The sequence below is a fragment of the Duganella sp. P38 genome (assembly GCF_050859475.1).
GTDB lineage: Bacteria > Pseudomonadota > Gammaproteobacteria > Burkholderiales > Burkholderiaceae_D > Rugamonas.
The window spans coordinates 1,139,187-1,196,677 of the sequence record NZ_CP193936.1; the positions used below are offsets into that span (position 1 = coordinate 1,139,187).

Below are 57,491 nucleotides of genomic sequence, written 5' to 3' on the forward strand. Positions count from 1 at the left end.
GCGCGAGATGGTGATGCGGCCCGATTCCATCGGCTCGCGCAGCACGTCCAGCACACGACGGTCGAATTCGGGCAGTTCGTCGAGGAATAACACGCCGCGATGCGCCAGCGAGATTTCACCGGGGCGCGGCACGCTGCCGCTGTCAATTCCATTTAAACCGACGACTGAATTTTCCTTGACTCCCTCTGTAGCCTTAGGGCAAGATTCAGTTATAAACGCGACTGAATTCAGGAATAAAGGCGACTGGTTATGGAAATTAACGAAACTGAGCGACTGGATTTTTTGGCTCCAGTGAGGAAGGAGAGAACAAGCCGCCGTGCGATCACTGGGCGCCTGAGTATGGCCAACTCTGATCGCGTTGGGTTTGAGTCCTCCCTTGAGCGGGATTGGCTCATCTGCCTGGATTTTGATCCAGACGTCGTCGTCATTCGGGAGCAGCCATTTTCGCTCTACTACGAAGTAGACGGTCGCCAATTGCGTTACACGCCGGACGTGTTGGTTCAGTTTCGTTTGCCTGATGGCCGGCTTCGTACTGAGGTGCACGAGGTCAAGCCGCTTGAGGATCTGAGAGAGGATTTCCAAATATTTCGTCCTCGCTTCAAGAAGGCGATCAGGTTCTGTCGCGAGCAAGGATGGCACTTCAAGATTTGCACTGAAAAACATATTCGGACTCCCTATCTAACGAACGCGAAGTTCCTGCGTAAGTACAGGCGTATGTCGACGCAGGAGCTCTATCGGGACCAGTTGATTTACAGCATGCGCGCACTTGGCCCCACCACGCCGCAAGCGCTTTTGGCGTTGGCGTATACCTATCATGAAAAGCGCATGGCAGCTTTGACGGAACTCTGGCGGATGGTTGCGAATCGAGAAATCTGCGTCGATCTAACGTCGCCGTTGAATATGCATTCGCGTATCTGGTTGGGAGCAGTTAATGAATAAGATACCCAAGGGTTTTCTCACTGCCAAACCAGGCCAGCGCGTTAGCAGTGGTGGAAAGAACTACCAAATTTCGCATCTTGTCACTGTCAGTACTGTCTTTGCAGTTAATGAGGAGACCAAGGAAAGTACACGCTTAGACATTGAATCATTGAGGCCTCCTATTGATGTGGCAGCGGACGCGGACGCTGATAGTGAGGATAAGGATATCCTGCTGTACAGCAAAGAGGACTGGGCTATCGCTCAGCAGCGACTGCACGCAATTAAGCCACTTCTCCAAATGCCCGTACGCACGCGCGCTAATGTTGAGCAACTTGCCCAGGAGCGCGGTCTGCATGTAGCCACGCTGTACAAGTGGCTTAAGCTGTATCAGAGTGCCGGTCATGTATCGGCCTTGGTCCCCACTAAACGTGGTCGCCGAATTGGTACGTTCATGTTGAATGCGGAGCAGGAAAAGCTGATCGAGGAAGTTATTAACGATGATTATCTGACGAAGCAACGTAAGAAGCCGCAGGACATTATCGATGAGGTCCAACGCCGGGCGCGCTTGGCGAAAATCGATTCGCCGAGCGGTAACACCATCCGTAAGCGCATCCAACTGCTTCCCCAGGCAGAGACGTTACGCCGGCGTGGCCAGAAGGAGAAGGCACGCAATATGTACGACCCGATCCTTGGCGAATTTCCAGAGGGAGATTTTCCACTCCAAGTGGTGCAAATTGATCATACTCCCGCCGACATTATTCTTGTCGACGAGATTCACCGTCAGCCGATTGGACGTCCTTGGCTAACAGTGGCAATTGATGTTTATAGCCGAATGATCGTAGGCTTATATGTGACTTTCGAAGCTCCAAGTTCTACATCTGTAGGCCTGTGCGTCGCTCACGCGATATGTCCCAAGCGCGAGTACCTGGCTAATCTGGGCGTTAGCGGGGAGTGGCTTGTTTGGGGGATAATGACATCCATCTATGTAGATAACGCAAAAGAATTTCGTGGTGCAGTCTTGGATCGTGGATGCGATGAACACGAGATTGATTTGCAATGGCGCCCAGTGCAACAGCCCCACTACGGCGGCATTATTGAACGCTACATGGGAGTCTTAGCCAATCAAATTCGCAAGTGGCCTGGAGCGACCTTCTCTAATCCTGCGCAACGCAAAGGTTACGACTCGGAAGCTGAGTCTGCGCTGACCTTAAAGGAATTTGAGGCTGTGCTTGTCGACTTCATCGTAAATGTTTATCACCAGCGAATGCATTCTGAGTTAGGAATGCCGCCCCGCAAGAAATGGGAGCTCGGAATACTTGGAGATGCGACGACGCCTGGAGTCGGTGTTCCGCCACTGACCGTAGATCCTTTGAGGTTGCAGCTAGACTTTATGCCGTTCTTCGAGCGTTCAGTGCAGCAATACGGGATTCAGATTGAGCTGATCAATTATTACGACCCGGTGTTGATTCCTTACATTAATTCGACGGACCCAGACAATCCAAACCTGCGCCGCTCGTTCATTATTCGCCGTGATCCGCGCGACATCAGTAAGGTATATTTCTTTGACCCCGTTGAGAAGTCTTACTTCCCGATTCCCTATGCAAATGTGGGGCGTCCTGCCATGAGCGCGTGGGAACTCAAGGAAGTAAAGCGTCTGTTGACTGAGCAAGGCCGTAAAGATGTTGACGAAGATACGATCTTTGAGGCGCTTGGACGGATGCGCGAAGCAATCGAAAGCGCGCTTGAGAAAACGAAGGCCGCACGACGTCAGGCAACGCGAACACCGAAGGCCGCACCACCTCAGAAAAAACAAGATGGGGGCGATGTTGCTGCCCCTAGCGAGAGTAGTAAACCGACGCGCGCAATGGATGATGAAGATGATCCTTTCGCACAACCTATTCAACCATTTGAAAATGTGTCGTTAATCCGATGATCACCGTAGAGCACTTAGATTCCGAAGTGGTTCCTGTTCTCGAATTGCCAAAAGACGAGAGGATTGCTTATTGCAAAACCGATCGATGGATTGGCTATTCGCGCGCCCAGGAGATCATGGATAAACTCGACCAATTGCTGGTTTATCCGAAGTCGTTGCGCATGCCCAGTATTCTTCTCGTTGGACGACAAAACAATGGCAAGAGTTCGATCGTCGCGCGCTTTTCTTCTCGCAACCCTGTTCAGGTGAGCGCCACCGGTTCACCAATCGCTCCAGTGCTGAAGATATCCATGCCAGAGACGCCGAGCGAATCGGATTTCTGGTCAGAGATTCTTTGGTCGATGATGATCTCTCACGGGGATCGCGACACTGTCGCCAGTAAAAAGAAAGAGGCAAAGTCGATACTCATCTACGCCGGCATTCGTGTCCTGGTGATCGATGAATTCAACAATCTCACGACCGCTGGTAAAGCAGCCGGCGATTTGCTGACTGCGATCAAGATGCTTAGCAATGATCTGAAGATATCGATTGTCGCGGCCGGAACGCAAGCGGCGATCAATGCCTTGAATCTTGAGCCTCAAATGAAGTCTCGCTTTGAGCCGGCGGCTCTGGATCGCTGGAAGTTAAACGTCGAGTACCTGCGCTTTCTTACGAGCTACGAGAAACTACTTCCGCTAGCCGAGCCATCGAATTTGGCCTCCCGCGAGATCGCGCCTTTGATTTACGCTATGACCGGAGAAACCATTGGATCTACCGTCAAGCTCTTGAAGGAAGCGTCTAGCTTTGCGATATCTTCCGGCAAAGAGCGCATTGACGAGAAAGTGCTGAAGGCGATGACGTGGACACGAGAGGACGAGTGGGACGAGATATCCCGCCGGGTGTAGACCAAAATCAGTGGCAGTTTCGGATAGTTCCGGCAAACGATGAGCTGCTAAGCACGTACTTAGTGCGCCGCGCTCATTGTCAGGGCTTGAGTCCACACAGATTCATGGAGCGAGGGTTACCCGGCGTCCAAATCTGGAATCGTGATATCGATTCTTCTCTCAGCGCTCCCGTATCAGCACTGATTGCGCAGTACTGCAATCTTGCAGAGCAAGACGTTAAGGCAATGACCTTATACGATTTGGTCGGCTTCGATTCCCCTGCCTCTCCAGATTGGCTGCTCTACCAGAGTTGGATAAACGCAGTTGGCATTTATCATCGGCTACGTCGTCGATTTGGACTGCAGTATTGTCCGCTTTGTTTGCAAACTCAGCCTGTTTTTCAGAGAGTCTGGCGCATGGCATTCGTGTTTTGTTGTCCCGAGCATGGAGTCTTTCTTCGCAATTGCTGTCCATCGTGCGGCACGGCAGTTATGCCTCATCGAGCGCGAATTGACATGACCCGTTGCTGGAAATGTGGCGCATTGTTTAGCGGCGGCACAGTAGTTGAAAGTACCGCTGTGCCGGTTGCGTTGGAGACGCAAAGCCTTATGATGCGCTGTATCGGGGACGACGAGATTAGCCTCGGATCGACAAACGTGGCGCGCAGCGAATATCTATGTGCAGCAGTGACAGTATTGCGGGTCGTGAAGGAACATATGCACAGCCATCCCAGTTTATGGAGTTTTGATGTGCCCATTGATGCAGTCCATGCTCAAGTAAAGTTTTTGGGTATGTCGGAAAGACTGTCATTGTTCACGATGCTGCTTGAAGTCATGGATGATTGGCCAGCAAACTTCCTGCATTTTTCGTCAGTAGCAGGTATCACTCAAATCGCTTTTGGTCGCCGGCGCAATGTGCCGCAGTGGTTGAACGAAGTCGTGGCGCAGCTCCCTGCGCGTCTGCGATCTCGCACAGGCGCAATGGAAGCGAACTTTGTGAGATATGTGCGTCGACTCGAAAATGAAGGTGGAACAAAATTCCGCGCCCTTCGTGCGCAAGCTTTGATGTTGGCTGCAAAAGGAAAGTATGGGAATTGATAAAAAAGGTGTGAGGTTCTGTGATGAATGTGGCCGCGGAATCGTGAAGGCGCACAAGATCCACAAATCCCATGAATACTGTGATACCTGCTATCCAAGGGTTTTTCCCTCTGTTCCTTGCACTAAATGCGGCGCGAGTGCGCGCCCGCATCGCAATGACCCGCAGCCACCGGTATGTACAGCTTGTGAGATCGCTGAACGCAAATGTATTCGTTGCGAGAAGAGTGTGCCGCGCGCGGCTCTGGTTCTGGATGGTAAGGCTGTTTGCCCTTCATGCGTGTCGTACTTCCGTGAGCCTGCTGCATGCGCACATTGCAAGCGTGAGACGACACGCTTGTCGTCTGTCCCATCCCACGGCATTACTGAAAAAGTATGTGAGTCCTGCCGAAACAAGTTGACGCATGCGACGTGCGTCGGATGTGGAAAGTACAGGAAAGTCGCGCAGCAGTCCGAACAAGGCGCGTGCTGTGTGCGCTGTGCAGATAATCCATATAGCGAGCATGCATGTCCAGACTGCGGTTGCGCCGTGTCAGGTTATGGAAGGTCACGCTGCCGCAGCTGTGCAAACCTGGTAGCGATGACGCGAGAATTGAATTTGACCGCAGCTATTTTCCGGCATGAATGGGTGGCGCCCCTATGGACTCGCTTTGGTACATGGCTGCATGACCAGAATCCTGCGAAGCCTAATCTCATCACTGTGCTACGCAGCCATCAGATCTTTTTTGAACGCATTGATGCAGCGTTCGTCTCAGTGCTAGACATGACGCAGGCCTCGTTATTGGAGCAGTTCGGTACCGCCACGCTGAGAACACATCTTTTGCCAACCCGATTCCTGGCCGAACAGTTGAATATTCAGATATCTGAAGAAGCGAAACTTCAATCTGCCGAACAGAGCCGGATTGATGAAACCCTGATCGCCGCCAATCGAAAGCCTTGGGGTGATTTGCTTCGGTCTTATCGTAAAGATCTCGATGCAGCTGAACTCTCACTTCGCAGCATCAGGATGTATCTGGCGACCGCAAATCAGTTCGCATCCTATATCGACCTGGGGGCGGCGCCATGGTCTGCTGGCCAGATTGAACGATTCCTTGTTGAACATTCTGGTGCGAGAAATAACCTATCGCGATTTGTGTCTTTTTGCCGGCGTACGCAAGATTGGGACGTCTCTATGCCGCCCAAGGGGGTGTTTCACTTGCTCCGATTAAGGACCCGCTGGCGACGTCTAACAGGTTAGCAGGGCTGATGAAGAGTGTGGAAGAGGCAGGGATTGAAAATGCCAACAGAATGACAATCCAAAAATCCTTGCCACAGCCCTCGGTATTTCGTTGAACGCGATTAAAGCGCTGTCAGCCAATGAGTTCACTTCATCCAAGGCTGGCCTGTCGGTATCTATTCAGCACGAAGAAATCCACTTGCCTGAAGAACTGATTCCATATGGTCAGCGATTACTGAGGTTTCTTCAATGATTGCCCAAGGCGTTCAGGATTTATGCCAGGCACACAATGTTTGACGAAAACTATCTTGGCCGTAGTGCCTCAAGGGGTTTTGGAGTTTTCGGCAGCATCTTGAAGGTAGACCTTGCCAGTGGCACCGTCGTAAATCAAACGGATCTTTTCGAAAAAATCACGTCCGGCCACTCCATCAGCCTGGAAGGCTGCCGGCAATCCAACCAAGATCGGCGTGATAGAGTCAACTTCTGCCGCCGCCATCTCAATGTATTGGCACGATGCCTGGCCGTTGATTTGCATTGGGCACGTTCCCTTTTCTTCCTCAGCATGGACAACATCGGCTTTCACCACAGACATGTTGCCACCGGTGTCGAGTGCCATGCGATATTGCTTGCGCCCGCCTTTGAACAGCGCTATCAAACCCTGTTTGGTACGCTCAGTCGGGAGCGCACGCCAGCCCGCGCTCCCGCGCGGCAGAATCTCCCCCACGCTATCTGCAAGTACGAACTGACGGCCGGAAAAATCGATTAGCACGGCTTTGTTTTCAAACAGGGTCAAACCTAGAACGGGTATGCGGTCGTTAAACTTCTCTGGCCCTGAAACGCTGATTCCCGAGGGCGACAGATAGTTGCCACTGACCGAGCCGAAATTGATACCACTTAAACGGAAATCTGCGATTGTAAATCCTGGTGACTCCTGCACCACACCACGCAGATCAAAAGTGCGTTGGTCGGGACCGGGCTTTAGCCGATCGACTTTGTCTGCGAGCGTCTTAGGTAAGGAGAGCTGCAAGGATGCGCCGGTATCAAGGATGAATTGTGTCGGCTTTCCATTTAGGGTCAATGAAACCGCAGGCGTACCTTCGACAAACTCCAGTGAAGCGCGCACTACTGCCGCATGCGTGGGGATGCTGCTAGTGGATATCAAAACGAGAGATAACAAGAATTTTTTCATTAGAAGTAAGGCGATGAGCCTTTATCGAGTATGCCCTTTGACTATCCTACGCTAGGACTGATCAAGTTGAGTAATTCATGGCCGGCCATATGACTCACCAGCCAGTTGCCGAAGTCATCGATCCATCTGATGCTGATTACTTCGCGTGCCTACCCGGCAATCGTTGAGATTGATAAAAATGCGCTGCTTTACCCCGACTTTGGTATGGTCCGGAACTGGAACGATCGCCATTCTTGGGGCAAAGCTGCGCATGTACCTTACATATGCGTACTGCTCGGCCCGTGAACGCGTCTCGAATTTCAAAGTCCGACAATCAAGGCTGGCATCGTTAAAGCGTGTGGAGTCATTGCCAAGCTCTACGACGGTAGCCAAACGCCATCCTTCGTCATAGTCGTATTTTCCGTCGTAGACGGTGGCGCATCCCACCAGCATTGCTGAGATGCTGAGCACAGAAAGCCAGGAATTCATCACTCACCTCCATACCCTTGGGCCGAACGGCAACTTCGAGAAAAGATTGATGGAAAGCTTGGCGTGCTTGTCGGAGTTATTCTCGCTAGCTTCTTGTTCATCCTCTATCAATAATAAGCGCATATTTGCTCCTTGGGGAATTGAGCTTGCCGTCAGCCGGCTACAGGTAAAAGTGTTCGGCAAGTATGGTCAGCCAGGTTGCTGCGGCAAGTACACAAGTGAGGAGTACCGCGGCGCTGCCGATGTCTTTTGCATTTTTCGACAGCGGGTGATATTCGAGTGAAACCCGATCAACCACTGCTTCAATCGCAGAATTCATGAGCTCTACAATCAACACCAGGAGCAAGGCGCCGATCAGCATGAGCTTTTCGATCAGGAACACGGGCATTAGCAATGCAGCGGTGGTGCCGCACACAAACATGGCGACCTCTTGGCGAAATGCATGCTCTTGCGACCACGCTGTCTTTAGTCCGGCAACCGAGTAGAAGAATGCCGAGAAGATTCGTTTCAGTCCGGATTTGCTTTTGAATTTGCTGACGGGTTGCATAAAAAAGTCTTTAAAGTAGCTGCCATCATCACGATGGCCTTGGTGAAAAATGATGGAGTTCCGCCGTACTTGGCCGGCTATCACCCCATCGCTGAATTCGTAATCGATCCATTAGCTGGTCATGTAGTGACGCCCTCCGTGTCGCCAGCTTTACTTGTTGCCGCGGCGCGCTTAACGAACCACTGATAGATCGTGTCGACGATGAGGACGCTGATCCACATCGACCATAAGGTGTGGGTCAGGAAATGCGCACCGCGCAGTTGCTGAACCCAACCGATGGCAAAGCCAAGTATCAGCAGCGTGCATGCAACGACTGCGGCTTTGCGCGGCCTATGCGGGAGCCAGAACACTGCCAGCGCTACGAGCCACAGTGCGCTCGATGCGTGGCCGGCCGGCAGACAGTTGCCAGCAGAGACGCTGCTTGGCACCCATTCCAGAAGTCTGATGAACGGAGAGTCCCCGCCATAGCGCTGTAGATCCCAGGGGCAGTGAGAGCTGCTAAATTGTTTCAGGGTGCTGATCACCAACGGCACGTTGATCGCCGACATCGCCAGCACGCGCATACCAATGCGTGTGTTGGATCGCCATGCGTTGAAAGGCCGTATCCAATCCCATGCCGCCACAGCGATCACGCCGATTGCGGCAGCGATCAGTACGCCCTTGAGCAGAACGTGGTTAAAACGCTCAGCAAACCATGTATGGCGCCACGGGAAGGTTCCACTGGTTTGATCAAACATGGCATCGGCCAGATTGAGATCGATGTCCGTGTAGTTGCCAATCCATAGAATGAGCAACGCCGACGCCAGGAGCAATTTGTGGACAGGCCGGATTGATTGGAAGCGCTTAAGGCTACTTTGGAGCGGTGCAGGCATTGAACAAATCCAGTTCAGGTTTATAGACTTTGGTTTTGATGTTCATCATCCCGAGTACAGAGTGGAAGACGTTGTCATGTGAGTAGTTCAGGGTCCGCCGGGATGCCAGGCACTCACGCTTGATAGCAAAGCGATCGCTATAGCGGTCATCGAGCCAGAGCATCATCGGAACATGCCGCTGCTCTTCCGGCGACATGATGTAAGGTGCACCATGCAGGTACATATTTTTTTCGCCTAAGGACTCTCCGTGATCGGAGAAGTACAGCATGGCGGTGTCGACGTTATCTTCGGTACCCGCTTTGCGCAGAAGGTCGATGGTCTTACTCAGGAAGTAGTCGGTGTATGCGATGGTGTTGTCATACGCTGCGACGATCGATTCGCGTGAACATTTGCCCACTTCATTGGTGGTGCATACCGGGCCAAATCGTTGGAATTCGGCCGGATAACGGTTCCTATAGGCGGGACCGTGGCTACCTTTCTGGTGGAGAACGATGACCAGGTCGCGCTTGGCGTTACGGATCACGCCAGGAAGTCCTTGGAGAAGGCGTTCGTCAAAGCACTCTTCGGTATTACAGAACGGATCGCCTGGTTTGGGGCGCGACAGATCTTCGTAGTAGACCCTGTCGCATACACCTTTACAGCCCGAGTTATTGTTCCGCCATAGGACGTCGATCCCAGCGTAGCTGATGACATCGAGCAGACCTTCCTGGGATCTGGCCTTTCCTTCAGAATAGTCTTCACGGGTAAAGCCGGAGAAAACGCAAGGCAATGAGATTGCCGTAGCTGTCCCACATGATTGGACTTGTGTGAAATTGATTAGCCCCTCTTGCTTGGACAACATTGGATTCGTATCGCGCTCGTAGCCATTGAGCGAGAAGTTCATCGCGCGCGCGGTCTCGCCGACCACGATGATGGTGACGGTGCGACGTTTTTTGTCATTCCATAAATTCCCTTTGGACGCGTCGGTCCCCAGTGGGGTGACGGTCAGTGGTTTTTCGAACTTGCGACGGACGAACGTTTTGCTTGCCTGGATCACGTTCGTCGGCGTGAGCAGGAAGCGCATCTGACGGTTCTCTCGAACGGTCGGCGCCAGTGTCTTGAAGAACGACATGAGCAAGGCTGTAGCGACGAACGCAGACATCAGTAAGAAGCCCGTATTGGTCAGTACAGCGCGCACTATGGATGGGTATTCGACTTTGATGCGATAGACCAGAACCGACGGGAAAACACCGAGTAGGCCGATCGTCAGAAACAGATTCAAACTCAGCAGATCTTTGGCCTCACTGACATCGGTTTCGAATACGTTCTGAACCATCGATGCGTCGATGGCGATGCCGTAGCGATCAATAAAGTAGCTCGCCGAAGCGGCCAGCATGAACAGCACAATCAATACCGGTTTGAGTACAAAGCGAAAGCTGACTATGCACAAGAACGCATTGAAGATGAAGACGAGTGCTAGAAACGAGCCCAAATACAGAGGCACGTGGGCCAGTTGCACGCCGCCTGTCGCTGCAATGAATAACCTCCAAAAACTTTGGTTATAAAGCAGCACCAGCAAGGTCGCGCTGATCAGCGCCAGTTGCCAAGGACGTATGCTGGGCAGCCGAAGTTGAGCGCCCGTGGCTTTGGGAAAGAAGTTCTGGATGATGGGAATCATCACGCCGCCTCCCCAACCAAAATTGAAGGACGCGATGTAATGAAAATTTTCCTTAAAGAGCCGCTATGTGGAGACGGCCCAGATGAAACACTGGGATGAGTGTGAAACAGACGCATGGAATTCTCCGTTAAATTAAAGGAAGAATTCGGCGGGATGCATTAACTACGCAAAGCTGCCTGAGCTGGATATAAACGTGTGATGATCGACGCCGAACTTAAGCGGCGTGTATCCATTTGGGGCGCTCTGGTAACTTCAGATAGGGGGAGGAAGGAGCAAGCTCCGCGCCCTCTATATGCGAGAGCAGCGATTCATTGAGTGGTGGCGGAAATTGTGCATCGCCCGTACCTAGCGAACCGTGGTGGCTACAGGTAGCGCAATCGGCGTGCGGTGCCGACTTCTTGGTGGAAGATGATTTTTCCGAGATGGATTTTGCATCCTCAGTCTTGTGCTCATGCTCATGATGACCGAAATGTTTGGCGCCTACTCCCTGCTCATGCAGGCAATAGGCGGTCACCGTCGCCCAGCTCAACTGGCCGGCGATCGCGATGATCAACATGACGACAAAACGCTTGAACATATGACAGTGCAAACCTAACCTGGGATACGAGTACCCGATTAGCTCGTATTACCGTTGTAGCGGAATAGACGAGCCAGTGTTCCTGAGCATGGGCCCAGGAGTCGTTTGACGAATTGAGGCGCGCGCGTTGCACCGGCATGCAGGCAGGTAATGCCTTGGCCAGTGGTACTGCGTGCTCGAATCAAATTGGAGAACGAAAGCCGGTGACGAAATCTATCCTTGCCCGAATGGACTCAGGCACAAGTCAATAAAGACTGGCGAAAGATAGAACTGTTACCGGAATCAAACGACGGTTTGCCACTGAGGGCGTTCTGGGGGAGGTGTATAGGAAGAGGAAGGGTGAACTACGTCCTCCATTGGGGCCATGCCCGCTAACAGAGGATGAAAAATGCTTTCCGCAATGCCGTCGAGTGAATGTACGCCGTGCGCGCAGACGGAGCAATGCGTATGCGCGGCTGTCTTTTTCGACAGGTTTGGCTTATCTTGCGATGCGTCTTCGTGACGATCAGAAGCGGCTGTGTGCTGATGATGACCGAAGTGTTGTGGGCCCTGGCCCGCCTCGTGCAGACAATAGGCGGTGATCACACTCCAGCTAAACTGAAGTGCGATCACCGTCATCAACATGTAGAGAAATCTGCGGGCCATTGAACTAGTATAACATGGCAATTTCGGCGTGGTGCAAAAGTAGGCCAATATCTACAAGGCTCGCCGCGATTTTACTAATGTTTATCTATTAGCAGTTTTGTCCGCAATATCACTCAAGATATCGAAAATAGGCCTGCTTTCATGCGTCGCTGGTCTTATCTCTGTACGCTAACAAGCGCAGTGCGTTGGCGACCACAATCAGGGTCGAACCTTCGTGAAACAGCACTGCTGTACCGATATTGAGTCCGAAGATCGTGGCTGGAATGAGAACGGCCACAACGCCAAGACTGACCCACAAATTCTGTTTGATGATGCGGCTGGTTTGACGTGACAGGCCGACGACAAATGGCAACTGGCTGAGGTCATCTCCCATCAATGCCACATCGGCCGCTTCCAGCGCGACGTCAGAGCCGGCCGCGCCCATGGCGATGCCGACAGTCGAGTTGGCCATGGCCGGCGCATCATTGACCCCGTCGCCGACCATCGCGACTTTGCCATGATCCTCGCGGAGCTGCTTGATGGCGTCGACCTTCTGATCGGGCATCAGGTCGCCTTTTGCTTCTGTCAGACCAACCACCTTGGCCACCGCGTCGGCGACTTGCTGGTTGTCGCCGGAAATCATGATCAGTCGCTCGATTCCCAGAGAGCGCAACCTGGTCATTACATTGGCTGCTACATCCCGCGGCGTGTCCATCACCCCGATCACGCCCATATAGCGATCGCCTTTGAGCACGACCATGGTCGTGCGGCCGTCAGTCATGAGCTGCGCATTTGCCTGCTCCTGCTCGGTCGGTAGTTTGGCGCCACCGAACTCCGAGAAGAACACGGGTTTTGCGACATAGACCGTCTCGCCATCGACTGTGGCTTGAATACCCCTGCCAGTAATGCTCTTGACATCCTGGGCCGCGGGTAGCGCTGCTTCTGCTCCCAAGCGTTCCTGCGCACCTTCTACCAATGCGGACGCGAGCGGATGATCGCTATGGGATTCGACGGCCGCCACCAAAGCCAGCAACTCCGTTTCGGTGACACCGGTTGCCGGCACGACGTCGGTAAGTTTGGGCTTGCCCTCGGTCAGTGTGCCGGTTTTGTCGAACGCGATGGAGGTCAGCGTCCCGAGATTCTCAAGGGGGCCACCGCCCTTTACAAGCACGCCACTGCGCCCTGCGCGTGCCACACCGGAAAGTACGGCGCTGGGGACCGAGATGGCGAGAGCGCATGGGCTGGCCGCAACGAGCACTGCCATCGCACGGTAGAAACTTTCGCTGAATGGTTCGTCTACGATCACAAAGGCGAACATCAGCAGTGCAACGAAGCCCAGCACCGAAGGCACGAAGATACGCTCGAATTTGTCGGTAAATTGCTGGGTGGGTGAACGTTGTGCTTCCGCTTCGGCCACCATCTGCACCACGCGCGCCATGACAGATTGTTTTGCCAGGCGCGCGACCATCACCTCGATCGCGCCGGCGCCATTGATTGTTCCCGCAAATACGCGGTTGTTCGCGGCAACCTTGTCGAATGCCGCAATGGCAGCACTGGCGTCGTCGACCGGCTGTTTATCGACGGGGACACTTTCACCAGTCACCGGCGCTTGATCCACGCTGGTCGTCCCTTTTATCACAACGCCGTCGGCCGGCATTCTTTCATTCGGCTTTACTAAGACAATATCACCCGGCTGGAGCGTCTCGACACCAACTACCTCGGTGCGATCGTCTCGCCTCACTGTGGCGGTTTCCGGGGCTAATTTAGCGAGCGCCTCGATGGCTCTGCGCGCGCGCCCCATCGCAAAATGTTCAAGCGCATGGCCGAGGCTAAACAGGAACAGGAGCAGCGCGCCTTCGGCCCATTCCCCAAGCGCTGCGGCGCCGGCGGCTGCAACCAGCATGAGGGTATCAATCTCAAAGCGGCGTGCGATGAGGTTCTGGATTGCTTCTTTGGTGGTGAAGAAGCCGCCAAAGAAGTATGCGCCAATGAACAGACACAGTGCCAGCCACCCAGGTCCATACTGGTATTTCTCTACTAGCCAACCTGCGAGCAAAAGTGCTCCCGTCAGCCCAACGAAAACCAGTTCTGCCTTTTCGCCCAGAAAGCCGTCGTGATTGTGTTCTTTGCTGGCGCCATCACCTTTCTCATGGCTATGGTCGTGACCGTCCTTATCGTCGTGTTTCATCTGCACTCCTTCATCTAATCAAATTGGTGTGTTCGCATCACGTCGAGCGTGGCTGCGCGATTGCAATTCAAATGAGTGTGGAGCGATCAGGTCGCAAGGGACCTTCGGGGATGTGAGATGTGTAGTGTACCGCGGCGGCAGGGGCGAGAATTTCACCAGGAGTGAATCCCCAAACATCTGATTGCTGACTAAATAATGCGGAACCCGCCCCATGGCAAGCGCCACAATCGGGATGTGATTTCGCTGACTTTACGCTCGATTGACTCTTCTCGGCTCCATCCTGATGTTGGTGGACGTGATGACCGAAGTGGATGGCCGAACGCCCTGATTCGTGCTGACAATAGTCCCCCGCAGCAGCCCAGGAGAACTGGAACGGCACGATTATGAGAAGGAAAATCACCAGTATTCGTCGCATGAGGCAATAGTAGCATGATGCCAAATTGGAAGACTGTACGGCAGTTCTCGCTCACGCACTATGGCAAGATTGCCTTTAGGTAAAGGCTGTATGAATCGCTAACTATCAAGCGAAGACTGTTGGATCTGATAAAAATTTTGTGCGCGCAACAAATTCAAATGTATTCATCATGATATACTGCCGCCATGGTCCGTCGAACTCTCATCATGCTCATCACCTTACTCGCGCTGCAGTTTAGCTGGAGCGTGGTGTCGGTCTATTGCACGCATGAGACGGGCCGAGCAGCCAATCACTTCGGCCATCACCCTGATGGTAACTCCGCAGATGATGTTGCCTCGCTGCTGAAAGAAAAGCCATCGGACACGAAGAAATCGTCGGTGCATTCGCATTGTTCTTCTTGCGCTCACGGTACTTTGTCGATCGACAGCTTCGAAGGTATGTCGCATCCGCAAGTCGCTGAAATCGCTCCGGTGTCTATCGATATCATCCTTTCTTCTTACTACGTTGCTCCTCCAGAGCGCCCTCAGTGGGTAGTCGCCGCTTAACTCCGGCGGTTAGTGTAGTTCGTCTCATAGTTATGTAACTTTTGCCAGTCACTTGGCAGGTTGCTGCACGCCGTCGGATTTCTTCGTTTCTTAATTTCGGAGTTATCCATGCAATCCAAACGTTTAGTTATGGGTGCGGCTGTACTATTGGCGCAGCTCATCCCATTTAGTGCCCAGGCAGTTGGGCAGCAATCCACTGCGTTTACTGTTGGTCAGCAGGCCAAGTCAGTAGATGCTAGCAGTGCCCCTTTAACATTAGAGCAAGCCATCGCCATGGCTTTGGCAACGAGCCCTGAACTGCGTTCGGCCGCGCAAAGTGTGGCGATCGCAGAAGGTGCGCGCGTTCAGGCCGGCTTGTTCCCCAATCCAGAGATTTCCCTGCTGCGTGAGGGCATGTCCTCGACCAGCGGCCGTACCGATACCTATCAGTTGAGCCAAGCGCTTGAGCTGGGCGGGAAACGTGGCGCACGCATCAAGCTGGCGGACCAGGATCGTGCTCTGGCGCTGGGCGATGTCACCATCGGCAAGGCCGATCTGCGCGCCGATGTGATTGCTGCCTATTTGGAGGCACTCACGGCTCAAGAGCATGTGGCGCTGGCCAAAGAGTCGCTGAGCCTCGCCGGAAGCGCTACTAACGCCGCTGGCCGCCGCGTCGCCGCCGGTAAGATATCTCCACTGGAAAAAACCCGTTCCAGCGTTGCCGAGGCAGGAGCGCGCCTTGAACTGTCGCAAGCGGTCGCTGACGCGGCACTGGCCAAACGACGCCTGTCAGCCCTTTGGGGTAGCACCCAGCCTGAGGAGCGCCCTTTGCAGACGCCCGATATCGATCTGGCCGCAATTCCTTCGCTGGCAGACCTGCAGTCGCGCCTGGAGTCGTCGCCGCAGATGCAACGAGCAAGAATGCAGATCGCGCGCCAAGAGGCACAGGTCAATCTTGCGAAGGCCGATCGCATTCCCGATGTCACCGTGACGCTGGGCCAGAAGAAGGACCGCCTGACCAACGTCTCGCAGACCGTAGTGGGTCTTGCTATTCCTCTTCCACTGTTCAATCGCAACCAAGGCAATCTGCTGTCCGCCCTGCGCAGCGTCGATAAGGCAAAGACGGATGCCGAGGTCGAATACCTGCGAGCGACACAGGCGATCGCCGACGCGCATCAGCGTGCATCCGTTGCACAGGAGCAGATCGACAGCATGCGTAGCGAAATCCTCCCAGCTGCGCAAAGCGCCTTTGATGCGGCTGTGACCGGCTTCGAGCTGGGTAAGTTCGGCTTCATCGATGTGCTAGATGCACAGCGCACGCTGTTCCAGAGCCGTGCGCAATATCTGAGCGCGCTTTCGGCTCGCTATCGCTCCCTCGCCGACCTGCAACGCTACACCGCCGTGGATGAAAACGCAGGCTCCATACCGACCTACAGGAATGCAAAATGAATTTCAATACTGATAAACAATCTAAGAAGTCTGCGCTGGTCATCGTGCTGATCGGCGTCGTGCTGGCCGCAACCATCATGTTCTGGAAAAAGGACAGCGGTGGTGGCGCCGCTACGGAAGCTCCACGCGCGGAAGAAGGTAAGGAAGGCGGCCATGCTGAGAAAGAAGGTGGTCATGCCGAGAAGGAAGGCGGCAAGGAAGAAGACCACGGTGAAGAAGGTATTCTCAAAATGGATGCCCAGCAAATCCAGACCGCTGGTATTACTGTCGCGAAGGCCGCACCAGCAGCGATGGGCAATGTGGTTCAGTTGCCAGGTGAAGTCCGCTTCAATGAGGATCTGACGGCACACATCGTACCGCGCACGCCAGGCGTGGCCGAGTCGGTATCTGCCGACCTTGGCCAAACTGTCACAAAAGGCCAGGTGCTCGCCGTGATTTCCAGCCCTGCGCTGGCAGACCTGCGTAGTGCTTCGCTCGCAGCACAGAAACGCCTGGGCCTGGCTCAGATTACTTTCCAGCGGGAGAAAAAGCTTTGGGAAGACAAAATCTCGGCCGAGCAAGATTATCTTCAAGCGCAAGCTGCCTTGCGCGAAGCTGAGATCGAAGCCCAGAGCGCGAAGTCCAAGCTTTCCGCATTGGGTGCCGGTGACACTGACGGCGCCATCAACCGTTATGTGCTGCGCGCGCCATTCAATGGTGTAGTGGTCGAGAAGCATATCGCTCAAGGCGAAGCTGTGAAAGAAGACGCCAATGTGTTCCTGCTGTCGGATCTGTCGAGCGTTTGGGTTGAGATCGTCGTGACGCCAAAAGATCTTGAAACGGTGCGTGTTGGCGAGACGGTTCGCATTACTTCTGCGGCCAACGATACCAGCGCAACCGGCAAAGTGAGCTACGTGGGCAATCTGCTCGGTGAGCAAACCCGTACCGCCAAGGCACGTGTGGTCATCACCAATCCAAAACTGGCATGGCGCCCAGGTCTGTTTGTCAACGCAGCGGTAGTGCGTGGCGAGAAGAACGTTCCAGTTGCAGTCGCAGCTGATGCAGTGCAGACGGTCGAAGGAAAAACGGTGGTGTTCGTCAAGGTCGACAAAGGCTTCAAGATGCAGCCCGTCAAGACCGGTGATAACGACGGCAAACTGGTGGAGATCGTTGATGGTCTGTCCGCCGGCGCCGTATATGCCGCAACGAGCAGCTATGTCTTAAAAGCCGAACAGGGCAAAGGCACTGCAGGCCACGACCACTGATCGAGGAACCAGATATGTTTGAACGCATCATACAATTTGCCATCGGCCAGCGATGGTTGATCATGCTTGCCGTGATCGCCATGGCCGCCATTGGCGTCTACAGCTATCAGAAGCTGCCGATCGACGCCGTACCGGACATTACCAACGTACAGGTACAGATCAACACTAGTGCCAGCGGATATTCTCCGCTGGAAGTTGAGCAGCGCGTTACCTTCCCGATTGAGACGGTGATGTCGGGGCTGCCCAATCTTCAACAGACCCGTTCGCTGTCGCGTTACGGCCTGTCACAGGTAACAGTGATCTTTAAAGATGGCACCGATATCTACTTCGCGCGCCAACTGGTCAATCAGCGTATTCAGGAGGCGAAGGACAACCTGCCGCAAGGCGTTGTACCAATGATGGGCCCGATTTCGACCGGCCTGGGTGAAATTTACCTCTGGACTGTCGAGAGCGAACCAAATGCGAAAAAGCCGGACGGTACCCCGTACACGCCGACCGACCTGCGCGAGATCCAGGACTGGATTATCAAGCCGCAGTTGCGTCAGGTACCTGGCGTGACGGAGATTAACTCCATCGGCGGCTTTGCCAAGGAATATCACATCACCCCTGACCCGGTGAAGCTGAGCTCCTACGGGCTGACCCTGAAAGACGTTGTTGCAGCAATCGACCGCAACAACAATAATGTCGGCGCTGGCTACATCGAGCGTAAGGGCGAGCAATTCCTGATCCGCGCGCCTGGTCAGGTTCGCACACTGGAAGACATCCGCAACACCATCCTCAATAATGTGCAGGGTGTGCCGATTCGTGTCCGTGACGTAGCGGAAGTGGCCATCGGCCGTGAACTGCGTACCGGCGCCGCAACGGAAAACGGTCGTGAAGTCGTGCTTGGCACGGTCTTCATGCTGATCGGTGAAAACAGCCGCGTTGTATCGCAGGCTGTGGCCAAGAAGATGGTCGAGGTTAACCGCACGCTGCCAGCTGGCGTGAAAGCTGTGCCTGTTTATGACCGTACCGTGCTGGTCGATAAGGCCATCAACACCGTCAAGAAGAATCTGCTGGAAGGCGCGATCCTGGTGATCGTCATCCTGTTCCTGTTCCTCGGTAATATTCGTGCGGCGATCATCACCGCGATGGTCATTCCATTGGCGATGCTCTTTACCTTTACCGGTATGGTGCAATACAAGGTCAGTGCCAATCTGATGAGTCTTGGTGCGCTGGACTTCGGTATCATCATTGACGGCGCCGTTGTGATCGTTGAAAACTGCGTTCGTCGTCTTGCACATGCTCAAGAACATCTGAAACGTCAGCTGACCCTGCGTGAGCGCTTTGACGAAGTGTTTGGTGCTGCGCAAGAAGCGCGCCGTCCACTGCTGTTCGGTCAATTGATCATTATGGTGGTGTACCTGCCGATCTTCGCCCTGACCGGCGTTGAAGGCAAGATGTTCCACCCTATGGCGTTCGCCGTTGTCGCAGCGCTCTTGGGCGCCATGATTCTGTCGATGACCTTCATTCCTGCCGCTGTTGCCCTGTTCATTGGCAAACGCGTAGCGGAAAAAGAGAATCGTCTGATGGTCTGGGCGAAGAATGCCTACGAGCCACTGCTGGGAAAAGTGATGCGTAACGGCGCCACGGTGTTGACCGCTTCCGCAGTTCTGATCGTACTGTGCGGTTTGCTTGCTACCCGTATGGGTAGTGAGTTCATTCCTAACCTCAACGAAGGCGATATCGCCATCCAGGCGCTGCGCATTCCTGGTACCAGCCTTACCCAGTCGCTGGAGATGCAGAAACGTCTGGAAGCTGGTCTGAAAGCCAAGTTCCCGGAAATTGACCGCGTCTTCGCCCGTACTGGTACTGCTGAGATCGCGTCGGACCCGATGCCACCGAATATTTCGGACGGCTACATCATGTTCAAGCCTGAAGCGGAGTGGCCCAAGCCGAAGAAAACCCGAGACGAATTGGTCGCGGCAATCAAGGAAGAGGCAGACAAATACGTGGGTAACGCCTACGAATTCTCGCAGCCAATTCAGCTGCGCTTCAACGAACTCATTTCCGGCGTGCGTAGCGACGTAGCGGTGAAAGTCTACGGCGACGACATGGACGTGCTGGCCAAAACCGGCCAGGAGATTGCTGAGGTCCTGCAGCGCATACCTGGTGCAACCGAGGTGAAGGTTGAGCAAACCGGCGGCCTGCCGATGCTCACTGTCAAAATCGACCGTGAGAAGACCGCACGCTACGGCCTGAACATCGGTGATGTACAGGACGCGCTCGCAATTGCCACGGGTGGCCGTGAAGCCGGCATCATGTTCGAGGGCGATCGTCGTTTCGAGATACTTGTGCGTATGCCTGAAATCATGCGTAGCGATTTGGATGCATTGCGTCGCCTGCCGATTTCGTTGCCAGTACCTGCGGGTTCTGCAACGTCATTCATTCCACTCGGTGAAGTGGCAACGTTGGAATTTGCGCCTGGTCCAAACCAGATCAGCCGCGAGAACGGCAAGCGCCGCATCGTCATTAGCGCCAACGTATCCGGCCGCGACATTGGTAGCTTTGTTCCCGATGCTGAGCAAGCTATCACAAAAAGTGTGAAGATCCCAACAGGTTACTGGATCAGTTGGGGCGGAACGTTTGAGCAACTGCAGTCGGCTACGCAGCGCTTGCAGATCGTTGTACCTTTAGCGCTCTTCCTGGTGTTCACGCTGCTGTTTGTCATGTTCAACAACGCGAAAGATGGTTTCCTGGTGTTCACGGGGATTCCGTTTGCGCTGACTGGCGGCATTATCGCTCTGTCGATGCGAGGTATTCCGATGTCGATCTCGGCAGCGGTTGGTTTCATCGCGTTGTCAGGCGTGGCTGTGCTCAACGGCCTGGTGATGATCTCGTACATTCGGTCCCTGCGTGAGGAAGGCATGGGCTTGGATCAAGCCGTGACCGTCGGCGCGCTGACTCGCCTTCGTCCAGTCTTGATGACCGCGTTGGTCGCCTCTCTGGGCTTCGTGCCGATGGCGCTGGCCACCGGTACCGGCGCCGAAGTACAGCGTCCACTGGCAACGGTTGTTATCGGCGGTATCTTGTCGTCGACCGCATTGACCTTGCTGGTACTCCCTCTGCTGTACCGCCTCATGCACCGCAACGACGAAGTGAAGGAGCCCGTCGCAGATGACGCACAGCCAGCTCACTAACTCAATCTAATCCACTACGCATAGCGGCCGACAACTGTCGGCCAGCTCTCCCGGCTCGCTGAAAAGCGAGCTGGCGGGGCTCTTCACGCCTAAAAAATGTGCCATCAAGCGAGGATATTCATCATGACACCTGAATCAACACACGAGCAGCTTCAGACATACCTCATCTACGGCTCAATTTTGATGCTTCTGGTATTGGGCGGCTTCATCTTGTGGCTGAACTACAGCTACAAGCGGCGGCTCAAGAAACATCGAAAGCCGCACTTGGAACTGGTCAGCCCTCCGGCTAAACCTCATGGTCACCGGCGCCACAATAAACATAGAAAGTGAGGGGCTGCGATGAGTTCTAATCACGCAAACGACGTCACCGAAGGGAAAAGCGAGCGTCCCCTTTGGATTGCTCTGATACTGACCACCACCTTTCTGATCGCCGAAGTAGTGGGTGGTGTGCTGACGAACAGCTTGGCATTGATCTCTGATGCCGCCCATATGTTCACCGACTCCGCGGCATTAGCGGTGTCCCTGGTGGCAATTCGTATTGGTAGACGTGCGGCCGACAGCTTGCGTACCTTTGGGTATTACCGCTTCGAAATTCTGGCTGCGGCATTCAACGCGGTGCTGCTGTTTCTTGTGGCGATGTACATCCTGTACGAAGCCTATCAGCGGCTCAATAATCCACCGGAGATTCAGACCGGCGCGATGCTAGTTGTGGCAACACTAGGCCTTATTATCAATCTCATCAGCATGCGTCTGCTCACTGGTGACAAAGATAAAAGTCTCAATGTCAAAGGGGCCTATCTGGAGGTTTGGAGCGACATGCTTGGCTCGGTTGGTGTTATCGCGGGCGCCATCATTATTCGTTTTACGGGCTGGCCATGGGTCGACTCAGCCATCGCGGTGCTGATCGGTTTGTGGGTGCTGCCGCGAACCTGGACGTTGCTCAAGGAATCCTTGAACGTCCTGCTGGAAGGCGTTCCGGAAGGATTGAATCTCGTTGAGATATCCGACACATTGGCACAAATTAATTGCGTATCCAGCGTCCATGAACTTCACGTATGGGCAATCACGAGTGGAAAAGCCAGCTTAACTGCGCACGTGGTCACTGAGTTGGCAACACCTGGCCAGTACGTATTACTGCGCAAGATACGCGAGACGATGGCGGAAAAGTTCGACATCCATCATGTGACGATTCAGTTTGAGGCCACACCCTGCGTCGACGCCGGCGCCCATAGCTTTGGACCGCAGGCATCTCAGTCTGGGAGTGCGAAATGAACTCGCAATCTAACGTGAAGTTCAGTGGTCGAGACCGCTGTCGCCAGGCCGTTGTCGTGTTGGGAGGCCATGATGGTTGACCAATCTGATAGCAAATCCGAGCACGACGAAACGGATATGACGGAGATGCTCAACGAATTACGCATCTTGCTTCCTGGCGCGCAGCTGCTAAACGGATTCCTCATTACTTTGCCATTTAACTCCGGATTCCAGCAGATTGTTCAGGTGGAAAAATGGGTTTTTATGGCGACGTTTCTCTGTTCGCTATCGAGCCTGATCCTATTCACCACGCCTGCAGTTCAGCATCGCGTGCTCAGGCCGCTGGATGATCGGGAGAAGTTCAAGAATGGCGCGAGCAAGCAAATGCTCGTTGGTGCGATGTTCCTGTCTCTGGCGCTAGTCCTTTGTGCCAACTTGGTAACGGCCGAAGTCGTAGGCCATCCACTCGGCGCTGGAGTAGCAGCGCTTGTTTCGTCAATGATCCTGGCGCTGTGGTGGGTGTCTCCATGGTGGCGTCGTCGAACGCGCAAGAAGGCCAATACCTAGCAACTCATCAACCCATCGGTCTTTCGACTGACCGATGGTTTCACATCACGGTCTTTATTCTTTTCAGGAGAACGAAATGGACAGTTTGAAAGGCACCGGCACAAAAGCGGTTGCAGGTCAGGCCAACGATGAATTCTGGGAGAAAGCGCTGAAAATCTCGGAGCAACGACTCACCGTGTTGGCATCGAATATCGCCAATGCGGACACGCCCAACTACAAGGCGCGAGATATCGATTTCAGGACATCGCTGCAGCAAGCGCTTGCTGCTAATTCTGGAACGGTGGCCAAGGTGAAGGTCTCTGGGACAAAAAACAAAGAGGCCCCCTTCGTGGCAACGCTGCTTTATCGGATACCTAGTCAAGGTGCACTGGACGGCAATACCGTCGAAATGGATACCGAGCGATCTGCCTTTACCGATCAAGCGATCAGGCATGAATTCCTGACGCAACAGGCGCTCGACGAATACAAGGAAATTAGCACGCTGTTTAAGTCCATGACTGGATAACGCTTGAAGGAGAACGAAAATGAAACTGAGAAATATGCTGTGCGCGCTGTTGATGCTGATTGCGGTCGCAGGTTGTAGCATCAACCGTCCCGACGATCTCGGGACGCAGGTTGGTATTGTCACCGAAATTATGCCTGCTCAGGCCGAACCTGATATCAATACCAGCTGTCGTGTTGAGATGACGCCTGAAAAGCGTGCTGCGGGGCGCTATGTGGAACTTCAATTCCATACCTATCGACTGGTCCGCTACACCTATGCCTTTGTTCCAACTACGATGGAATTGGAGAAGGGAGATAAGGTCGTGGTAAAGCATCCCTATTGCGTAGGATCGCACAGCCCTGAAATTGTCGGCTTTTCAGCTAAGTAATGCTCGCACTGTCGCCCCCATGACCGACTTCTTCCCTAATGCCAGCGGGCGAGCGATTGCTGCAGCCGCGATTACCGCCGCACTAGCTATTACCGCCATGTTCATCGTCGCGGGCCACTCGGACCGCCGCATCATCCAAATGCTGCTGCTGGCTGTGCCGGCATTCGCTACACTCTTTATACGGATTAGCAACCCTGCCTGGCGTGCTGTACGAGCCGTTATCGTTTGGATGATTGGGATGGCGTTTATTGCTGACGGCGCCACGCGGTTCTATCTGGAGCTGCTGTACCAGGCGCCGCCAGATAGCTCGGTGGTATTGACCGCTATAGCCAATGCAAGCGCGAGCGAAACTTCGGAATACCTCCAAACGTCGTGGCGGCCGCTCGCCACTGCTGTTGCATCCCTGGTCGTTGCCGGATCGTTGCTTGCCCTTGCTATCTATACTGCCACGCAGGCGACAGTCATGTATGACGAGCCAACGCCTGCGAAAAGCTACGGTCGTGCAGTCAAGTTCATCCTTGTTCTAGCGCTTCTGATTTGTGGCCTAGCATACTTGAGTAAGCCTTGGCGTCGACTGCATCCAGTCGTTTATTGGTCTAACTGGCATGCCGCAGTGAGTGCTCTGAGGGAAAGCTGGTTAGATCAGGAAGTCGCGATTGTTAACGCGTTGCGAGAGGCGCGCAAGATTGGTCCAACGCTATCGTTCGAAGGTCGATCAACTGTGGTGCTGGTCATTGCTGACAGCATCAATCGCGATAACCTCGGCATTTATGGTTATGCACGTGATACGACGCCGCGTCTGCAACAGCGCAAAGCGATGCTGGGCGAACAGCTTGTGGTGATGCGCAATGCTTGGTCGTCAGAGGCATCCACTGTCCCTTCCGTGAATAGCATTTTCCATTCTCCGGATACCTCCGACGAAAAAGGACCGCACATGGTGGCGCTGGCGCGTGCGGCCGGATACAAGGTCTGGTGGATCAGCAACCAGGCCGACACTGCGATTGAATATCAGCACGCTCGCTTGGCAGATCACTTTTTGATGATCAACCGTACACCAGGCCGTAACTCACGCTTACTTGATGACGAGACTCTGGCCCCGCTCAAGCGTGCTCTCGCCGACGCGAGCCCCCGTAAATTGGTCATTGTGCATTTGATGGGGGCACATCCTCACTACAGCCTGCGATATCCAGCGGCAGCCAATCCATACGACGATCAACCAGACAAAGTCGATCGAGACATGCGTGCGCAAGGTAAGCCCCGCTGGGTAAGGGAATTTCGCGAGGAATATGACGCAGCAGTCCTTTTTCATGACAAGGTTGTGTCCGCATCGCTTGACCTGACTCGGTCGTATGGCGAGCCAAACGATTACCGAGCGTGGATGTATCTTTCCGATCATGGCCAGGAAGTGGGGCATAGTACGCATCGGGTTGGACATAGTCCGTCGACGCCGGCCGGCTATCGGATTCCGACCCTGTTCTGGCAAAGCAATCCACGTACAGTGCTACCTCAAGAGTTGCAAGCGCGTCCGTTTCGCGCTGATTGGAGTGACATGACGTTGACTCACCTGCTCGGCATCAAATGGAGCGGATATCGATCTACCGAGGATGTGTTGAGCGCTGACTACATCTGGCGTAATCCTACTTTGCCTTTGTCAATTTCCTCGTTCAGCCAATAACGGATAAAACAGATTCCTGATTTGATCGGCTTGCTAATAATCGGTTACAGCGCTAACAAACATACTAGCGGCGTTTTGATGTACAGAGATATGTGCCTTATGATTGATGTTGTTTGCGAACGGCTGGTAAATTAAATAGGACGCTTCATGCCGAGGTGCGTCGGTTTGAAACCAAGCCCCTCATAGAAGCGTGCAGCGTCCTCTCGCCGTATGTCGGTAGTGAGTTGAACCAATGCACATTGTGCCTGCTTACTCAGCTCAAAAGCCTCGTGAAACAGGTGTTTGCCGATTCCTTTTCCGCGTGCATTGGCTTTTACTCGTACTGACTCGATCTGGGCTCGCTTCGCGCCTTGGTGAGACAGCCCAGGTATAAATGTAAGTTGAAGCATTCCAACTATTTCATCTGCCAGCATTGCTAGCAATACCTGGTTTCCATCTTGGGCGCGAATATCGTAAAACGCGGACTCGTACTTGGCATATGCTGCGGCATCCAGGCTTTCTCGTTGAGACCCAAGAATGTCCTCATTCAACAGAGAGAGCATGGCCGGTAAGTCTTCCACGACGGCGGAGCGAAAAGTTAATTTGGAGCGGATGAGGTCCATTCGATCCCCTTTCTAAGTTAGATTTAGCAATAGATGGGCGCTCTTGGCATGTACTACATCTTGTATCTTGACGGGGATATCATCGACGGGAAGTACGGTCACGTAAGAGACGCAATCCATTAGCGACGACTAACAAGCTTGCCCCCATGTCAGCGAAGACGGCCATCCAGAGAGTTGCCTCACCGCGTAGGGCCATGATGAGAAAGACGAGTTTGATACCGAGCGCAAAAGTAATGTTTTGAATCAGTACCGCGCGTGTTCGTGCGCTGAGACGGACGAACTCAGGTATCTTGCGCAAATCGTCGTCCATCAACGCGACGTCGGCGGTCTCCAGTGCTGTGTCGGTGCCGATGACGCCCATGGCAAAGCCAATATCGGCGCGAGCGAGTGCCGGCGCGTCATTGACGCCATCACCGACCATGCCGACGTAGCCGTGCTGCTTGACGAGATCGCTAACGGCCGCCAGCTTGTCCTCAGGCAGCAGATCGCCGCGCGCATCGGTCATGTGGAGTTGGCGCCCGATTGCTTGTGCGGTTTGGGTATTATCGCCGCTGAGCATGGTCACGCTGATACCCATTGATCTGAGCTGGTCTATAGCTTCTACGCTGTTTGGCCGAAGTGTGTCCGCTACTGAGGCGATCAACATTGAGCCTTGTGCACTCGCCAGCACCACGGTGCTTTTCCCATCATTAGCCAGGTTGGCTAAGGTATCACTCAATCCACTATCTGCCAGACCGAGTTCCGCTATCCAGCGTCCGCTGCCAAGATAGAATTGCATTCCATTTACCATGCCTTGCACGCCGCGCCCTGGTGTGGCCTTGAAGGCTTCGACCTCCAGCAGCGACTGCGTTGGCCATTGCGAGCACCAACGATCTGTTACTGCCATTGATACCGGATGGTCTGAACGAGCCGCGAGGCTGGCGGCTATCGATGCTGCAGAATTGGCGTCGCCGTCTAGCGTGATCAAGTCTGTGACGCTTGGTTCGCCCACAGTAACGGTGCCTGTTTTGTCTACCGCGATCGCGCGCAGGTTGCGGCCGTTCTCTAAATACACACCGCCTTTAATCAATATGCCACGTCGCGCGGCCGCAGTCAGGCCACTAACGACCGTCACCGGCGTCGATATCACCAGAGCGCACGGACAGGCGATCACGAGCAGGACGAGCGCCTTGTAGACCCAAGGTGCAACTTCGGCGCCCAAGAGCAACGGCGGAACAATTGCCACCAGTATCGCAAGGGCCACGACCACAGGAATATAGTAACGTGCGAACTGGTCGACGAAACGCTGGGTCGGCGCCCGTTCGCTTTGTGCCTGTTGTACGCGCTGAACGATGCGTGAGAGCGTGGAGTTAGCCTGCCGCGCAGTTACCTCGAATTCGAACTCTCCGTTGGCATTGACCGTGCCAGCATAAACCGGGTCACCAGGTTGCTTAGCCACAGGAAGGCTTTCGCCGGTAATTGGCGCCTGATCTATGTTGGTTTCACCAACCAGAATCACGCCGTCTAGTGGAATGCGCTCACCCGGGCGTACACGTACAACCGCGCCAACTTTGACATCCGCAGCTGGCAATCCTTTCCAACTTCCGTTTCCAAGACGTGTGGTCGCGATTTCCGGTGTCATCGCCATCAGGCTGCCAATCGCCTCGCGTGCCCGGTCCAGCGATTTTCCTTCGACCAGTTCTGCAACAGCAAATAGGAAAATGACGACTGCCGCTTCAGGCCATTGGCCGATCGCAGCGGCACCGATCACTGCAAGCGACATCAGGAAATTCATATTGAGCGAAAAGTGACGTAGCGCAGTCCAGCCCTTTTTCAGGGGCTCTCGCCCACCGACCAAAATTGCTAGTAAAGCGAGCGTGATCACCGGCCAGGATGAGTCGTCGCCCGAGTACCAGGAAATCGCCTCAGCGCCGACTGCGGCGGTCCCTGATATCGCCATAGTGACCCACGTCCCCGGGGAACTGTTTCTCTTGACCTCAGGCTTGTTGATCTCATGGTTTGGTGCCAGGGAGTCCGCCTTCACCTGCGGTCCCATTTTGAGGTCGTTCAGCAATGCAAGCACAGGTGCTACAGATGGAAGGCTATGTCTGACCAGAAGCTCGCGCTGGAAGAGGTTGAACTGTAGTGACGCAATGCCACGCAGGCCGCTTAGTCGGTCACGGATTATCCGCTCTTCAGTCGGACAGCACATATTCTCGATCAAAAATACGGCTTGGTGCGGTGCCGCGTTTTCGCGAGGGGATGTAGTGGGGGCGCTCGGCTTTTCGCCCGCGCAGCTTTTATCGTTGCAGCAGCTCATGCTTGTCCTTAATCGGTAATTAGCTCCATTTAAAACCTTGAAGCCACTATAAGGTCAAGCAAAAACCCGTCAGTAATTGGAGGTTAGCGCTGGGGGTGGAGCGCATCGATGATGCGGCACTCGGCTACGCGCCCTCCTTGGCAAGAGGTAAGCAGTTCGCTGAGTATATTTTTCAGCGCAGTGAGTTCCGCTATTTTCTGCTCGACAGTGCGCAGATGCTCTCCGGTCATTGCCATCACCTCACAACAGTCTGCATCGCGTTGGTCTGAGAACAAAAGCAGGCTGCGTATCTGGTCAATGGTAAATCCGATATCACGTGCACGTTTTACGAAAATCAGGCGGGCCAGATCATTGTCATCATATTGACGATAGTTGCCCGGTGTGCGCGTAGGAGCAGCCAATAAGGCGATTTTTTCGTAGTAGCGTATTGTCGCTGCTGGCATGTCTGCGGCAACAGCCAGTTGACCGATCGTAAATGAATTTGACATTGTGCCTGACCTTAAAGTTACTCTAATGTTTATAGAGGCTGCTTATCAATCCGTCAAGCGTCTCCGAAAATCTTAACAAAGGTTCGCCAGCCGCGTTTATTGCGGTGGGAAGATGTTCGGCGGTACATTAGCAGCGCCTAGCGATACAAAGAAAGGAACAACTATGTTTAACTTCCTGGTGACTGGTGCGGACATCTCTTCGCCGCGGGGTATGGTCGCATTGGGGGCGGACCGTGTTTTTAATTATACGAGTGCCGATATAGAGGAGAAGTATGCTCCCGGAGGCTTGCTTGACCGGGCTGCTCTGATGTCGATGCCATTGGTTATCACGAACGAATCCAGTAGCGACCCTGATTTCCAGGCTTTTGCTCGGGTTGGCACGATCACTAAGATCACACGCGGCCATTCGGAGTACCACATTGAGTACACGCTCGATTCTGACATCCCTCCGATTGCCAATGATGTCCTTGAGTCGCTCGCCCCACAACTGAACTTCGTACTTCGTGGAAAGCAATTCTGGGGCGATTTTCACACCAATCATTGGGCAGTAAAAGACGCTGATCTTTTTCGCGTTTTGTACACTGAAGGTTTGGGGTATCGGCAGCCGACAGTCTTTACCTTACCCCGAGGATCAGTCGATCCAAATCTGGTGTCGGTGATGATGCCATTCGATGGCGGGTTTAATGGGGTCTTTGCTGCGCTGGAAAGTGCGGGAAGTGCCGCCGGCCTGCGATGCCTACGTGCCGACAAAATCTGGGAGCACCATGTACTTATCGAAGATGTTGTGAAGCTTATCGCGAGTGCGAGAGTTGTGATCTGCGATCTGACCGGCAAGAACGCGAACGTTTTTTATGAAGCTGGTATCGCGCATGCGCTGGGGCAGGATGTCATCCTGATTGCACAACATGAGAGCGATATTCCTTTCGACCTTCGCCATATCCGCTACGTTAAATATCTTAATAATGAAGAAGGTTTGAGGGTGTTGGCGGAAAGCGTAGGAAAGCGGTTGCAAAGCCTGGTCAGTAAATGCCCCAGGATTGCATAGTCTGATATAAAGCTGGACATCAACTGGTACTGTTTGGCGGTCTTCTTCGGAAGCCGGCGGAAGCGCCGGCTTTGACTCGTGTGAGCCTGTCAGAATTTTAGTGTGAATCCGGGGTCATGAAATAATACCGAAAGGGATTGTCCATGACCGACGTAATGACCACTAAGAAGCCAAAAACCAAGAAGCAGTACCCGTTTCCCGTTGAACTGATCGACCAGTTGCTGGCGCAGGTCGAGAACAAGGATGCCGAATCGATTCTCGGGGAGTCAGGCCTGGCCGGCCAGCTCAAAAAGATGCTGGCGGAACGCATGCTGACTGCCGAATTGACCCACCACCTCGCCACCGAAGGCGACTCCAAGAACCACCGTAACGGCAAGAGCCGCAAAACCGTTCTGGCACCGGGCGGCGAGCTGGAACTGGAGATACCGCGTGATCGTCTTTCGAGCTTTGAGCCAAAGCTGGTCGCCAAGCACCAGCGCCGCATGCCGGGCTTCGATGACCATGTTATTGGCATGTATGCACGCGGCATGACGGTCCGTGAGATTCAGGCGCATTTGCTGGAACTGTATGGCACTGAAGTGTCGCCAGACCTGATCTCGACCATCACCGACGAGGTCATGGACGAAGTGACGCAATGGCAGCTGCGGCCGCTGGAAACGATGTACCCGATCGTTTATTTCGATGCGCTGCGGCTGAAGATTCGTGACGAGGGAACCGTCAAGAACAAGGCCGTGTATTTGGCGCTGGGCATTCGCGCCGATGGTCGCAAGGAAGTGCTTGGCCTATGGATCGAACAAACCGAAGGCGCCAAGTTCTGGCTGAAGGTCTTCAACGAGCTGCGCAACCGCGGGCTGGAGGACATTCTGATCGCGGTTGTGGATGGTCTGCGCGGCTTCCCAGAGGCGATTGAGGCGGTGTTCCCGCAGGCGCAGATCCAGACCTGCATCGTGCACCTGATCCGAAACTCGATGACGCTGGCGTCCTGGAAGGACCGTAAGGAACTCGCCGCCGCGCTCAAGCCGGTCTACCAGGCTGCTAACGCCGACGCGGCAGCAGCGGCGCTAGATGCCTTTGCTGAGGGGCCATGGGGTCTGCGCTTCCCGACAGTGTCGGCGATGTGGCGACGCCAATGGGAGCAGGTGATTCCGTTCTTCTCCTACCCACACGAGGTACGATCAATCATCTACACCACGAATGCTATTGAGAGCTTGCATATGCGTTTGCGGAAGATCGTGAAGAACCGTGGCCACTTCCCGAGCGACGAGGCGGCGACCAAATTGCTGTACCTGGCCTTGCGCAATATCGAAAAAGATTGGAAGATGCCGCAGCGGACCTGGAAGATGGCCGCCAACCAGTTTGCCATTCTGTTTGGGGAACGCTTCACCAACGCGATTAACTAACTAAGAAACGCGACCCCGGCACACAAAATTCCTGACAGGTCCACTCGTGTGTGATGTCATCATGTATTCCAATGGTAGACGGCGACGCGGTTTCGCCTTCGAGATCTGTTCTACGAACCACACTCACGTCACCGGCCACGCCGGGAATGTCGAGGTAGTCCAACTCGCCTTCTCACCGATACATATCAGTCCTTTGTGGACCATCCGTTCTGCAATGCAGGCAGGTCCGGAACATCGGTAGGCCAAAAAATCGCCGTTCGCCGAAATCAGTTTCGGGATCAAATCCCGCATCGAGCATCTCCCGCGCCGCAACCAGGTACCCGGCAAAAGCGTCCGACGAAACGCCAGCCACGCGCTTGCCTTTGAGATCAGTAGATTTACGAAGTTCGGTACAGTCAGCGTGCGTTAGGACGCTCATTGTTCTGAATTTGGGTGCTTCCATTGAGCTTCTCTTCCAAACCATGCGCCTGTCGGCTGGGTAGAGGAAGGCGGGTCCACTCTACAAACACACGAGCATCAATGCTCTTTCTTTGGTCACCGGGAGTTGCGTCTTTGAATTTTTATGGGAAATTTGTGCAGTACCGATCTGCATATTTAGCGGTCAAATATCGTCCTAAATTACATAATTATTTAGTTATAAGGAGAAATATCATGATGACATCATGATAAAATAAGGTAAGACAGTACATTTTTCGGCATAAATGAATCCTAATAGCTCAGGCGTCAGTGAGACTCTGGCTGCAATCATGTTCGGGCTCCAACGCGCCGCCAACAAACGCATCACTTATGCATCTATGGCGACAACACTTGGAGTATCCCAGCGTGCATTCTCAGAATGGATGCGTGGAGCACGCGAGCCCGCCGCGATGGAGGCGGTTTTGCGAATGCTTTCAATGCTCCCGGACGAAGAGGTCTCAAGAGTGTTGAAGATTTGGCGAGCGCAGACCAAGCCGGCTGACGAGCCCAATGCTCATGTACTGCAGAGCCGAAAAATGGAGGGTAAAAAAACCGTCAAGAAGGCACTAAGTAATAGTACTTCTACAAAGACACTCAATACCAAAGTCGTTAAGAAACCAGCACAAACGAAGCCAGTTCGAAGGAGAACAAAAAATGGATGAGATCCACTTTTATCGCGCCAATGAGAAGCCTTACGGTGTTTTTAGTAATCTGTGCAAGCGCACAATTACATTCGAAGGCGATGAGTACCAAACTTCAGAGCACGCTTATCAAGCGGGTAAGGCCAGGAAGGAAGCGGTTAAAAAATGGTTGATGGACGCGCCGTCGCCATCACTTTTGGCTATGGCTGCACATGGGTTGTATGTGTGGGACGTTGCACCGAATTGGTCGACGACCAAATTTGATAGGATGCGTGGCGTGCTGTATGCCAAATTTACGCAGCATGAAGATCTTCGCGACCTTCTCCTGTCTACCGGCAATGCGCGCTTGGTCGAAGTCGCTACCGTAGACAACGCAGTTAATCGACTTTGGGGCGAGGTGAATGGAGTCGGTCAGAATATGCTGGGCGTACTTTTGATGGAGCTGCGTGAGCAATTACGTGCTGAACTCAAAGCGCCAGCTAAACAGAAGACTCAGGCCAAGCCAAAGACTGAAGCTAAATCTAAGCCGAAGGCAGCGACGAAGACGAAGGCTGAACCTAAGACGAAGGCTGAGCCTAAGCCGAAAGCCGTAGCTAAGCCGAAAGCTGTTACAAAATCAAAAGCCGACGCTAAGCCGTCAAGCGCACCACGAAAATCAGTGCGCGAGAGGCTCGCAGCATAAGGATGTAAACAGCGCATCTAAGGATTTCGATGACTGGGCAGAATGCAATCGGTCTGCTCTGTCATCGCTTCCTGCCGCTGTTTGCTCGAAAGGAGAAGTCATACCACCTCGTATCAAAGTGGCCAGTTTAATCAGCGTCTCCGATGGGTGGCGTCGAGCAAGACCTCGCGCACCTTTTTCCATACAGTTTAAGGCTGCGAGGATTTGTCCGAAGCGTAACGATTCCCTGATCCGCCTGGTAGAAATACGGGCATTCCCCTGGCTCTCGAAAATACTACCTACCAGGGCGTACAAGAAGCCTGATGTGCACCAGTCGCCGGCGCCCGCAGTGTCCGCAACGTACGGAATATCAAAGGCGCTCAAGTTGTGCCACGTCGAGGGAGAGTCGGCAAGCCTAAATTGCAACCCTCGCTTGCCATGCGTCTGTATCTCCACATCCACCGAACTCAGATCCACACCTTCAATATCGGCGATTCGATCATCAGCGTACTTGAGGATATGCGCAGCACGGACGCCACGTCTGAAAGCTTCCAAATCACTTCCAACGGTTGAAGGCTCAAACACAACAAGCGAACCCACCTCCCGATATCGTTCTGCTAGATCCAGGGCCCAAGGTGTAACGCGGTCGAAATAAAAGACATCAGGCGCTTCGATCCTCCGAAGATCGGACATAACAGTCCCGTCATCACTGGGGGGAACGAATCCGCGCTTTAAGCCACAAATTGGGCAGCGGAAACTAAACTCGTGGCTATGGCCGCTCTTTGCTGGATACTGATACACCACCGGAGTGGATAATTGCTCTGACTGCAATAAGAACTGTGTATTGGCACCGAGCTTTCCAAACTCAATTTTAATGCGTGTCGCAGCCTCATCCATTCCAAGCTGTGCAACAGGAGTGGAGGACCAACCCAAATGGCCCAGAATAGCCAACACATTGCCTGCAGAGCCGCCTAGGGCAGTCTCAACGTTACCACAGTCATCCGTCAGTAGGACGTCGAGCGCAACCAGTCCTGTGCCAACAATAGTTGGATGGTGTAAATGGCTATGTTGTTTATTTATCTTGCAAATTCTCATAGAGTCCTCCGGCAACCCAAATATGCCACTTCCTGTCGGCTGATGGGATGTCAATCGGATCGGGCAGTGCTGATTCCGTAGTATACCCAATCGACTCGACATACAAGAGGGGAAGGTCCAAAGCAATCGCCGCCAGCACCATTCCCAAGCTACCTAAGCGCCAGCCAGAAGGTGAAAGCACTGACACCGCTTCTTTCTTCGTGGCTGCAAATACTTCTCTTCTAATGCATTCTAATCGCACGATGGAATAGAACACGTCCATCGGGTCGCCCTCATGAGCGTAAATCACATTCAAGCGCTCATTGCCAACATCTTCCCGTAGGGCTTCTCGACACTCAAACAGCAATTCATCTCCACGCCGAGGATGCACAGACGGAAATGGCACAATAGGGCAAATTTCCGCCAGCGCGACGTTGAGCTTTGACAGATGACGATACATTAAATCGAGCTGTGACGCACTTCCGTGTGCCAGTTGCGGAATCCATAAGGTCAGTGCTTCTGACATGGAGTCTAAGCCCATTTTGCCATTAAAACCGTGAATCCAGTCGGCACGGTCATTGGACTCTGCATTGAGCTTGACCGACCGATGGTCATTGCTTGCGACTAACACATGAACATTTGCTCCATACCGCTCGCCAATATCCATCGCTTGGCGCAGGAGCGGAAAGCAAATGCCGCGAGACATGCCAGAACCATCGATGACAATGTCGCTGTATTGGTCGCTGTACCAATGGCGTGCAATGTTCACTGCATTGCGGCCGGCGACCGTAGCATTGTCCTTTGAGATGACTTCGACGTCATGGAACTCGAAGGAGCCGGCTGGCAGATTAGATTCGAGCCAGGTTCGATGACGCATCCCCAGTTTTTCTACAATGGCACTAGTGTTGGGGCGTTGTTCGATCAAAAAACGAAAGTCGACATTGGACGTGCCAGAGAGCTTGTACGCGAAATAGAGACTGCTTGGCTCGATCCCTACCGTACCGATGAAAAGCACCTTCTTGGCACGGCACAGGTGCTGCTCGACGAATTCATCAACGTCCTCGGCCCCATGGGAGATGCAATGATTTAAATTAAAGCTTGGCATCGTCGCTTAAGCACTCCATCAAATCCGAAATATGGCCTTCGCAGAAACCACCGCGGGCCAACGTTAAACCATTAGCGATGACGGGCAATCCACCTAACTCAAAGACGCACCATATCCTCTTTTTGCAGGGATATTCCTCTTTGATGGAGAACGCGTTATAAGCCTGGGCGTAATGCATGATTTGGATTAAGCTGCCTCCTTCCCTCCTGTGCCGATCCATCTCCGATTGAGGGATGCCATATGCATTGGCGCCGGCGCTCAGTGATGCATTGGGCTCAAGGATTCGCGCCAGGCTACGCTTGGCGATGAAGGAGACAAGCTTGCGCACTGATTCACTATGAGGAAAGTCCCATGCAGAAATAGTGTCGCTGGCGCGTTTGGCTAGCGTTTGATGCTGGATCTTTGCGTCAAGTCTGACTCCTTGGTTGCGCATCAGCTTCGTTTCAATAACGTCGACCAAGGAGCCGGCTAAACTGATAAATTGCTCGATGTTTTCGTTACTCGCATCGGCCACCATGTCAAAGCCGAAGAAGTATGGTCTCTGGAACTCGTGATGAAGCTGGAGGCTGGCACCCGTAATCACCGCAGACCTAACCTTTTTACGGCCGTCCCCGGCGTCGGCCTCCTCTTCGATCTCCTCGGGGTCATCCGGCTCGTCATCATCGGACTCATCGGCATTCTCACTGGCTCCTCCGAAGAGGTCAGTTTGAGGCGATCGCTTCATCTCCCTGTGGACCAATATTCTCAGCGCAGCCTGGTGTTGGTCTGGCTCAATTTCCGGAGGGATTGACGCTTCAATTTGCTTGATTGTGGCAGCATCAATTCCAGACTTCGAAACAACAGCAGCAACTCTGTTAGATAATTTTTCAAAATCACTTGCATTCAAGGCAGGCTCACGAGCATCGAGACACTCTTCTAGGGTGCTTGCCTGACGGCGCAAAGTCGGCATCTGCTCTATATAGCGACGTGCGATGTCCCTTGCGACACTGCGAAAAGGGCGCCGCCGCCTGCCATCACGCTGCATGAGCTTATAAATGTGGTCTCTGCCGAGTGTCGTACCAGCCGCGCGTCTCGCGTTCGTTGACACTGCGGCGCGGAATTCTTCTGGTGCAAGCGCGTCCATGCGAGTGACAATCCAGCGAGCGATCTTAAGCTCCCGATTTCTAAACCAAGTAGAGATGTCTTTAAACTGCTCCGGGTGCAATTCATGGGCATCATCGAGGATGAACAATGGCTTAAGCTTCACCTCATCGTCTGTGACGTCAGGAATACCTTTAATGATGAAGGCTTCGATCGCATCAAATGCTGGGTATGTGTTGAATATCTCCGACTTACCCAGCTCGTCTTCGGTGGGGGCGCCAATGCGGTTACAACTTTGAATATCTGCTCTTCAACGCTCCTGGCAAATGCTCGCAGCTCCTTAGCATCGTTAGCCTTGATAATGCCTCGCAGTGTTTCCAGATCCTCTTTCGTTTTGATCTGAATCTGTTCCGGCTTCACGTTGACCTTCTCAAGCTTACGGAGCCATCCCAACACGGCACGTGCCTGAATGAAGGATTTTAAAAGGGTAGACCGCGTAGCTTGCGAATATGGGAGCTGCCAAATGTCCCTGAGCGTGGAGCCAGATGGAAGCCTATAAGCGAGGATCGTTGGAACCAGATCCTCGATGATACGGAAGCTTGCGAGCTCCGTAACCAGATTTTTGTTGTCGTTATTGCGCGCCAGCTGTGCTAATGCGACCAGCGTATCGAGTTCAAGTAGTTGCGCAAGGGTGGTTTTCCCACTCCCGGGCGTTCCCACAACCGTAACTGAACGATCAAACAGTTGCTCATGTTCGCCAGAGAAAAATGCATGAACAGGTTCCGCGCTGACGAGCGAAAGCAATGCAGCAGGATCGTCGAAATACTCTGTCGCGCGTTTTTTAAATGGATTGTCCATGTTCTACGTGCCGCTTCTTTCTCGGGAATAGTGGTTTCATAACATGTCGCTCTTCTTCAGACGTTTTAGGACTGACTGAGGCCCACAGGAGAGCGACAGAGTTGTTTGGGGTGTTATGGTCAAGAACGACTGGAAGCCCGCATTGTTTGTATCCAAACCAGATATCCTTGCCAGTGTGTTCGTCTTCGCACGATTCGTCGTAGTAGTGCTCAAGCAGTCGTACCAAATCGGCAGTGGCGGTATTGTCGACGACGACCGCCTTGTCCAACACCATTGAATAAGTTGCGTTGAAGCTAATCTTCAGATCAAGTGTTGCACTGTATTCCTTGAGCAAATCCTCAATTAATCCACGCGATTTTGCAGTACCGATGTAGTGGTGAATCTGGATGACGCAGTCTTCCGTGACATGCTTACCGAATCGCTTGGCTTCGATCATTTGGCTGATGAAGGTCGGAACTTTCCCCTTCCATTTTCCCTTGTCTTTACGAATCAAGCTGGAACCTGACGCGGTAAAATCATCGACGAGGCAAATTCGTTCAAATATTGGCGGGACGTTTTCGATGTGCTCTTTTTCGAATCGTTCGACTAGGCCCTCATTAATCTTTTTCCACTTGTCGGGAGAAATTTCTGTCGCGGCCACGATCTGCTCATTGGAAATGTCTCCTTCGTTCAGGCGCCGCAAAACATCTGTTTTTGCTCCATCGCTCAGGCCAATGAATACGGTGCGCCGATTCATAATCTTGACTCGGCGTTCCGCTTCCGCATGTCCCCATGTTGCGCACATAGGGATACCCAATTCATCGGCGATGGCACGCCGGTTATCTCGGCGCAGACGTGGAACTGTCAGGCCGACAAGGTGATGCATTTCGCGCTGGCTAATGAAGATAAGCCTCGTTCGAATTAAATCATAAGCCACGGCACGATCGGCTGGATTGAACTGCGCCATCCAAGACAGCAGATTGACGAAGAAGCGCGAGCCAGGGTTGTAGCCCTGGTAGTGGTCGTACTTGTACTCAACCACGGTACGAAGCCAGGCAAATTCTTCAGTGGCTTGAGCATGATCCCAGCCCATTAATTCCGCAAATAGTCGCTTCCCCAGCTGCGCTTTCATCGAATCTCCCGCATGTCCATAAGCGATGCGCGAACTTCGCGCAAAAATTTCTCGGAAAAATTTGCTCTGCCATCGATGATTTCCAAAGATGACAGATAGTGGTGGGTGCCGGCCGCGCCGTACTGCCTATCGGATAGCAGATTCCAGCACGAAGGCTTGAGTGGAGACACTGCGGCCACACTTAGGCCAATTCCCTCCGACAGAAGTTCGTAGTCATTTCCGCTAAAGTGGCCTGAGTCACCGATGCGCAAGATCTGGTCTTCGGCGTGTGCTTCTATCAGGCCTGCAAACGCATTAACAACATGGATCTTGCCAGCGTTGTCAGTCAAGACATCGACGGAGTGCGCTGAGCAAAACACTCGCCAGTCGTGATAGACATTCGTTTTGAGCCAGTGTGAGATTGCGGACGTAATGCTTTCCTTCGAGTCTTTTCCGGCTAGACGAATACTCATTTGCTCGCCCTCAACCTTTACCGCCGAAGGAGACGAAGACACGATGCCGTGTTCGACTAACCACGTACGCAGTGATGCAAATCTTGGGTCAACCTGTGGCCTGATGAAATCGTCACTAAGCCATGAAATGACGGAGCCTGAGTAATATCCCATCAGCACTCTATCCCAGTGTTTTGGTTGTAATGACTTACGCAAGTCTCCTTGCAGCGAGTCACCCCGACCGGAAGCAAACGCGACCGGAAGACCACCTTCAATCACTCGCGATATCTCACTAGCGACACGGTAATCGAGTCCCTCGAAACGGCGTGGCGTGAAACAGCACGTGCCATCGAAATCGAACACGATGCCCTTGAAGCGTGCAGATTCCAAGCGGGACACGAAGTCGAGGCCGGCAGCGACCCATGAGTCCAGGTGTTCTGGCTCAACATCAACCAAAGGAATTTTTCCAAACAGGTGCTCTGGACGCGTCTGCGCATATTTATCTAGCGAGCCCCTGACATCGATGTTATACAGCGCGCGGCCAAATTCAGGAACATCTGGTTGGCCAACATCAATGTCTCGTGCGAGCGAAACAGCTTCGACAATCAGCATCGCATATATAACCCCCACGAGTTCACCGAGGGCAAAGTCAATAGGCAAGACCAGTTTTAGAACCTGCACTTTTTTCGGAAACTGCTCGATCGTCGCGTCCATCAGCGCTTGATCCTTGTCACTACCTAGCGCGATAATGACCGGCGGCTCATCGACGGCGAGCTGTAAGTGCCGGCCATGAGAGAACTGTCGGTAGTCGACGGGCTGGCAACTGCCCAGCGCTCCTTCCGAAATCTTCGATTCGAGATCAATTGCAGCGCTTTTGCCGCTTCCTCCGTACAGAACAACCACGCCGGCGCCGGCTGCAGCCCGTGCAAGCGCGCTCGAATTTGCCAGTTCCTCGCGCCGTTGCAAAATCCATTGCTCATTGAGCATCGATGTATGGAACGGTTCATCAGCATCTGCATAGGCCCTGGCGAACAGGGTCATCATCGCGATCAGACTATTCGTGGCAAGGTAGCCGTCCTTTTGCCAGGGCATATCAAAGCCGATGGGTGTGGCGGCGCCAGAACTCTCACAGTACTCCAATAACGGATTATCAGAAGTGAGCGTCAGCGAGATGTTTCCTCTGTCTATGCCGACAATAGTCTCAGCAGCAGCCAAGATGTCCTTGTTTCGCCCCTCGGCTGAAAGAAATATGGCTGCGACGTCGTCAAATTGAGGGCCGGTGCACACTTCTAGTGGCGTTACAGCACGGCTCAATCTGCCGAACTTGCGCTCATGAAGACCTGCCACGAATGTCGCCGCCGTTGATGAGCCTCCTGAACCCACGGCGAGCACAGACCGATCATGGCAATATTGGATGCCAACTTTGAGCCGTTTGATTTCTTGACTTTGAGCCCAATGCAGTGTTTGGGGAATGGCCAACAACTCAGAACTATAGGCTTTGCCCACAGCCATACCTCTCGTATAGATTGCAAAAAATAACTATCGGTTATCTTCGCACAAAGTTTCCTTTTTGAATCTATCCAAAAGTCACCAAGTAAAATTTGCAAAGTTGCATGTGGTCAGAAGAGTCTGGTACTAGGCCGTAGCTCCCCACGCTGAATGAAAATAGGTGTTGGCTGTCGCCGCATCGCACTCAGTCGTTTAAAGGGCGGCAGCACTCCGCCTTGCCTTGCCATTTTTTAGTGGGATGATAAAGGCAGCTACAATGTGTTCATGAGCCAGCGTGAATCCGACTTCTTAGAACCAACTAAACGAGCCTTAGCTTCGCGTGCTGGTTGGTGCTGCTCATTCACTGGTTGTGGGAAGCTGACTATCGGGCCGAGTGACGAGTCTCCCGAGTCCTCTGCCAACATCGGAGTAGCCGCGCATATTTGCGCTGCCTCGAAAGGGGGACGGCGCTATGACGCTGACATGAGCCCTGAACAACGCCGGGGCATCGGAAACGGCATCTGGTTGTGCGCGGATCACGCTACTTTAATCGATAGGGATGACGTAACTTATGCCCCCTCGGTTCTGCATACGATGAAAAGAGACCATGAAGCGGCCTGTGCGAAAGCTGTCCGCAGTGGCACAGGCGTTGACTTCGCTGTGCAACTATTCGCTGTGGGGCCAGAGCTGGTTTTTACAGGTGGGTTCGAACGGGTCGATGCAGGTTCTTGGACATTGAAGATTAAGCATTTTCTAATCGGGAACTTCCAAGAACTAGTTCTCTTTGTAAGTGACTTTGAAAACAGCTCAACTGACAGACACTACATTCTTAGCAACGAGCTTGGAGAGGGCCGGCAACTGGCCTCTGCTCCAAGCCTGAATAGGCAGCAAAATGGATGTTCCTTGGTCTGCTACGTTGCACCAAGTGCGTCACGCGTGGACGCGCAGAAGATAGGAAGCGGCATCGCAAGCCATCCGGAAAACAATGACATCTATCTTGATGAGACCGGGAGCATCGCAAGGGTTTCAGGGCTAGATTACTTCCCTCAACGGGTGCAAGAGCTATTGTCAATGCAGCGCGGGGAAAGCATATACGAGCCTCATTGGGGCGTATTATTTTTCGAGTATTTCTCTGAGTTCAATGAGTCCCCCTGGCTTGACCCGCTGATGAAGCTCGAAGTCATTCGGCAGGCATCTATACCATTGAAGACAAGCAGCTCCAATGGGACGCGTACACCACTTCAATGCGTTACTCGCGTTTATGATGTGGTACTTCTTTCGAAACTTGCTACCCAAAATAGGTTGCCCATTCGATTGGACTTTGAAGTCCAAGGGCATGGGCGTTGGCAGCGAGAGGTCTCAATTTACATGCCGACTGAGGAGCAGATGACCGAGGTCAAACAGCGGTTGGAGGCATATCCCTATAGTGTATTGCGATCTGATTGAGAATACTTCTTACTGGGTGGTGGTAGCATCAGTTAGGAAGTTTTTCACGGATTCTTCCGTCAGCTGCGTCCTGGTCTTATCGTAGCTATGTATGTAGGTAGCGACTTTGACCGATTCGTGCGAGAACGCACGGGCGATTTTTTCTTTAAGAGCACGGCCCTTTGCCTCCGCGATAATATCCAGCGTAGTCTCTAAGATCGCGAAGGTGCCGGCTCCGCTTCCGGACAACAGCACTGAGCGGAAACCTGGATCTTTAGGTCTGCACTCGATCTCGATCCAGTAATGGTCGGCGCCGTTGATGGTGAGGCGAAGAATCAGCGCACTCCGATAAACGGCACCGCTCTTACTTCTGCCGTTCTGGTATATCGCACGCCAGCCTATGCTTGGAGGGCGGTTATTTTTCAATGACTCCCGGTCGATAAATTTCCAGCAGCAGTGACCATTTCTATCCGAAATTTGTCCCGATTCCAGCGGGGCGACTTCCGCGATCGCGGAGATAAATCCATTCTTTTTAAGGTTTTCCAGAACTTCAATGGCGCGTTCAAATCGAGCGTTTGATACCCGCACCAGGGTCACAGCTTCAGCTTTCGAAACGGCGTCTTTCTCGTGCGTGTGCGCTCCGGTTGATACGCGTGTCTCATCGTCAGTTTTAGGCGTCCCGGCCGATCCTAAGTACCGGTTGCTAAATAGTTTTTCGAGTTTTATGGTGACGGGTGGGGTATGAAGCCAATTCCATTCGCCACCTCTCATGGTGGTCGTACTTGATTGTGCTTTGGCGTCTTCTCCCTGCGTTAGTGAAGTCGTTGGATCTCCATCTCTAGGTTTGCGTGGCTGTGAATAAGGCTTATCGAGTTCTACCGGCACTGGATTTTGTGAATCATTTGCGTCATTAGTGCGGGAATGCCCAATGATGGGGTAATGCTTTGGCCAACTGCCACCCGAAATTTCCGTGACAAGAAACTTGCGGTGTTCCCGCCGCACCCCGGCGGCGTCAAAAAAGAAGCGTGGTTTGAGCGCAATACATCTTGTCTCAAGAAGAAGCCGCTCGTTCACCGCCTGTAAAGGGATTTCCGCGCTGGCATACCAAGGCTCGCGAGGATTGCCGGCCATATCTTGTAAGCTTTTCGTGTACAGGGACTCTGCGCGGGCTCTACCGTACTCATCAAATAAAAGTACTGCTAAGATGGGGGCATAATTATCCGGCACGAGAGTGCGTAGGATAATGTTCCATTGTCGGCCGCCATCGATAATTTCTGTCCGCAGGCCAGACTCTATGTCGTTCAGGCAAATAACTTCTTCTAGATATTTCCCCCACGAACGACCGCACGTTACCTTCGCGATTTCAGTGTGCTGCGCGTAGAACGCTTTTAAGATCGTGGTACGCGGTACAACGTAAGTTTCTTTATCCTCGCCATGATCTCGGGTGTGCACCCAAAGACGTGATTTGCTAAAGAAAACGTTGCGTAGCGTATGGTCAGTTACCCCCGCATACTCCCCAATGTTCAGCGTGCGGTGGCGTGAATTTTCGGGCCAGCCTTGAGGTGGTGGAGTATCCTCGCCAGCCTTAAACTCCATCGAATCGAACTCGCCTGGTGCGAGCACTATGACCTTTCGACAGCGCGGCAGTTGCCCTACCTTAACGCCGTTCTTAAAAACAAAGCCAACGGTAACCAATGGGAGGCTGCCCACCAATATCTCGACGAATTCGAACCGCGGCCATGGATCGTCGCGGCGCTTGCCGATGACGTCTTGGCAGGACTTCTCTGTCATCCGAGCTAGTTGGGCGACGCTCATTGGAGGCAAGCGCTGCAGCATGACTTTCACTGCCGCCGATCTCGTGCCTTCGTGCGCCTGGTGGAACTGGTCAATGTGCTTAACTGCCCAAAGACCGTCATCTTGAGGGAAATTTTCGAATGGTTCTTGGTTACTGGACATGATTTACCGTAGGGCAACTGATGCCCTAATGTAACTCAGTCGTCGATTTAAATGGCCTTCATTTGAAAGTAAAACAGCCACAATGCGCCTATTTTTTACATAAAGCTAACGCATTCCTTTCGAAGGAGCAACGAATTTTGTATTTTTGTTTTCTTTTTGTTGTTTTTACGAAACATCGTCTCTTGCCAGTCCAGGTGCCGCCCGCCTTTTCCGTCTCCGAAATAGGGGTTGTGAAGTTATTTGGGGCTTGTCGTTTAGAAAGTTATGCCAAGATAATCATGGGACTGGGCAGTTGGCACGCCGAACATCACATCAATTAGGTATACATCCCTTGCTGATCGAAACTTCTTTGGTTGCAAACGATGGCTCCCGCAAGGAGTCCGTGTCTTTCGACATTCCCGATAATGAGTGGGAACAATTTCTTCAGTTTCGCCGGCATGCCGATAATCTTCGCGCGACGCGATTCGTTCAGGAGCGACATGGCGGCAGTATTAGTCTCAGGTGGGTCGCCGGTGGGAGTGCTCATGTGACCACCAAGCACGTTGATGAAGAAGCTGTATGGGCAATGCTACTCAAGTTGCGCCCGTTTGTGCTGCAAAACGAACTCAGCTTTGTACCGTCGACAATCGGTGCGTTAAAGAGGCGGTTGACTCATGTGGCATTCCACCGGCACCTCGATTTGCTGCGTGATGCATATACGCTCAAACAGTTGGAGCGGCGCCTAAATCTGCAAGGAATGGGGCGGCCTCCGCTTTCATATCAAGTAGTGATGGACTGGCTAAATTCGTATCAGTATCACTTTGACTCAACTAAACGTGCGGCCGTTGAACGGGACATGGGGTCACTCGGTAATGTCCAGAATGGCGTTGGCGCGGTTCTTATCGCTCTTGTGGAAATGATACAGTCGTCGTTATCAACCGGAAACTTTATCGAAACCCTGGAGCGATGTGTGGAAGGAACTATGCCGGAGATTTCCTGCCCGATTGAGTATTTTGAGGTCAGTCGAAAATAGCGTGCAAACGGCTATTGAATGCGGAGCAAGACCGCTCGGCGAAGTGAGCGGTTTAAGTGAGCTTACTGCCAAGCGCCGAGAACATCTCCGGATCAACCAGGTCTTTCAGTGGGACGCCAAGAGCATCCGATAACTGCCCCATATTGTCGATCGAGACATTACGAATTCCTCGCTCCACTTCACTGACGTACGTTCTGCTGAGGTTCGAGCGAAATGCCAACTCCTCCTGAGATACGTCCTTCAATCTACGAGCCCGTCGTAAATTGGTGCCGAATATCTGCCTCGGAGTTGGGGTGAGTGGGGGCTTTTCCATACCCCACAGCATCATTGGCCTAGCTACGAACGTCCACCAACTTAATAATTCATTTGGTTAACTTTAAGTGACATTTAGGTTATTCTTGGATTTATTCTGCCTTCTATAGTTGGAAGTTATCCATGAGATCTACCGTAAATTGCCAAAGTTGCTCCAGTTCTGTCGTTCCACGTCTATGGCACTTCCAGTCCAGAATTCCCGGGCGATATATGAAGACTCAGCACATCTGTCCGATTTGCGGATCTTGCATGTACGAGAGCGGCGGAGAGATACACTGGACTGGACACGTTTTAATCGTTTTCGGACTCATGTGCGTGAGTGTGGTTGCTACGGTCATGCGGTGGCACCAGGATTTGATGGCCTTGCCGTGTTTCCTGTACTTGGGATACTTGCTTTTTAAACTAATCCTTCGAGCAGCTCGATTCATTTTGGGGATCTTCCGCCGGTAACGGTGGTTCACTTTCGCCAGGGAGTCTCATAAGTCGCCACCAGGCATTCGCAGTTCCACTCGAACTGAATAGTTCGCGCCCGCGAAGGGGCTTCCCAAATAGAGAGGTTCTTGCATGTTCGACTACACTATCTCTATCTACATAGTGTGATCGCGTGGGAGTTGAAATGAATGAAAAAGCAACCGACGAAGTCAAGATCGCAAAGTATAAGGCCGATGCGGTTGAGAGCAGAAAGCTCAGTAAGACCAAGGCGAAGTCACCGCTAGCTGTTCAGCCCAAGGACGGCGTGATCACCGTACGATTTGGGGCGGACGCAAACCCATTGTCCGCGTTAGGCGGAGTAGTCAAGGTCCTAGGCCATTCGTGTATCAGCATACCCGAATTTAAGCGGCGTCAAAGTTAGAGCGAAAACGCAAAAATATTGTTTCATCACCGACCACGGTCTAGTTGGACTCGCTGAATACGTAATGACCCGGCGCATACCGCTATGGTTATGTTCAGTTCCATCGCATGCTTAACCCTGCTGTAGACGCCGCGTGACTGCATCATTAGCTAGCCAGCCACCGCGTACTTTGGTAGTCGCCGATTTAGTTGCAAGTCGCCGATTTAGCTGGATAGTCGCTGATTTAACTGCAATTGACAGCCGCCACCGACCAGCGCGGCGCCGGACGAGGTGTGATGCGGCGCGCGGAACGGCCGCTGCTTCCATTGCTCGATACGGAAGGCGCCGGTCAGCGACTGCACCGCAGCCGCTTCCAGCGCTTCCTCGTCGCTCATCTCCGGCAACAGGCCGGCGAAGCGCGAGGCCAGCATGGTCTTGCCGGAACCGGGCGGACCGACCAGCAGCACCGAATGGTTTCCCGCCGCAGCCACTTCCAGCGCGCGCTTGACGAAGAGTTGTCCTTTGACGTCCGCGAAATCCGGGTATTCCGCCGCCACGACGACGGGGGCCGCCTCGTGGCGCGACAGCATGCCCTCCACCGATTTGCCGGCGAAGTGACGGCACACCTGCAGCAGCGAGTCCGCCGGGTAGATGGCGGCGCCGGACACCAGCGCCGCTTCGTCGGCATTGGCCAGCGGCAGGATGAAGGCCAGGCAGCCGCCGTCGCGGCGGGTGGCCAGCGACATCGCCAGCGCGCCGCGTATCGGCCGCAGTTCGCCGGACAGCGATAGCTCGCCGGCAAATTCATATTGGTGCAGGCGGCGCGCGGGGATCTGTCTGGAGGCGGCAAGGATGCCAACGGCGATCGGCAGATCGAAACGGCCGGATTCTTTCGGCAGGTCGGCCGGGGCGAGATTGACGGTAATGCGCTGGGCGGGGAATTCAAAGCCGCCGTTCTGGATGGCGGCGCGGACGCGGTCCTTCGCTTCCTTGACCTCGGTGTCGGCCAGCCCGACGATGGTGAAAGACGGCAGCCCGTTGGCCAGATGCACTTCGACGCTGACTTCCTGCGCCTCCATGCCGGCAAGGGCGCGGCTTTTGAGTACGGCGAGTGACATGGCTGTGCGGCTGGCAGAGGGAACCGGAAGCGACCAGCAGCCAGCGTAGCGCATGTCCGCGCCCTTGCTTTGCGCTAGCCCAAACCATGTGTCCGGGCTGCGCCAGGAAATTACAGCACTTCGCCCTTGGCGATCTCCACCTTGGCGGCTTCCGGCTTGGCGCCGGCGGCCTTGGCTTCCAGTTCGGCCAGGCGGGTTTCCAGCGCTTCCAGCTTGGCGCGGGTCTTGGCCAGCACCTGCGTCTGGATATCGAATTCCTCGCGCGTCACCAGGTCCAGTTTGGCGAAGCCTTGCGTCATCATGGACTTGACGTTCTTCTCGATGTCCTTTGCTGGTGAATTTTCGATGGCCTGGCTGATCTTGCTTTGCAAGTCATTGAAGAAATTGTTCATATCCATAATATTCCTTGATCTGGTTGGTCTGTCGTTGCACCATAAAGGTGCGATACGGCGTTAATCTGGTGCGAACCCGCCGCGCTTTGCTGCTGTGCTCAGGGCAAATCTCACTTTGGCTGTTGTCCGCCATGATACGGCACCTGTTTGTCGAACAACATTAGCTGGCACACATTCTGCTAAAGAACCAATGAATGCTGATCATTGCTTCGCTTAACAAGGATTTTAAACCGCAACTGCTAATCAAGTTCAACTCACTAGGAAAACAATATGAAAATGGCCAAGAACTTTACCCTGATTGCTGCGTTGACCTTAGCATTCGCGTCCATGGCGCAGGCACAGGAGGCGGCACCCGCCCCTGCGGCCAAACCCGACAATGAAGTCAGCTTTAACGCTGCCGTTGTCAGCGACTACCGTTACCGCGGTATTTCGCAAACCCGCCTCAAGCCTGCTATCCAGGCCGGCGCCGACTATGTGAACAACCCGACTGGTTTCTATGTGGGCACCTGGGCCACCAATATCAAGTGGATCAAGGACGGCGGCGGCGACGGCAACGTCGAGCTCGACGTCTATGGCGGCAAGCGCGGCGCCATCAACGATGTGGTCAGCTACGACGTCGGCGGCCTGTATTACTACTACCCGTCGAACAAGCTGAGCACCAGCGCCAACACCTTCGAGCTGTACGGCCAGATTTCGGTCGGCCCGGCCTCGCTCAAGTATTCGCACTCGACCACCAATCTGTTCGGCACCGCCGACTCGAAAAACTCCGGCTACATCGACGCCCAGCTGAACCAGGAAGTGGCCGACGGCTACATTCTGAACCTGCACGTCGGCCGCCAGAACGTCAAGAACAACGGCGCTGTCAGCTACACCGACTACAAGATTGGCGTCACCAAAGATTTCGGCGTGGTATCGGTTGGCCTGGCGGCGGTCTATGCCGACACGGATGCCTACGTCGGGAACGGGAAGAACCTGGGTAAAGCCGGCGCCGTCCTGACCATTTCCAAAACCTTCTAAGCGAGGCCCGTATGAAAATGATTACCGCCATTATCAAGCCGTTCAAGCTTGACGAGGTGCGTGAGGCGCTGTCAGCGATCAACGTGCAAGGCATTACCGTGACCGAGGTGAAAGGCTTCGGTCGCCAGAAAGGCCACACCGAGTTGTACCGTGGCGCCGAGTATGTGGTGGATTTCCTGCCGAAGACCAAGATCGAGGCGGCGGTCGACGACGCCATCGTCGAGCAGGCGATCGAGGCGATCGAAGGCGCCGCCCGCACCGGCAAGATCGGCGACGGCAAGATCTTCGTGTACAACCTGGAACAAGTGATCCGTATTCGTACCGGCGAGACCGGCAACGAAGCACTCTAAGAGGAAGATGAGAATGAAGAAAACTATAACAAGCTTGCTAGCTGGGGTCTCCATGGTGTTGGCGCTGGCCGCGCCCGTGCAGGCGCAGGAAGCCAAGCCGGCCGATGCGCCGGTAGCCACCGCGTCGGCGCCGGCCGCCGCCGCGCCTGAAGCAGCCGCTGCCGCCGTGCCGGCCGCCGCCGCACCGGCCGCGCCCGCCGAAGCAGCGCCAGCCGCCGCGCCGACGCCACAGAAGGGCGACAACGCCTGGATGATGGTTGCCACGCTGCTGGTGATCCTGATGACGATTCCCGGCCTGGCGCTGTTCTACGGCGGCCTGGTCCGTTCCAAGAACATGCTGTCGATCCTGATGCAGGTGTTCATGATCTTCGCGCTGATCGTGGTGCTGTGGTGCATCTACGGTTATTCGCTGGCGTTCACCGAAGGCAATGCGTTCTTCGGCAACCTGCATGACCGCACCTTCCTCAACAATATCTACGACCCGATCAAAGGCACTTTCGCCTACGCCGCCACCTTCAGCAAGGGCGTGGTGATACCGGAGTTCGTGTTTGTCGCCTTCCAGGCCACGTTTGCCGCCATCACCTGCTCGCTGATCGTCGGCGCCTTCGCCGAGCGCGCCAAGTTCACCGCCGTGCTGGCCTTCATCGTGATCTGGTTCACCTTCGCCTACCTGCCGATCGCCCACATGGTCTGGTTCTGGACCGGTCCGGACGCGATCAAGGACGCCGCCACGCTGGCCACCGAAACCGCCAAGGCCGGCTTCCTGTTCCAGAAGGGCGCGCTGGACACCGCCGGCGGCACCGTGGTGCACATCAATGCCGCCGTCGCCGGCCTGATCGGCTCCTACATGATCGGCAAGCGCGTCGGCTACGGCCGCGAGTCGATGGCGCCGCACTCGGTCACCATGACCATGATCGGTGCGTCGCTGCTGTGGGTGGGCTGGTTCGGTTTCAACGCCGGCTCGCCGCTGGAAGCGGGCGACATCGCCGCACTGGCCTTCATCAACACGCTGCTGGCGACCGCTGCCGCCACCGTGTCGTGGGTGTTCGCTGAATGGATCTTCAAAGGCAAGCCATCGATGCTGGGCGGCGCCTCGGGTGCGGTGGCCGGTCTGGTCGCCATCACCCCGGCCTGCGGCTTCGTCGGCCCGATGGGCGCGCTGATCATGGGCCTGCTGGCCGGCGTGATCTGCCTGTGGGGCGTGAACGGCCTGAAAAAACTGCTGGGCGCGGACGACTCGCTGGACGTGTTCGGCGTGCACGGCGTCGGCGGCATCCTCGGCGCGATCCTGACCGGCGTGTTCGCCGCACCGTCGCTGGGCGGCCAGGGCATCTTCGACTACGTGGTCAACAAACCATCGCCGGACTACTCGATCGCCTCGCAAGTGATCGTGCAGGCCACCGGTGTCGGCGTGACCATCGTCTGGTCGGGCATCGTCGCCATCATCGCCTTCAAGCTGGTGGACATCGTCATCGGCCTGCGTGTTCCGGAAGAGGAAGAGCGCGAAGGCCTGGACATCACCACCCACGGCGAATCGGCTTACCATCACTAATTGACATTGTTTTAAGCAAAGCGTCCTGTGGGCTAATACCGTTCAGTTAGCCCCGTCATTCCCGCGCAGGCGGGAATCCATGCTGTGTCTGCCCATTTGGCGCTCCATGGGTTCCCGCCTGCGCGGGAACGACGATGCTTAATATGAACGGTATGCGCCCTGTGGGGCGCTTTTTTATTTCCTGCCTTTAAAATAGCGTTTTTGCCCTCATTTGAGGCATCCGCACGGTAATAAGGAAGTAATAACATGGTTCCCCACCTCGTCACGGCCCTGAGCGGACCCCTGCTCGACCTCGAAGAAAAAATCCTGGCCGCTACCCCTGCAATTGAGCGCTGGTTCCGCCTGGAATGGCAGGAGCATACGCCGCCGTTTTATTGCTCGGTGGACATGCGCAACGCGGGCTACAAGCTGGCGCCGGTGGATACCAATCTGTTCCCGGGCGGCTTCAACATGCTGGCGACCGAGATGCTGCCGCTGTCGGTGCAGGCCGCCATGGCGGCCATCGACAAGTATTGCCCCGATGCGCGCAATCTGTTGTTGATACCGGAAGTTACCCAGCGCCACGCGACTTATTGGCAAAACGTCGCTCGCCTGATGCAGATTTTCCGCCAGACCGGCCTGCACGTGCGGCTGGGCTCGCTGTCGCCGGACGTCACCGAGCCGACGCCGATCGCGCTGCCGGACGGCAATATGCTGGTGGTCGAGCCGCTGGTGCGCTCGCCGAACGGCCGCCGCGTCGGCCTGAAGGACTTCGATCCGTGCACGATTTTGCTCAACAACGACCTGTCGGCCGGCATTCCGGAGATCCTGCAGAATATTCACGAGCAGAGCTTGCTGCCGCCGCTGCACGCCGGCTGGGCGCTGCGCCGCAAGAGCAACCACCTGAGCGCCTATGATGAGGTGTGCAAGAAGTTCGGCAAGCTGATCGGTGTCGATCCGTGGATGCTCAATCCGCTGCACGCCAAGTGCGACGCGGTCAATTTCCGCACCGGCGAGGGCTATGACTGCCTGGCCGCCAATATCGACGCGCTGCTGTCGAAGATCAAGAAGAAGTACAAGGAGTACGGCATGAAGGAGCAAAAGCCCTTCGTGATCGTCAAGCCCGACGCCGGCACCTACGGCACCAGCATCCTGACCATCAAGGATTCCAGCGAGATCAAGGACCTGACCCAGGCGCAGCGCGACAAGATGACCGTCATCAAGGATGGCAAGGAAGTGACCGACTTCATCATCCAGGAGGGCGTGCCGACCTTCGAGAGCATCGAGCATGCGGTGGCCGAGCCGGTGGTGTACATGATCGACCGCTACGTCGTGGGCGGCTTCTACCGCGTGCATGCCGAGAAGGGCGTCGACCAGAACCTGAACGCGCCCGGCTCGCAGTACGTGCCGCTGGCGTTCGCGCAGCAGCACGCGGTGCCGGACCTGAAGGCCAAGCCGGGCACGGCGGCGCCGAACCGGTTCTATGTGTACGGCGTGGTGGCGCGGCTGGCGCTGCTGGCGGCGTCGCTGGAGATGGAGCGCACCGACCCCAACCCCGAAGTCTACTAGCGTCGTCCCCGCGCAGGCGGGGACCCATGCTGAGCGGATCGGCACGCGCTCTCTGGACTCCCGCCTGCGCGGGAGCGACGTGACCGGATCTCGGCTAAAATCAGGCATTACCTCAACCGGATGCACCCATGAAAATCGCTTTCCTCGCCGACCCGCTGTCGACCTTCAAGACCTACAAGGACTCCACCTACGCCATGATGGTGGAGGCGAACCAGCGCGGCCACGAGGTCTACGCTTTCGAGCAAAAGGACATGGCGGTCGAGCAGGGCGTGGTGACGGCCAACGTGGCGCGCATCCACTTCACCGGCGACAGCACCGACTGGTATCGCGCCGACGCCCCGGTCGAAACCAACCTCGGCCAGTTTGACGCCATCCTGCAGCGCAAGGACCCGCCGTTCGACATGGAATACGTCTACAGCACCTACCTGCTGGAGCTGGCCGAGAAGCAGGGCGCCAAGGTGTTCAACAAGCCGTCGGCGATCCGCGACCACAATGAAAAAGTCGCCATCACCCAGTTCAGCGAGTTCACCTCGCCGACGCTGGTGACGGGCGACGAGGCGCGCATCCGCGCCTTCCAGAAGCAGCACGGCGACATCATCCTCAAGCCGCTGGACGGCATGGGCGGCACCGGCATCTTCCGCGTCAAGGCCGACGGCATGAACCTCGGCGCCATCATCGAAACGCTGACCGGCAACGGCAAGTACACGATCATGGTGCAGCGCTTCATTCCTGCCATCGAAAAGGGCGACAAGCGCATCCTCGTGATCGGCGGCAAGCCGGTGCCGTTCTCGCTGGCGCGCATCCCGCAGAATGGCGAAGTGCGCGGCAACCTGGCGGCCGGCGGCATCGGTGTGGCGCAGCCGCTGACCGCGCGCGACTTCGAGATCGCCAACGCGCTGGGACCGATTCTGGCCGCGCGCGGCCTGTTGCTGGTAGGATTAGATGTTATCGGTGATTACCTGACGGAAGTTAACGTCACCAGCCCGACCTGCTTCCAGGAGATTACCCAGCAGGCCGGCTTCCCGGTCGCCGAGATGTTCATCGACGCGGTCGAGGCGGCAGTGGCCGGCAAATAGTCCCTGATGACAAGAAAACTTTATTCCTCACTGGCGGTTTAACCATATGGTAGGCATACTACTTCTGACGCACGCACCACTGGGGCAGGCCTTTTTGGCCGCTTGCGCCCATGTGTTTCGTGGCCCGACCGAGCACCTGGAAGCGATCGACGTGATCGCCGACCAGGACCTCGGCGAAGTCCAGACGCTGGCGGCATCGGCGATCAAGCGGCTCGACGACGGCGACGGCGTGCTGGTCATCACCGACGTCAAGGGCGGCACGCCTGCCAATTGCTGCAACCGGCTGGCCGACGCCGGACGGGTGGAGGTGATTGCCGGCGTCAGCCTGCCGATGCTGCTGCGCGCCATCACCTACCGCCGCGACACGCTGGATGTGGTGGTCGAGATGGCCCTGGCCGGCGCGCAAAGTGGAGCGGTGCGCGTCGACAACCGGATCCGCGTCGGGGAAACCTGACGTTTTTTAGCAATGCGCAATCTGATTGAGACAAAAGAAAAATGATTCAGCAAGAACTCGAAATTATTAACAAGCTTGGTTTGCATGCGCGCGCTTCCGCCAAATTCACCCAACTGGCAGCAAAATACAAAAGCGATGTCTGGCTCACGCGTAACGCGCGCCGTATCAACGCCAAATCCATCATGGGCGTGATGATGCTGGCGGCCGGCAAGGGCGCCAAGGTCTTGCTGGAAGCCGACGGTCCGGACGAAGCCGACTGCGTCGCCGCCCTGACCGCGCTGGTCAACGACAAGTTCGGCGAAGGCGAGTAATGGGGGCGGAGCGCAGCCGGCCCCGTTTCCCCGCAGGCCAGCCAATGGCCTCGTTCACGCTGCACGGCATTCCGGTCTCGCGCGGCATCGCCATCGGCCGCGCCCACCTGCTGTCGCCGGCCGCGCTGGACGTCAAGCACTACCTGGTGGCGGACGATCAGGTCGAGGCCGAGGTCACGCGCCTGCAGCAGGCGCTGGCCGCCGTCCACAAGGAACTGCAAACGCTGTGGAACGAGCTGCCCAAGGATGCGCCGACCGAACTGGGCGCGTTCATCGACGTGCACGCGCTGATCCTGTCCGACCCGATGATTTCCGAAGCGCCGCTGGACATCATCCGCGCCCGCCACTACAACGCCGAATGGGCGCTGCTGACGCAGATCGATGAGCTGTCGGCGCAGTTCGACGAAATCGAAGACCCCTACCTGCGCGAGCGCAAGGCCGACATCCAGCAGGTGGCCGAGCGCGTGCTGAAGGTGCTGATGGGCACCGAGCCCATCCTGCCACCGGCCGCGCCGGCCGGCGAGGACGAATTCCAGCCGCAGATGATCATCGTCGCGCACGACATCTCGCCGGCCGACATGCTGCAATTCCGCGACCGCTCGTTCATCGGCTTCGTCACCGACGTCGGCGGCCAGAACTCGCACACGGCGATCGTCGCCCGTTCGCTCGACATCCCGGCGGTGGTCGGCATGTCCGGCGCCTCCACGCTGGTCGAGCAGGACGACTGGCTGATCATCGACGGCGACGCCGGCGTGGTGATCGCCAATCCGAGCGCGCTGATCCTGAACCAGTACCGCGAGCGCCAGGGCGCCGCCGCGCGCGCCAGGAAAAAGCTGCAAAAGCTGAAGAAAACGCCGGCCATCACCAAGGACGGCACCGCGATCACGCTGCTGGCCAACATCGAGCTGCCGGACGACTGCCCGGCGGCGATGGAGGCGGGCGCCAACGGCGTCGGCCTGTTCCGCTCCGAATTCCTGTTCATGGGCCGCAACAGCAAAATCCCGTCCGAGGACGAGCAGTTCGAGCAGTACAAGAAAGCCGTGGTGGCGATGAAGGGCCGGCCGGTGACGATCCGCACGCTGGACATCGGCGCCGACAAGCCGCTCGACCAGGGCGAGCAGACCGCGCTGAACCCGGCGCTGGGCCTGCGCGCGATCCGCTACTGCCTGGCCGAGCCGCAGATTTTCCTGACCCAGCTGCGCGCCATCCTGCGCGCCTCGGCGTTTGGCAAGGTGCGCATCCTGGTGCCGATGCTGGCGCACGCGTTTGAAATCGACCAGACGCTGGCGATGGTGGCGCAGGCCAAGGCCGAACTGCGCGAGCAGCACATCAAGTTCGATGAAAACGTCGATGTCGGCGCCATGATCGAGATCCCCGCGGCCGCGCTGGCGCTGCCGATGTTCGTCAAGCGCATGGACTTCCTGTCGATCGGCACCAATGACCTGATCCAGTACACGCTGGCGATCGACCGGGTTGATTATGAAGTCGCGCACCTTTACAATCCGCTGCATCCGGCTGTGCTGCAATTGATCTCGATGACGATTGCGGCCGGGCATAAAGCCGGGATCGACGTCGCCGTGTGCGGCGAAATGGCCGGCGATGTCAAATTGACACGCCTGTTGCTGGGCATGGGGCTGCGGGAATTCTCGATGCATCCCGCCCAACTGCTGTCGGTCAAGCAGGAAATCCTGAACAGCGACCTTGCGCGCATCATGCCGCAAACCCGCAAGATCATGCGCTCGATGGAACCCAACGTAATTGCAGACGCGGTCGAACAATTGCAGTTGATGTAGCAAGCGGCGGAACCCACCCTCGCGGTTCCGCCTTGATAGATGGCCCGCGGGGCCGCCCCTCAAAAAACTAAAACCAACAATGTCATCCCTGGGATACGTTAAGCCGCAAACCATGCATTTTGCCGAGCCCTTGCTCCTGCAAAGCGGCGCGTCGCTGCGCGACTATATGCTGATGTACGAAACCTACGGCACGCTCAACGCCGACAAGTCCAACGCCGTGCTGGTGTGCCACGCGCTGAACGCCTCGCACCACGTGGCCGGCGAATACGAAGGCCAGCCGAAAAGCACCGGCTGGTGGGACAATATGGTCGGTCCCGGCAAGCCGCTGGACACCGACAAGTTCTTTGTGATCGGGATTAACAACCTCGGTTCCTGCTTCGGCTCCACGGGGCCGATGCACACCAATCCGGCCACCGGCAAGCCCTACGGCGCCGCCTTCCCGGTGGTGACGGTGGAAGACTGGGTGGCGGCGCAGGCGCGCCTGGCCGACCAGTTGGGCATCCGGCAGTTCGCCGCCGTCATGGGCGGCTCGCTGGGCGGCATGCAGGCGCTGGCCTGGTCCATCATGTACCCGGACCGTTTGCGTCACTGCGTGGTGATCGCCTCGACCGCCAAGCTGTCGGCGCAGAACATCGCCTTCAACGACGTCGCGCGCCAGGCCATCCTGTCCGACCCGGACTACCACGGCGGCGATTTCTACGAACATGGCGTGGTGCCGAAGAACGGCCTGCGCGTGGCGCGCATGGTCGGCCACATCACCTATCTGTCGGACGACGACATGGCCGAGAAGTTCGGCCGCAAGCTGCGCGACGTCGCCGAAAGCGGCGACTACAAATTCGGCTTCGGCATCGATTTCGAAATCGAATCCTACCTGCGCTACCAGGGCGACAAGTTCTCCGAGTACTTCGACGCCAACACCTATTTGCTGATCACCAAGGCGCTCGATTACTTCGACCCGGCGCGCAAATACGGCGGCGATCTGGCGAAGACGCTGTCCGGCACCAAGGCGAAGTTCTTCCTGGCTTCGTTCACCACCGACTGGCGCTTCTCGCCGGAGCGCAGCCGCGAAATCGTGCAGGCGCTGATCAGCAACCGCCGCAACGTCACCTACGCGGAAATCGACGCGCCGCATGGCCACGATGCCTTCCTGCTGGAAGATGCGCGGTATATGAACATGGTGCGCGCTTATTACGGCCAGGTGTGGAAAGAGATCGGCGATGTGAAAGGAGCCTCGGCATGAATTTCAATGAACTGAGCGCGGCGCGTCCCGACCTGGCGTTTATCGCCCACTGGGTGGACCACAAGGCGCACGTGCTGGACGTCGGCTGCGGCGACGGCGTGATGATGGATTATCTGCAAAGCGACAAGCAATGCAGCGGCTACGGCATCGAGATCGCCGACGACAAGGTGCTGGCCTCGACCCAGCGCGGCGTGCAGGTGGTGCAGCAGGACATGGAAAACGGCCTGGGACTGTTCGGCGACAACTCGTTCGACACGGTGCTGTGCCTGTCGTCGCTACAGATGATGAAGCACGTCGAGGACCTGCTGCGCGATATCGTCCGCGTCGGCAAGGAGGCGATTGTCTCGTTCCCCAACTTCGCCTACTGGCCGCACCGCGTGGCGCTGCTGAAGGGGCGCATGCCGGTGTCGGAATCGCTGCCGTACGAATGGTACGACACGCCCAACGTGCGCTGCGCCACCATCCACGACTTCCGCGACCTGGCCGAGGAATGCGGGCTGGAAGTGATCGAATGTGTAGCGCTGGCGGAGGGGAAACGGGTATCATTCCTGCCTAATCTGCGCGGCGATCTTGCCGTCTTCCGACTACGTAAAAAATGACAGACACCCGGCCCTGGTACAGCTACATCAACGGACGCACCGTTTCCATCCTGTTCCTGGGCTTTAGCTCCGGCCTGCCGCTGTACACGCTGATCTACCTGATGCAGGCGTGGCTGGCCAAGGCCGGGCTGGATGTCAAGGCGCTGGGCCTGTTCGGCCTGGCCATGTTCCCCTACACCTTCAAATTCCTGTGGGCGCCGTTCATGGACCGCTACACGGTGCTGCCGATCGGCCGCCGGCGCGGCTGGATGGCGGTGACGCAGCTGGCGCTGTTCGCCTTCATCGGCGGCCTCGGGATGCTCGATCCGAAACTCGAGCTGTCGCTGATCGCGGTGGTGGTGTTCCTGATCGCCTTCCTCTCGGCCAGCCAGGACGTGGTGATCGACGCCTATCGCCGCGAAATTCTGGCTGAGGAAGAGCAGGGCCTCGGTGCGGCCATCATC

53 protein-coding genes and 2 pseudogenes (2 of these 55 cut by a window edge) are annotated in these 57,491 nt (G+C 55.1%); 32 read left to right on the forward strand and 23 right to left on the reverse strand.

What is annotated here, in order from left to right; translation table 11 throughout:
- Positions 1-354, reverse strand: partial view of an ATP-binding protein gene (locus tag ACRQ5J_RS05155; protein ID WP_432383592.1) — the start only. 519 nt of this gene lie to the left of the window's left edge; the window shows 354 of its 873 coding nt (coding positions 1-354); the start codon lies at positions 352-354; its stop codon lies off the left edge, out of view.
- On the opposite strand from ACRQ5J_RS05155, the gene ACRQ5J_RS05160 reads away from it, so the two are divergent.
- The 6 genes and pseudogenes from ACRQ5J_RS05160 (at position 250) to ACRQ5J_RS05185 (ending at position 6,045) form a co-directional block, all read left to right on the forward strand.
- Positions 250-939, forward strand: a complete 690-nt coding sequence (locus ACRQ5J_RS05160; RefSeq protein ID WP_432381528.1) for a TnsA endonuclease N-terminal domain-containing protein — start codon at positions 250-252, stop codon at positions 937-939. The two genes, ACRQ5J_RS05155 and ACRQ5J_RS05160, sit on opposite strands and share 105 nt — an antisense overlap.
- Positions 932-2,851, forward strand: a complete 1,920-nt coding sequence (locus tag ACRQ5J_RS05165; protein WP_432381530.1) for a Mu transposase C-terminal domain-containing protein — start codon at positions 932-934, stop codon at positions 2,849-2,851. The genes ACRQ5J_RS05160 and ACRQ5J_RS05165 overlap by 8 nt, the downstream gene beginning before the upstream one ends.
- Positions 2,848-3,735, forward strand: coding sequence for a TniB family NTP-binding protein (locus tag ACRQ5J_RS05170; RefSeq protein WP_152244199.1), 888 nt, complete (start codon positions 2,848-2,850; stop codon positions 3,733-3,735). Before ACRQ5J_RS05165 ends, ACRQ5J_RS05170 begins: the two co-directional genes overlap by 4 nt.
- Positions 3,708-4,160: pseudogene (locus ACRQ5J_RS05175) on the forward strand (TniQ family protein); the annotation flags it as partial. The gene ACRQ5J_RS05170 and the pseudogene ACRQ5J_RS05175, both read left to right, overlap by 28 nt.
- 69 nt (positions 4,161-4,229) lie before the next feature.
- Positions 4,230-4,811, forward strand: a complete 582-nt coding sequence (locus ACRQ5J_RS05180) for a hypothetical protein (RefSeq protein WP_432383732.1) — start codon at positions 4,230-4,232, stop codon at positions 4,809-4,811.
- A 577-nt stretch (positions 4,812-5,388) separates the two neighbouring features.
- Entirely contained in the window at positions 5,389-6,045 is a 657-nt protein-coding gene (locus ACRQ5J_RS05185; protein WP_432381532.1) for a hypothetical protein, read from the forward strand.
- A gap of 301 nt (positions 6,046-6,346) precedes the next feature.
- On the opposite strand, the gene ACRQ5J_RS05190 is transcribed toward ACRQ5J_RS05185, so the two are convergent.
- The 8 genes from ACRQ5J_RS05190 to czcI all read right to left on the reverse strand — a co-directional run bounded on the left by ACRQ5J_RS05190 (position 6,347) and on the right by czcI (position 14,561).
- Positions 6,347-7,213: an aspartyl protease family protein gene (locus ACRQ5J_RS05190; protein WP_432381534.1), complete on the reverse strand. Its 867-nt coding sequence runs from the start codon at positions 7,211-7,213 to the stop codon at positions 6,347-6,349.
- Between the two features lie 114 nt (positions 7,214-7,327).
- The gene (locus ACRQ5J_RS05195) at positions 7,328-7,681 is read right to left on the reverse strand and encodes a hypothetical protein (RefSeq protein ID WP_432381536.1); all 354 of its coding nucleotides are present in this window, start codon (positions 7,679-7,681) and stop codon (positions 7,328-7,330) included.
- A gap of 160 nt (positions 7,682-7,841) precedes the next feature.
- Entirely contained in the window at positions 7,842-8,228 is a 387-nt protein-coding gene (locus ACRQ5J_RS05200) for a diacylglycerol kinase (RefSeq protein ID WP_432381538.1), read from the reverse strand.
- Between the two features lie 119 nt (positions 8,229-8,347).
- Positions 8,348-9,100 (reverse strand): phosphatase PAP2 family protein, encoded by a 753-nt coding sequence (locus ACRQ5J_RS05205; RefSeq protein WP_432381540.1) that lies wholly within the window; start codon positions 9,098-9,100, stop codon positions 8,348-8,350.
- On the reverse strand, positions 9,078-10,757 hold the full coding sequence (locus tag ACRQ5J_RS05210) for a phosphoethanolamine transferase (protein WP_432383593.1): 1,680 nt from the start codon (positions 10,755-10,757) through the stop codon (positions 9,078-9,080). The genes ACRQ5J_RS05205 and ACRQ5J_RS05210 overlap by 23 nt, the downstream gene beginning before the upstream one ends.
- 214 nt (positions 10,758-10,971) lie before the next feature.
- Positions 10,972-11,334, reverse strand: coding sequence for a hypothetical protein (locus ACRQ5J_RS05215; RefSeq protein ID WP_432381542.1), 363 nt, complete (start codon positions 11,332-11,334; stop codon positions 10,972-10,974).
- A gap of 784 nt (positions 11,335-12,118) precedes the next feature.
- The gene (locus tag ACRQ5J_RS05220) at positions 12,119-14,146 is read right to left on the reverse strand and encodes a heavy metal translocating P-type ATPase (RefSeq protein WP_432381544.1); all 2,028 of its coding nucleotides are present in this window, start codon (positions 14,144-14,146) and stop codon (positions 12,119-12,121) included.
- 67 nt (positions 14,147-14,213) lie between these two features.
- A complete protein-coding gene (gene czcI, locus ACRQ5J_RS05225) occupies positions 14,214-14,561 on the reverse strand; it encodes a cation efflux protein, CzcI family (protein WP_432381546.1) in 348 nt (115 codons plus the stop codon).
- Positions 14,562-14,746: 185 nt separating this feature from the next.
- Here czcI and ACRQ5J_RS05230 point away from each other — a divergent pair, with 185 nt between their 5' ends.
- The 9 genes from ACRQ5J_RS05230 to ACRQ5J_RS05270 all read left to right on the forward strand — a co-directional run bounded on the left by ACRQ5J_RS05230 (position 14,747) and on the right by ACRQ5J_RS05270 (position 25,322).
- Positions 14,747-15,106, forward strand: a complete 360-nt coding sequence (locus ACRQ5J_RS05230; protein WP_432381547.1) for a hypothetical protein — start codon at positions 14,747-14,749, stop codon at positions 15,104-15,106.
- Positions 15,107-15,214: 108 nt separating this feature from the next.
- Complete coding sequence (locus ACRQ5J_RS05235; RefSeq protein ID WP_432381549.1) at positions 15,215-16,534, forward strand: TolC family protein; 1,320 nt, start codon at positions 15,215-15,217, stop codon at positions 16,532-16,534.
- The gene (locus ACRQ5J_RS05240) at positions 16,531-17,778 is read left to right on the forward strand and encodes an efflux RND transporter periplasmic adaptor subunit (RefSeq protein WP_432381551.1); all 1,248 of its coding nucleotides are present in this window, start codon (positions 16,531-16,533) and stop codon (positions 17,776-17,778) included. Before ACRQ5J_RS05235 ends, ACRQ5J_RS05240 begins: the two co-directional genes overlap by 4 nt.
- A gap of 14 nt (positions 17,779-17,792) precedes the next feature.
- Positions 17,793-20,957: a CusA/CzcA family heavy metal efflux RND transporter gene (locus tag ACRQ5J_RS05245; RefSeq protein WP_432381553.1), complete on the forward strand. Its 3,165-nt coding sequence runs from the start codon at positions 17,793-17,795 to the stop codon at positions 20,955-20,957.
- 339 nt (positions 20,958-21,296) lie between these two features.
- Positions 21,297-22,229, forward strand: a complete 933-nt coding sequence (locus ACRQ5J_RS05250) for a cation diffusion facilitator family transporter (protein WP_432381555.1) — start codon at positions 21,297-21,299, stop codon at positions 22,227-22,229.
- Positions 22,230-22,298: 69 nt separating this feature from the next.
- Positions 22,299-22,775: a DUF6328 family protein gene (locus ACRQ5J_RS05255; RefSeq protein WP_432381557.1), complete on the forward strand. Its 477-nt coding sequence runs from the start codon at positions 22,299-22,301 to the stop codon at positions 22,773-22,775.
- A 76-nt stretch (positions 22,776-22,851) separates the two neighbouring features.
- Positions 22,852-23,280: a flagellar basal body rod protein FlgB gene (gene flgB / locus ACRQ5J_RS05260; RefSeq protein ID WP_432381559.1), complete on the forward strand. Its 429-nt coding sequence runs from the start codon at positions 22,852-22,854 to the stop codon at positions 23,278-23,280.
- Positions 23,281-23,299: 19 nt separating this feature from the next.
- Entirely contained in the window at positions 23,300-23,647 is a 348-nt protein-coding gene (locus tag ACRQ5J_RS05265) for a hypothetical protein (protein ID WP_432381560.1), read from the forward strand.
- Positions 23,648-23,666: 19 nt separating this feature from the next.
- On the forward strand, positions 23,667-25,322 hold the full coding sequence (locus ACRQ5J_RS05270; protein ID WP_432381562.1) for a sulfatase-like hydrolase/transferase: 1,656 nt from the start codon (positions 23,667-23,669) through the stop codon (positions 25,320-25,322).
- A gap of 131 nt (positions 25,323-25,453) precedes the next feature.
- Here the strand turns inward: ACRQ5J_RS05270 and ACRQ5J_RS05275 are convergent, their stop codons facing one another.
- From ACRQ5J_RS05275 to ACRQ5J_RS05285, 3 genes are all read right to left on the reverse strand, one after another.
- Entirely contained in the window at positions 25,454-25,924 is a 471-nt protein-coding gene (locus ACRQ5J_RS05275; protein WP_432381564.1) for a GNAT family N-acetyltransferase, read from the reverse strand.
- Positions 25,925-26,003: 79 nt separating this feature from the next.
- The gene (locus tag ACRQ5J_RS05280; protein ID WP_432381565.1) at positions 26,004-28,223 is read right to left on the reverse strand and encodes a heavy metal translocating P-type ATPase; all 2,220 of its coding nucleotides are present in this window, start codon (positions 28,221-28,223) and stop codon (positions 26,004-26,006) included.
- 83 nt (positions 28,224-28,306) lie between these two features.
- Positions 28,307-28,711 carry a MerR family transcriptional regulator gene (locus ACRQ5J_RS05285; protein WP_432381567.1) on the reverse strand — a complete coding sequence of 135 codons (405 nt, stop codon included), beginning with the start codon at positions 28,709-28,711 and terminating at the stop codon, positions 28,307-28,309.
- A 163-nt stretch (positions 28,712-28,874) separates the two neighbouring features.
- On the opposite strand from ACRQ5J_RS05285, the gene ACRQ5J_RS05290 reads away from it, so the two are divergent.
- On the forward strand, positions 28,875-29,756 hold the full coding sequence (locus ACRQ5J_RS05290; RefSeq protein WP_432381569.1) for a hypothetical protein: 882 nt from the start codon (positions 28,875-28,877) through the stop codon (positions 29,754-29,756).
- A 155-nt stretch (positions 29,757-29,911) separates the two neighbouring features.
- Positions 29,912-31,156, forward strand: a complete 1,245-nt coding sequence (locus tag ACRQ5J_RS05295; protein ID WP_432383594.1) for an IS256 family transposase — start codon at positions 29,912-29,914, stop codon at positions 31,154-31,156.
- Between the two features lie 172 nt (positions 31,157-31,328).
- On the opposite strand, the gene ACRQ5J_RS05300 is transcribed toward ACRQ5J_RS05295, so the two are convergent.
- Entirely contained in the window at positions 31,329-31,598 is a 270-nt protein-coding gene (locus ACRQ5J_RS05300) for a PhnD/SsuA/transferrin family substrate-binding protein (RefSeq protein ID WP_432381571.1), read from the reverse strand.
- Positions 31,599-31,902: 304 nt separating this feature from the next.
- Here ACRQ5J_RS05300 and ACRQ5J_RS05305 point away from each other — a divergent pair, with 304 nt between their 5' ends.
- Together ACRQ5J_RS05305 and ACRQ5J_RS05310 are read left to right on the forward strand one after the other, a co-directional pair.
- Complete coding sequence (locus ACRQ5J_RS05305; protein ID WP_432381573.1) at positions 31,903-32,274, forward strand: hypothetical protein; 372 nt, start codon at positions 31,903-31,905, stop codon at positions 32,272-32,274.
- Positions 32,267-32,935: an NADAR domain-containing protein gene (locus ACRQ5J_RS05310; protein WP_432381575.1), complete on the forward strand. Its 669-nt coding sequence runs from the start codon at positions 32,267-32,269 to the stop codon at positions 32,933-32,935. Before ACRQ5J_RS05305 ends, ACRQ5J_RS05310 begins: the two co-directional genes overlap by 8 nt.
- Here the strand turns inward: ACRQ5J_RS05310 and ACRQ5J_RS05315 are convergent.
- Genes ACRQ5J_RS05315 through ACRQ5J_RS05340 form a run of 6 tightly spaced genes read right to left on the reverse strand, consistent with a single transcriptional unit; the run spans position 32,909 to position 40,079 of the window.
- On the reverse strand, positions 32,909-34,009 hold the full coding sequence (locus tag ACRQ5J_RS05315) for a hypothetical protein (RefSeq protein WP_432381577.1): 1,101 nt from the start codon (positions 34,007-34,009) through the stop codon (positions 32,909-32,911). The genes ACRQ5J_RS05310 and ACRQ5J_RS05315 overlap by 27 nt on opposite strands.
- Positions 33,987-35,093 (reverse strand): hypothetical protein, encoded by a 1,107-nt coding sequence (locus ACRQ5J_RS05320; protein ID WP_432381579.1) that lies wholly within the window; start codon positions 35,091-35,093, stop codon positions 33,987-33,989. The genes ACRQ5J_RS05315 and ACRQ5J_RS05320 overlap by 23 nt, the downstream gene beginning before the upstream one ends.
- Complete coding sequence (locus ACRQ5J_RS05325) at positions 35,080-36,339, reverse strand: hypothetical protein (RefSeq protein ID WP_432381581.1); 1,260 nt, start codon at positions 36,337-36,339, stop codon at positions 35,080-35,082. The genes ACRQ5J_RS05320 and ACRQ5J_RS05325 overlap by 14 nt, the downstream gene beginning before the upstream one ends.
- Positions 36,336-37,031, reverse strand: coding sequence for a hypothetical protein (locus ACRQ5J_RS05330; protein WP_432381582.1), 696 nt, complete (start codon positions 37,029-37,031; stop codon positions 36,336-36,338). Before ACRQ5J_RS05330 ends, ACRQ5J_RS05325 begins: the two co-directional genes overlap by 4 nt.
- Positions 37,015-38,142 carry a phosphoribosyltransferase-like protein gene (locus tag ACRQ5J_RS05335; protein ID WP_432381584.1) on the reverse strand — a complete coding sequence of 376 codons (1,128 nt, stop codon included), beginning with the start codon at positions 38,140-38,142 and terminating at the stop codon, positions 37,015-37,017. Before ACRQ5J_RS05335 ends, ACRQ5J_RS05330 begins: the two co-directional genes overlap by 17 nt.
- A complete protein-coding gene (locus ACRQ5J_RS05340) occupies positions 38,139-40,079 on the reverse strand; it encodes a hypothetical protein (protein WP_432381586.1) in 1,941 nt (646 codons plus the stop codon). The genes ACRQ5J_RS05335 and ACRQ5J_RS05340 overlap by 4 nt, the downstream gene beginning before the upstream one ends.
- Before the next feature lie 465 nt (positions 40,080-40,544).
- Here ACRQ5J_RS05340 and ACRQ5J_RS05345 point away from each other — a divergent pair, with 465 nt between their 5' ends.
- Positions 40,545-41,507: a hypothetical protein gene (locus ACRQ5J_RS05345; protein ID WP_432381588.1), complete on the forward strand. Its 963-nt coding sequence runs from the start codon at positions 40,545-40,547 to the stop codon at positions 41,505-41,507.
- Positions 41,508-41,516: 9 nt separating this feature from the next.
- On the opposite strand, the gene ACRQ5J_RS05350 is transcribed toward ACRQ5J_RS05345, so the two are convergent.
- Entirely contained in the window at positions 41,517-43,442 is a 1,926-nt protein-coding gene (locus tag ACRQ5J_RS05350; protein ID WP_432381590.1) for a hypothetical protein, read from the reverse strand.
- A 331-nt stretch (positions 43,443-43,773) separates the two neighbouring features.
- Between ACRQ5J_RS05350 and ACRQ5J_RS05355 the strand changes: the two genes are divergently transcribed.
- Positions 43,774-44,454, forward strand: a complete 681-nt coding sequence (locus ACRQ5J_RS05355) for a hypothetical protein (RefSeq protein WP_432381592.1) — start codon at positions 43,774-43,776, stop codon at positions 44,452-44,454.
- Between the two features lie 52 nt (positions 44,455-44,506).
- Here ACRQ5J_RS05355 and ACRQ5J_RS05360 read toward each other — a convergent pair whose 3' ends face one another.
- From ACRQ5J_RS05360 to ACRQ5J_RS05370, 3 genes and pseudogenes are all read right to left on the reverse strand, one after another.
- Positions 44,507-44,782 carry a helix-turn-helix domain-containing protein gene (locus ACRQ5J_RS05360; protein WP_432381594.1) on the reverse strand — a complete coding sequence of 92 codons (276 nt, stop codon included), beginning with the start codon at positions 44,780-44,782 and terminating at the stop codon, positions 44,507-44,509.
- A 1,076-nt stretch (positions 44,783-45,858) separates the two neighbouring features.
- Positions 45,859-46,716 (reverse strand): annotated as a pseudogene (locus ACRQ5J_RS05365) (YifB family Mg chelatase-like AAA ATPase); the annotation flags it as partial.
- 110 nt (positions 46,717-46,826) lie between these two features.
- Positions 46,827-47,114, reverse strand: coding sequence for an accessory factor UbiK family protein (locus tag ACRQ5J_RS05370; RefSeq protein ID WP_432381596.1), 288 nt, complete (start codon positions 47,112-47,114; stop codon positions 46,827-46,829).
- A 264-nt stretch (positions 47,115-47,378) separates the two neighbouring features.
- On the opposite strand from ACRQ5J_RS05370, the gene ACRQ5J_RS05375 reads away from it, so the two are divergent.
- The 11 genes from ACRQ5J_RS05375 to ACRQ5J_RS05425 form a co-directional block, all read left to right on the forward strand.
- Positions 47,379-48,125: a TorF family putative porin gene (locus tag ACRQ5J_RS05375; protein ID WP_432381598.1), complete on the forward strand. Its 747-nt coding sequence runs from the start codon at positions 47,379-47,381 to the stop codon at positions 48,123-48,125.
- 11 nt (positions 48,126-48,136) lie between these two features.
- The gene (locus tag ACRQ5J_RS05380) at positions 48,137-48,475 is read left to right on the forward strand and encodes a P-II family nitrogen regulator (protein WP_154360515.1); all 339 of its coding nucleotides are present in this window, start codon (positions 48,137-48,139) and stop codon (positions 48,473-48,475) included.
- Positions 48,476-48,482: 7 nt separating this feature from the next.
- A complete protein-coding gene (locus ACRQ5J_RS05385) occupies positions 48,483-50,027 on the forward strand; it encodes an ammonium transporter (protein WP_432381600.1) in 1,545 nt (514 codons plus the stop codon).
- A 246-nt stretch (positions 50,028-50,273) separates the two neighbouring features.
- Positions 50,274-51,575, forward strand: a complete 1,302-nt coding sequence (gshA, locus tag ACRQ5J_RS05390) for a glutamate--cysteine ligase (protein WP_432381602.1) — start codon at positions 50,274-50,276, stop codon at positions 51,573-51,575.
- Between the two features lie 128 nt (positions 51,576-51,703).
- Complete coding sequence (gene gshB / locus ACRQ5J_RS05395) at positions 51,704-52,651, forward strand: glutathione synthase (protein ID WP_432381603.1); 948 nt, start codon at positions 51,704-51,706, stop codon at positions 52,649-52,651.
- Positions 52,652-52,697: 46 nt separating this feature from the next.
- Positions 52,698-53,105, forward strand: coding sequence for a PTS sugar transporter subunit IIA (locus ACRQ5J_RS05400; RefSeq protein WP_432381604.1), 408 nt, complete (start codon positions 52,698-52,700; stop codon positions 53,103-53,105).
- A 41-nt stretch (positions 53,106-53,146) separates the two neighbouring features.
- Complete coding sequence (locus tag ACRQ5J_RS05405) at positions 53,147-53,416, forward strand: HPr family phosphocarrier protein (RefSeq protein ID WP_432381605.1); 270 nt, start codon at positions 53,147-53,149, stop codon at positions 53,414-53,416.
- A 44-nt stretch (positions 53,417-53,460) separates the two neighbouring features.
- Positions 53,461-55,209, forward strand: coding sequence for a phosphoenolpyruvate--protein phosphotransferase (ptsP, locus tag ACRQ5J_RS05410; RefSeq protein ID WP_432381607.1), 1,749 nt, complete (start codon positions 53,461-53,463; stop codon positions 55,207-55,209).
- Between the two features lie 79 nt (positions 55,210-55,288).
- Complete coding sequence (gene metX / locus ACRQ5J_RS05415; protein WP_432381609.1) at positions 55,289-56,449, forward strand: homoserine O-succinyltransferase MetX; 1,161 nt, start codon at positions 55,289-55,291, stop codon at positions 56,447-56,449.
- Positions 56,446-57,048: a methionine biosynthesis protein MetW gene (gene metW / locus ACRQ5J_RS05420; RefSeq protein ID WP_432381611.1), complete on the forward strand. Its 603-nt coding sequence runs from the start codon at positions 56,446-56,448 to the stop codon at positions 57,046-57,048. Before metX ends, metW begins: the two co-directional genes overlap by 4 nt.
- Positions 57,045-57,491, forward strand: partial view of an AmpG family muropeptide MFS transporter gene (locus tag ACRQ5J_RS05425; protein ID WP_432381613.1) — the beginning only. Its footprint extends 801 nt past the window's final position; only the first 447 of its 1,248 coding nucleotides appear in the window; it begins with the start codon at positions 57,045-57,047; the stop codon falls past the right edge of the window. The genes metW and ACRQ5J_RS05425 overlap by 4 nt, the downstream gene beginning before the upstream one ends.

Coding starts and splice junctions, on each gene's coding strand:
- ACRQ5J_RS05300 (WP_432381571.1), bottom strand. CDS start 31,598: ATGGAAGCACCCAAATTCAGAACAATGAGCGTCCTAACGCACGCTGAC.
- gshB (WP_432381603.1), top strand. CDS start 51,704: ATGAAAATCGCTTTCCTCGCCGACCCGCTGTCGACCTTCAAGACCTAC.
- ACRQ5J_RS05310 (WP_432381575.1), top strand. CDS start 32,267: ATGGATGAGATCCACTTTTATCGCGCCAATGAGAAGCCTTACGGTGTT.
- gshA (WP_432381602.1), top strand. CDS start 50,274: ATGGTTCCCCACCTCGTCACGGCCCTGAGCGGACCCCTGCTCGACCTC.
- ACRQ5J_RS05305 (WP_432381573.1), top strand. CDS start 31,903: ATGTTCGGGCTCCAACGCGCCGCCAACAAACGCATCACTTATGCATCT.
- ACRQ5J_RS05230 (WP_432381547.1), top strand. CDS start 14,747: ATGGTCCGTCGAACTCTCATCATGCTCATCACCTTACTCGCGCTGCAG.
- ACRQ5J_RS05210 (WP_432383593.1), bottom strand. CDS start 10,757: ATGATTCCCATCATCCAGAACTTCTTTCCCAAAGCCACGGGCGCTCAA.
- ACRQ5J_RS05235 (WP_432381549.1), top strand. CDS start 15,215: ATGCAATCCAAACGTTTAGTTATGGGTGCGGCTGTACTATTGGCGCAG.
- ACRQ5J_RS05385 (WP_432381600.1), top strand. CDS start 48,483: ATGAGAATGAAGAAAACTATAACAAGCTTGCTAGCTGGGGTCTCCATG.
- ACRQ5J_RS05360 (WP_432381594.1), bottom strand. CDS start 44,782: ATGATGCTGTGGGGTATGGAAAAGCCCCCACTCACCCCAACTCCGAGG.
- ACRQ5J_RS05280 (WP_432381565.1), bottom strand. CDS start 28,223: ATGAGCTGCTGCAACGATAAAAGCTGCGCGGGCGAAAAGCCGAGCGCC.
- ACRQ5J_RS05405 (WP_432381605.1), top strand. CDS start 53,147: ATGATTCAGCAAGAACTCGAAATTATTAACAAGCTTGGTTTGCATGCG.
- ACRQ5J_RS05285 (WP_432381567.1), bottom strand. CDS start 28,711: ATGTCAAATTCATTTACGATCGGTCAACTGGCTGTTGCCGCAGACATG.
- ACRQ5J_RS05270 (WP_432381562.1), top strand. CDS start 23,667: ATGACCGACTTCTTCCCTAATGCCAGCGGGCGAGCGATTGCTGCAGCC.
- ACRQ5J_RS05345 (WP_432381588.1), top strand. CDS start 40,545: ATGAGCCCTGAACAACGCCGGGGCATCGGAAACGGCATCTGGTTGTGC.
- ACRQ5J_RS05200 (WP_432381538.1), bottom strand. CDS start 8,228: ATGCAACCCGTCAGCAAATTCAAAAGCAAATCCGGACTGAAACGAATC.
- ACRQ5J_RS05370 (WP_432381596.1), bottom strand. CDS start 47,114: ATGGATATGAACAATTTCTTCAATGACTTGCAAAGCAAGATCAGCCAG.
- ACRQ5J_RS05180 (WP_432383732.1), top strand. CDS start 4,230: ATGACCCGTTGCTGGAAATGTGGCGCATTGTTTAGCGGCGGCACAGTA.
- ACRQ5J_RS05195 (WP_432381536.1), bottom strand. CDS start 7,681: ATGAATTCCTGGCTTTCTGTGCTCAGCATCTCAGCAATGCTGGTGGGA.
- metW (WP_432381611.1), top strand. CDS start 56,446: ATGAATTTCAATGAACTGAGCGCGGCGCGTCCCGACCTGGCGTTTATC.
- ACRQ5J_RS05205 (WP_432381540.1), bottom strand. CDS start 9,100: ATGCCTGCACCGCTCCAAAGTAGCCTTAAGCGCTTCCAATCAATCCGG.
- ACRQ5J_RS05400 (WP_432381604.1), top strand. CDS start 52,698: ATGGTAGGCATACTACTTCTGACGCACGCACCACTGGGGCAGGCCTTT.
- ACRQ5J_RS05250 (WP_432381555.1), top strand. CDS start 21,297: ATGAGTTCTAATCACGCAAACGACGTCACCGAAGGGAAAAGCGAGCGT.
- ACRQ5J_RS05290 (WP_432381569.1), top strand. CDS start 28,875: ATGTTTAACTTCCTGGTGACTGGTGCGGACATCTCTTCGCCGCGGGGT.
- ACRQ5J_RS05380 (WP_154360515.1), top strand. CDS start 48,137: ATGAAAATGATTACCGCCATTATCAAGCCGTTCAAGCTTGACGAGGTG.
- ACRQ5J_RS05185 (WP_432381532.1), top strand. CDS start 5,389: ATGACGCGAGAATTGAATTTGACCGCAGCTATTTTCCGGCATGAATGG.
- ACRQ5J_RS05275 (WP_432381564.1), bottom strand. CDS start 25,924: ATGGACCTCATCCGCTCCAAATTAACTTTTCGCTCCGCCGTCGTGGAA.
- ACRQ5J_RS05190 (WP_432381534.1), bottom strand. CDS start 7,213: ATGAAAAAATTCTTGTTATCTCTCGTTTTGATATCCACTAGCAGCATC.
- ACRQ5J_RS05255 (WP_432381557.1), top strand. CDS start 22,299: ATGATGGTTGACCAATCTGATAGCAAATCCGAGCACGACGAAACGGAT.
- ptsP (WP_432381607.1), top strand. CDS start 53,461: ATGGCCTCGTTCACGCTGCACGGCATTCCGGTCTCGCGCGGCATCGCC.
- ACRQ5J_RS05215 (WP_432381542.1), bottom strand. CDS start 11,334: ATGTTCAAGCGTTTTGTCGTCATGTTGATCATCGCGATCGCCGGCCAG.
- ACRQ5J_RS05245 (WP_432381553.1), top strand. CDS start 17,793: ATGTTTGAACGCATCATACAATTTGCCATCGGCCAGCGATGGTTGATC.
- ACRQ5J_RS05240 (WP_432381551.1), top strand. CDS start 16,531: ATGAATTTCAATACTGATAAACAATCTAAGAAGTCTGCGCTGGTCATC.
- ACRQ5J_RS05160 (WP_432381528.1), top strand. CDS start 250: ATGGAAATTAACGAAACTGAGCGACTGGATTTTTTGGCTCCAGTGAGG.
- ACRQ5J_RS05295 (WP_432383594.1), top strand. CDS start 29,912: ATGACCACTAAGAAGCCAAAAACCAAGAAGCAGTACCCGTTTCCCGTT.
- ACRQ5J_RS05335 (WP_432381584.1), bottom strand. CDS start 38,142: ATGAAAGCGCAGCTGGGGAAGCGACTATTTGCGGAATTAATGGGCTGG.
- czcI (WP_432381546.1), bottom strand. CDS start 14,561: ATGCGACGAATACTGGTGATTTTCCTTCTCATAATCGTGCCGTTCCAG.
- ACRQ5J_RS05320 (WP_432381579.1), bottom strand. CDS start 35,093: ATGCCAAGCTTTAATTTAAATCATTGCATCTCCCATGGGGCCGAGGAC.
- ACRQ5J_RS05220 (WP_432381544.1), bottom strand. CDS start 14,146: ATGAAACACGACGATAAGGACGGTCACGACCATAGCCATGAGAAAGGT.
- ACRQ5J_RS05375 (WP_432381598.1), top strand. CDS start 47,379: ATGAAAATGGCCAAGAACTTTACCCTGATTGCTGCGTTGACCTTAGCA.
- ACRQ5J_RS05330 (WP_432381582.1), bottom strand. CDS start 37,031: ATGGACAATCCATTTAAAAAACGCGCGACAGAGTATTTCGACGATCCT.
- ACRQ5J_RS05315 (WP_432381577.1), bottom strand. CDS start 34,009: ATGAGAATTTGCAAGATAAATAAACAACATAGCCATTTACACCATCCA.
- ACRQ5J_RS05170 (WP_152244199.1), top strand. CDS start 2,848: ATGATCACCGTAGAGCACTTAGATTCCGAAGTGGTTCCTGTTCTCGAA.
- flgB (WP_432381559.1), top strand. CDS start 22,852: ATGGACAGTTTGAAAGGCACCGGCACAAAAGCGGTTGCAGGTCAGGCC.
- ACRQ5J_RS05165 (WP_432381530.1), top strand. CDS start 932: ATGAATAAGATACCCAAGGGTTTTCTCACTGCCAAACCAGGCCAGCGC.
- metX (WP_432381609.1), top strand. CDS start 55,289: ATGTCATCCCTGGGATACGTTAAGCCGCAAACCATGCATTTTGCCGAG.
- ACRQ5J_RS05265 (WP_432381560.1), top strand. CDS start 23,300: ATGAAACTGAGAAATATGCTGTGCGCGCTGTTGATGCTGATTGCGGTC.
- ACRQ5J_RS05350 (WP_432381590.1), bottom strand. CDS start 43,442: ATGTCCAGTAACCAAGAACCATTCGAAAATTTCCCTCAAGATGACGGT.